The 57671-nt window shown below is 46.0% G+C and carries 50 protein-coding genes and 1 pseudogene (2 of these 51 running past the window's edge); 24 read left to right on the forward strand and 27 right to left on the reverse strand.

Going from position 1 to position 57671, the window contains the following annotated elements; all coding sequences use genetic code 11:
• The 3 genes from L3Q72_RS21110 to L3Q72_RS21120 all read left to right on the forward strand — a co-directional run.
• A protein-coding gene (locus L3Q72_RS21110; protein ID WP_275132529.1) for a hybrid sensor histidine kinase/response regulator crosses the window boundary here: on the forward strand, positions 1-2226 show its 3' portion. 180 nt of this gene lie to the left of the window's left edge; only the last 2226 of its 2406 coding nucleotides appear in the window; its start codon lies beyond the left edge, outside the window; its stop codon occupies positions 2224-2226.
• A 91-nt stretch (positions 2227-2317) separates the two neighbouring features.
• Complete coding sequence (locus L3Q72_RS21115) at positions 2318-2680, forward strand: rhodanese-like domain-containing protein (protein ID WP_275132530.1); 363 nt, start codon at positions 2318-2320, stop codon at positions 2678-2680.
• Positions 2670-3899, forward strand: a complete 1230-nt coding sequence (locus L3Q72_RS21120) for a diguanylate cyclase (RefSeq protein WP_275132531.1) — start codon at positions 2670-2672, stop codon at positions 3897-3899. Before L3Q72_RS21115 ends, L3Q72_RS21120 begins: the two co-directional genes overlap by 11 nt.
• A 5-nt stretch (positions 3900-3904) precedes the next feature.
• On the opposite strand, the gene L3Q72_RS21125 is transcribed toward L3Q72_RS21120, so the two are convergent.
• Positions 3905-4396: an Lrp/AsnC family transcriptional regulator gene (locus L3Q72_RS21125; RefSeq protein ID WP_275132532.1), complete on the reverse strand. Its 492-nt coding sequence runs from the start codon at positions 4394-4396 to the stop codon at positions 3905-3907.
• Positions 4397-4531: 135 nt separating this feature from the next.
• Here L3Q72_RS21125 and L3Q72_RS21130 point away from each other — a divergent pair, with 135 nt between their 5' ends.
• The 3 genes from L3Q72_RS21130 (at position 4532) to L3Q72_RS21140 (ending at position 6643) form a co-directional block, all read left to right on the forward strand.
• Positions 4532-5137 (forward strand): LysE family translocator, encoded by a 606-nt coding sequence (locus tag L3Q72_RS21130; protein ID WP_342752181.1) that lies wholly within the window; start codon positions 4532-4534, stop codon positions 5135-5137.
• Between the two features lie 151 nt (positions 5138-5288).
• Positions 5289-5579: a putative quinol monooxygenase gene (locus L3Q72_RS21135; RefSeq protein WP_275132534.1), complete on the forward strand. Its 291-nt coding sequence runs from the start codon at positions 5289-5291 to the stop codon at positions 5577-5579.
• Between the two features lie 143 nt (positions 5580-5722).
• Entirely contained in the window at positions 5723-6643 is a 921-nt protein-coding gene (locus L3Q72_RS21140; RefSeq protein WP_275132535.1) for a LysR family transcriptional regulator, read from the forward strand.
• Positions 6644-6701: 58 nt separating this feature from the next.
• Here the strand turns inward: L3Q72_RS21140 and L3Q72_RS21145 are convergent, their stop codons facing one another.
• The 5 genes from L3Q72_RS21145 to L3Q72_RS21165 form a co-directional block, all read right to left on the reverse strand.
• Positions 6702-7250 carry a DUF1349 domain-containing protein gene (locus L3Q72_RS21145; protein ID WP_275132536.1) on the reverse strand — a complete coding sequence of 183 codons (549 nt, stop codon included), beginning with the start codon at positions 7248-7250 and terminating at the stop codon, positions 6702-6704.
• A gap of 15 nt (positions 7251-7265) precedes the next feature.
• Positions 7266-8294: a radical SAM protein gene (locus L3Q72_RS21150; RefSeq protein WP_275132537.1), complete on the reverse strand. Its 1029-nt coding sequence runs from the start codon at positions 8292-8294 to the stop codon at positions 7266-7268.
• Between the two features lie 412 nt (positions 8295-8706).
• On the reverse strand, positions 8707-9582 hold the full coding sequence (locus L3Q72_RS21155; RefSeq protein WP_275132538.1) for a radical SAM protein: 876 nt from the start codon (positions 9580-9582) through the stop codon (positions 8707-8709).
• Between the two features lie 170 nt (positions 9583-9752).
• Positions 9753-9998: a YdcH family protein gene (locus L3Q72_RS21160; protein ID WP_275132539.1), complete on the reverse strand. Its 246-nt coding sequence runs from the start codon at positions 9996-9998 to the stop codon at positions 9753-9755.
• A gap of 136 nt (positions 9999-10134) precedes the next feature.
• Positions 10135-12042, reverse strand: a complete 1908-nt coding sequence (locus tag L3Q72_RS21165) for a methyl-accepting chemotaxis protein (RefSeq protein WP_275132540.1) — start codon at positions 12040-12042, stop codon at positions 10135-10137.
• A 365-nt stretch (positions 12043-12407) separates the two neighbouring features.
• On the opposite strand from L3Q72_RS21165, the gene L3Q72_RS21170 reads away from it, so the two are divergent.
• The 4 genes from L3Q72_RS21170 (at position 12408) to lpdA (ending at position 15670) form a co-directional block, all read left to right on the forward strand.
• A complete protein-coding gene (locus L3Q72_RS21170) occupies positions 12408-12677 on the forward strand; it encodes a DUF1778 domain-containing protein (RefSeq protein WP_275132541.1) in 270 nt (89 codons plus the stop codon).
• Positions 12674-13204: a GNAT family N-acetyltransferase gene (locus tag L3Q72_RS21175; protein WP_275132542.1), complete on the forward strand. Its 531-nt coding sequence runs from the start codon at positions 12674-12676 to the stop codon at positions 13202-13204. The genes L3Q72_RS21170 and L3Q72_RS21175 overlap by 4 nt, the downstream gene beginning before the upstream one ends.
• Before the next feature lie 14 nt (positions 13205-13218).
• Positions 13219-14124: a LysR family transcriptional regulator gene (locus L3Q72_RS21180; protein WP_275132543.1), complete on the forward strand. Its 906-nt coding sequence runs from the start codon at positions 13219-13221 to the stop codon at positions 14122-14124.
• A gap of 136 nt (positions 14125-14260) precedes the next feature.
• Entirely contained in the window at positions 14261-15670 is a 1410-nt protein-coding gene (gene lpdA, locus L3Q72_RS21185; RefSeq protein ID WP_275132544.1) for a dihydrolipoyl dehydrogenase, read from the forward strand.
• Positions 15671-15723: 53 nt separating this feature from the next.
• On the opposite strand, the gene L3Q72_RS21190 is transcribed toward lpdA, so the two are convergent.
• On the reverse strand, positions 15724-17373 hold the full coding sequence (locus L3Q72_RS21190) for a methyl-accepting chemotaxis protein (protein ID WP_275132546.1): 1650 nt from the start codon (positions 17371-17373) through the stop codon (positions 15724-15726).
• 380 nt (positions 17374-17753) lie between these two features.
• Here L3Q72_RS21190 and L3Q72_RS21195 point away from each other — a divergent pair, with 380 nt between their 5' ends.
• Positions 17754-18005 carry an HPr family phosphocarrier protein gene (locus L3Q72_RS21195; protein WP_275132547.1) on the forward strand — a complete coding sequence of 84 codons (252 nt, stop codon included), beginning with the start codon at positions 17754-17756 and terminating at the stop codon, positions 18003-18005.
• Between the two features lie 87 nt (positions 18006-18092).
• On the opposite strand, the gene L3Q72_RS21200 is transcribed toward L3Q72_RS21195, so the two are convergent.
• The 11 genes from L3Q72_RS21200 to L3Q72_RS21250 all read right to left on the reverse strand — a co-directional run bounded on the left by L3Q72_RS21200 (position 18093) and on the right by L3Q72_RS21250 (position 31555).
• Positions 18093-18932 (reverse strand): Sir2 family NAD-dependent protein deacetylase, encoded by an 840-nt coding sequence (locus tag L3Q72_RS21200; RefSeq protein WP_275132548.1) that lies wholly within the window; start codon positions 18930-18932, stop codon positions 18093-18095.
• Positions 18933-18952: 20 nt separating this feature from the next.
• Positions 18953-19357, reverse strand: a complete 405-nt coding sequence (locus tag L3Q72_RS21205; protein ID WP_275132549.1) for a pyridoxamine 5'-phosphate oxidase family protein — start codon at positions 19355-19357, stop codon at positions 18953-18955.
• Positions 19358-19372: 15 nt separating this feature from the next.
• Positions 19373-20272, reverse strand: a complete 900-nt coding sequence (locus L3Q72_RS21210) for a protein-ADP-ribose hydrolase (RefSeq protein WP_275132550.1) — start codon at positions 20270-20272, stop codon at positions 19373-19375.
• 93 nt (positions 20273-20365) lie between these two features.
• Entirely contained in the window at positions 20366-21187 is an 822-nt protein-coding gene (locus L3Q72_RS21215) for a nuclear transport factor 2 family protein (protein WP_275133766.1), read from the reverse strand.
• 158 nt (positions 21188-21345) lie between these two features.
• Entirely contained in the window at positions 21346-22224 is an 879-nt protein-coding gene (locus L3Q72_RS21220; protein WP_275132551.1) for a helix-turn-helix domain-containing protein, read from the reverse strand.
• Positions 22224-23426: an HDOD domain-containing protein gene (locus tag L3Q72_RS21225; protein WP_275132552.1), complete on the reverse strand. Its 1203-nt coding sequence runs from the start codon at positions 23424-23426 to the stop codon at positions 22224-22226. Before L3Q72_RS21225 ends, L3Q72_RS21220 begins: the two co-directional genes overlap by 1 nt.
• A gap of 155 nt (positions 23427-23581) precedes the next feature.
• Positions 23582-24883, reverse strand: a complete 1302-nt coding sequence (locus L3Q72_RS21230) for a HAMP domain-containing sensor histidine kinase (RefSeq protein ID WP_275132553.1) — start codon at positions 24881-24883, stop codon at positions 23582-23584.
• 2 nt (positions 24884-24885) lie between these two features.
• Positions 24886-25563, reverse strand: a complete 678-nt coding sequence (locus tag L3Q72_RS21235; RefSeq protein ID WP_275132554.1) for a response regulator transcription factor — start codon at positions 25561-25563, stop codon at positions 24886-24888.
• Positions 25564-25801: 238 nt separating this feature from the next.
• Positions 25802-28978, reverse strand: coding sequence for an efflux RND transporter permease subunit (locus L3Q72_RS21240; protein ID WP_275132555.1), 3177 nt, complete (start codon positions 28976-28978; stop codon positions 25802-25804).
• On the reverse strand, positions 28971-30173 hold the full coding sequence (locus L3Q72_RS21245; RefSeq protein ID WP_275132556.1) for an efflux RND transporter periplasmic adaptor subunit: 1203 nt from the start codon (positions 30171-30173) through the stop codon (positions 28971-28973). Before L3Q72_RS21245 ends, L3Q72_RS21240 begins: the two co-directional genes overlap by 8 nt.
• The gene (locus L3Q72_RS21250; protein ID WP_275132557.1) at positions 30170-31555 is read right to left on the reverse strand and encodes a TolC family protein; all 1386 of its coding nucleotides are present in this window, start codon (positions 31553-31555) and stop codon (positions 30170-30172) included. The genes L3Q72_RS21245 and L3Q72_RS21250 overlap by 4 nt, the downstream gene beginning before the upstream one ends.
• Positions 31556-31716: 161 nt before the next feature.
• Here L3Q72_RS21250 and L3Q72_RS21255 point away from each other — a divergent pair, with 161 nt between their 5' ends.
• A complete protein-coding gene (locus L3Q72_RS21255) occupies positions 31717-33165 on the forward strand; it encodes an ATP-binding protein (protein WP_275132558.1) in 1449 nt (482 codons plus the stop codon).
• Between the two features lie 28 nt (positions 33166-33193).
• Here the strand turns inward: L3Q72_RS21255 and L3Q72_RS21260 are convergent, their stop codons facing one another.
• The 3 genes from L3Q72_RS21260 to L3Q72_RS21270 form a co-directional block, all read right to left on the reverse strand.
• Positions 33194-34546, reverse strand: a complete 1353-nt coding sequence (locus tag L3Q72_RS21260) for a Fic family protein (RefSeq protein ID WP_275132559.1) — start codon at positions 34544-34546, stop codon at positions 33194-33196.
• A 179-nt stretch (positions 34547-34725) separates the two neighbouring features.
• Positions 34726-35154 carry a universal stress protein gene (locus tag L3Q72_RS21265; RefSeq protein WP_275132560.1) on the reverse strand — a complete coding sequence of 143 codons (429 nt, stop codon included), beginning with the start codon at positions 35152-35154 and terminating at the stop codon, positions 34726-34728.
• 55 nt (positions 35155-35209) lie between these two features.
• Entirely contained in the window at positions 35210-37513 is a 2304-nt protein-coding gene (locus tag L3Q72_RS21270) for a bifunctional diguanylate cyclase/phosphodiesterase (protein ID WP_275132561.1), read from the reverse strand.
• A gap of 514 nt (positions 37514-38027) precedes the next feature.
• Here L3Q72_RS21270 and L3Q72_RS21275 point away from each other — a divergent pair.
• Positions 38028-38795: a hypothetical protein gene (locus tag L3Q72_RS21275; RefSeq protein ID WP_275132562.1), complete on the forward strand. Its 768-nt coding sequence runs from the start codon at positions 38028-38030 to the stop codon at positions 38793-38795.
• A gap of 120 nt (positions 38796-38915) precedes the next feature.
• Here the strand turns inward: L3Q72_RS21275 and L3Q72_RS21280 are convergent, their stop codons facing one another.
• Complete coding sequence (locus L3Q72_RS21280; RefSeq protein WP_275132563.1) at positions 38916-39635, reverse strand: GntR family transcriptional regulator; 720 nt, start codon at positions 39633-39635, stop codon at positions 38916-38918.
• A 242-nt stretch (positions 39636-39877) separates the two neighbouring features.
• Between L3Q72_RS21280 and L3Q72_RS21285 the strand changes: the two are divergent.
• The 3 genes and pseudogenes from L3Q72_RS21285 to L3Q72_RS21295 all read left to right on the forward strand — a co-directional run.
• Positions 39878-40354 (forward strand): annotated as a pseudogene (locus L3Q72_RS21285) (fructose PTS transporter subunit IIA); the annotation flags it as partial.
• A gap of 242 nt (positions 40355-40596) precedes the next feature.
• A complete protein-coding gene (mngB, locus tag L3Q72_RS21290; protein WP_275132564.1) occupies positions 40597-43242 on the forward strand; it encodes a mannosylglycerate hydrolase in 2646 nt (881 codons plus the stop codon).
• A gap of 213 nt (positions 43243-43455) precedes the next feature.
• Positions 43456-44604, forward strand: coding sequence for a glycerate kinase (locus L3Q72_RS21295; protein ID WP_275132565.1), 1149 nt, complete (start codon positions 43456-43458; stop codon positions 44602-44604).
• Positions 44605-45039: 435 nt separating this feature from the next.
• Here L3Q72_RS21295 and L3Q72_RS21300 read toward each other — a convergent pair whose 3' ends face one another.
• Positions 45040-46734: an L-lactate permease gene (locus tag L3Q72_RS21300; protein ID WP_275132566.1), complete on the reverse strand. Its 1695-nt coding sequence runs from the start codon at positions 46732-46734 to the stop codon at positions 45040-45042.
• Between the two features lie 132 nt (positions 46735-46866).
• On the opposite strand from L3Q72_RS21300, the gene L3Q72_RS21305 reads away from it, so the two are divergent.
• Both L3Q72_RS21305 and L3Q72_RS21310 read left to right on the forward strand, forming a co-directional pair.
• Positions 46867-47766, forward strand: a complete 900-nt coding sequence (locus L3Q72_RS21305; RefSeq protein WP_275132567.1) for a LysR family transcriptional regulator — start codon at positions 46867-46869, stop codon at positions 47764-47766.
• 614 nt (positions 47767-48380) lie between these two features.
• The gene (locus L3Q72_RS21310) at positions 48381-49967 is read left to right on the forward strand and encodes an L-lactate permease (protein ID WP_275132568.1); all 1587 of its coding nucleotides are present in this window, start codon (positions 48381-48383) and stop codon (positions 49965-49967) included.
• A 447-nt stretch (positions 49968-50414) separates the two neighbouring features.
• Here the strand turns inward: L3Q72_RS21310 and L3Q72_RS21315 are convergent, their stop codons facing one another.
• On the reverse strand, positions 50415-51317 hold the full coding sequence (locus L3Q72_RS21315; RefSeq protein ID WP_275133767.1) for a LysR family transcriptional regulator: 903 nt from the start codon (positions 51315-51317) through the stop codon (positions 50415-50417).
• 143 nt (positions 51318-51460) lie between these two features.
• Between L3Q72_RS21315 and L3Q72_RS21320 the strand changes: the two genes are divergently transcribed.
• The 4 genes from L3Q72_RS21320 (at position 51461) to L3Q72_RS21335 (ending at position 54382) form a co-directional block, all read left to right on the forward strand.
• Positions 51461-52612: an aminotransferase class V-fold PLP-dependent enzyme gene (locus tag L3Q72_RS21320; RefSeq protein ID WP_275132569.1), complete on the forward strand. Its 1152-nt coding sequence runs from the start codon at positions 51461-51463 to the stop codon at positions 52610-52612.
• Positions 52613-52689: 77 nt separating this feature from the next.
• Positions 52690-52953, forward strand: a complete 264-nt coding sequence (locus L3Q72_RS21325; RefSeq protein ID WP_275132570.1) for a DUF3343 domain-containing protein — start codon at positions 52690-52692, stop codon at positions 52951-52953.
• Complete coding sequence (gene yedF, locus L3Q72_RS21330) at positions 52937-53500, forward strand: sulfurtransferase-like selenium metabolism protein YedF (RefSeq protein ID WP_275132571.1); 564 nt, start codon at positions 52937-52939, stop codon at positions 53498-53500. The genes L3Q72_RS21325 and yedF overlap by 17 nt, the downstream gene beginning before the upstream one ends.
• 90 nt (positions 53501-53590) lie before the next feature.
• Positions 53591-54382: a transporter substrate-binding domain-containing protein gene (locus L3Q72_RS21335; protein WP_275132572.1), complete on the forward strand. Its 792-nt coding sequence runs from the start codon at positions 53591-53593 to the stop codon at positions 54380-54382.
• 45 nt (positions 54383-54427) lie between these two features.
• Here L3Q72_RS21335 and L3Q72_RS21340 read toward each other — a convergent pair whose 3' ends face one another.
• Both L3Q72_RS21340 and L3Q72_RS21345 read right to left on the reverse strand, forming a co-directional pair.
• A complete protein-coding gene (locus tag L3Q72_RS21340; RefSeq protein ID WP_275132573.1) occupies positions 54428-54790 on the reverse strand; it encodes a cupin domain-containing protein in 363 nt (120 codons plus the stop codon).
• 89 nt (positions 54791-54879) lie between these two features.
• Positions 54880-55494, reverse strand: coding sequence for a LysE family translocator (locus L3Q72_RS21345; RefSeq protein WP_275132574.1), 615 nt, complete (start codon positions 55492-55494; stop codon positions 54880-54882).
• 99 nt (positions 55495-55593) lie between these two features.
• Between L3Q72_RS21345 and L3Q72_RS21350 the strand changes: the two genes are divergently transcribed.
• Positions 55594-56469 carry a LysR family transcriptional regulator gene (locus tag L3Q72_RS21350; protein ID WP_275132575.1) on the forward strand — a complete coding sequence of 292 codons (876 nt, stop codon included), beginning with the start codon at positions 55594-55596 and terminating at the stop codon, positions 56467-56469.
• A gap of 30 nt (positions 56470-56499) precedes the next feature.
• Here the strand turns inward: L3Q72_RS21350 and L3Q72_RS21355 are convergent, their stop codons facing one another.
• A complete protein-coding gene (locus tag L3Q72_RS21355) occupies positions 56500-57366 on the reverse strand; it encodes a LysR family transcriptional regulator (RefSeq protein ID WP_275132576.1) in 867 nt (288 codons plus the stop codon).
• A gap of 101 nt (positions 57367-57467) precedes the next feature.
• Here L3Q72_RS21355 and L3Q72_RS21360 point away from each other — a divergent pair, with 101 nt between their 5' ends.
• Positions 57468-57671, forward strand: the 5' portion of a protein-coding gene (locus L3Q72_RS21360; protein WP_275132577.1) for an MATE family efflux transporter. 1200 nt of this gene lie beyond the right edge of the window; 204 of the gene's 1404 nt are visible here — the first part of the coding sequence; its start codon is at positions 57468-57470; its stop codon lies off the right edge, out of view.

Consider the following 57671-nt stretch of genomic DNA (forward strand, 5'->3'; position numbering starts at 1 on the left):
TCCATGCAAAGAGCAGAGGTGGCCAACAAAACCAAATCAGAATTTCTGGCCAATATGAGCCATGAAATCCGTACACCTATGAATGCCATTGTGGGCATGAGCTACCTTGCCCTGCAGACAGATCTTACTAACAAGCAGCGCAACTATATTGAAAAAACGCACCTTGCCGCAGAAAGTCTGCTGGGCATTGTGAACGATATTCTCGATTTCTCCAAAATCGAAGCCGGTAAGATGGAGCTTGAGTCCCGCGGCTTCTATATCAACGACCTACTGGAAAGCCTGGCTGCGGTGATTACCCATAAAGCCAGCGAAAAGAACCTGGAACTGGAGTTTGATGTGGATGAAAGGGCGCAGGACCAGCTTATCGGGGATCCCATGCGTCTGAATCAGGTTCTGCTGAATCTGGTTAACAATGCCATTAAGTTTACCGATGGAGGTTCGGTAGTCGTTTCGGTTATTGTGGTTGATGACAACGAGAAGAACCAGCTGTTGCACTTTAGCGTAAAGGACACAGGAATCGGTATTGAACCGGATGCACTGGAAAAGCTGTTTGAGTCCTTCCGGCAGGCTGATGCATCCATTACCCGTCAGTATGGTGGTACCGGCCTTGGCCTGACTATCTGTAAAAATCTGGTCGATTTGATGGATGGCTCTATCAATGTAGACAGCGAGCCCGGTGTCGGCAGTGATTTTCATTTTACGATTTATATGGACAAGGTTGAGGGGGCGGTCAACGAAAGCAGGCAGATCCAGTTGCCGGAAAGCTCCGTTCTGGTCATCGATGCCAGCAACAGATGCAATGCCATTACCTGCCGTTACCTGAAAAAATTTGGACTGAATGTGACATGTTCTTGTTCGGCAGAGATGGCATATAGCTATCTGGATAAGAACCCGCAACCAGATTTTCTGGTGATAGATGGTAGTGCGGATGATAAAAATGGTCTACAGCTGGCCTCTACTCTGATTAATAAATATCAGGTCAGTGAATCAAAGATCCTTATTATGACTGCACTTGAACTCGGCGTATTTAAGAAGCAGCTCGTATTGGCCGGTCTGGATATCGAACATGTCCTGACAAAGCCGTTTACACCCATTGAGCTAAAACGGGTGATGAGTCAGCTTGCAGGCGTGGCCACTCAGGGAAGCGGGATACAGACCCGTGGTGGTGATCTGGAAGTCTTTGCCAGTAAGCTGAGGGAGAAGAAGCTCCTGCTTGCTGAAGATAATGAGATTAACCAGGAGCTGACAATCGATATGCTGCTCCATTACGGCATTCAGCTTGATATTGCGAACAACGGTCAGGAAGCGCTGGAGATGCTGGAGGGCGGGCAGTATGACGGAGTACTGATGGATTGTCAGATGCCGGTGATGGATGGTTACACCGCCACCAGAGAAATCCGTGCCAACCCGGCTCTTAGCCATCTGCCGGTTATCGCAATGACGGCTAATGCGACAATGGAAGACGTTAACCATTCCATTGAAGCCGGTATGAATGCCCATATTTCCAAGCCAACCATGATCAATGAACTGATGGAGACGCTTGCGCGCTGGGTAGGAAGCAGTGACCCGGAACAAGTTGCAGAACCAGACTCATCATTTGCGGTAAATCAGCACGCGGTCCATGTGGCCGCATCTGCCAAACAGGGCATTCCACTGGATATTACCCTCGGTCTGCGGGCGGTCAACGGTAAAGTGAGTACTTACCGCAAGATCACAGGGCAGTTCAGACAAAACTACCGGGACTTCAGTCAACAGGTCACCCTGCTTATAGAAAGCGGCGAGCAGGAAGCTGCGGCACTTCTGGTTCATACTGTGAAGGGACTGGCTGCCACTATTGGTGCTGCACCCTTAAGCGGCGCTTTGAGAGAGCTGGAAAAACCACTTAAAGCCGGAGAGTTAAAACTGGCAGGCTCAATGATGAGAGATATTCAGATTAAAGCTGAGATCCTGTTTGAATATATGAGAACAAACCTGCCCGGAACGGATGAACCTGAGACGGGAAATGCACAGGCTGACGTTGCCCGTCCAGACAGGGTGAACGTGGATCAGCTGATTTACTATCTGGACGATTACGCCGCAGAAGCTGAGGCATGTGTTGATGAGTTACTCAAGCAGTGCGGACATCCTGAACAGTTAAAAGTGCTAAAGGATATTCGCAGTCTGATCGAGGTTTATCAGTACGATAAAGCGAAAGCGCTGCTTGAGAAGATGGAAGCCGCGAAATAAGTCATAGAAAGCGATTTCGGGATTGATTAAGCCATTATATTCAGTTAGAAATACGGTATCAGTTTATTCTAAAAAAATTATGGGGGCTTGTATGGAGCATCTTATCAGAGAAATGGACATGCAAATGGTCGCCAGGCTAAGAGTGAGTGGTGAGCAATTTGTGGAGCTGTATAACTCAGGAGAGGCCATTTTACTCGATATCCGTTATGCCAGCGAAACCAGTGTCTGGGGTTTCCCTGTTGCTTTAGAGATTCCGATTAACGAGCTGCCTGACCGCCTGTCGGAAATACCTAAGGACAAAATCATTATCTGTGCCTGCCCGCAAGATTTCCGCTCTAATATCGCGTGTCAGTACTTAAACAGTATTGGTTTTAATGCAAAAGTACTTGTGGGTGGTTTACTGGAGCTGACCGACCTGCTCAGGGGCGGTGCCGCCAGTAAGCTTGAGCTCTAGCCTGATGCCTATGGAAGCGGAAGATAAATCTGGCCTCGCCCACGACTCCATATTGACCGGGGAATTGCTGTTTCAGAAGAGCATCACTCCTATGATGATCGTGGACAGCGGCCGGGTAATTATCAAAGCTAACCAGCAGTTCTGTGAACTGTTCGGCTATACCCTTGAGGAAGTAACCGGCAGGAAGACCAGCGTTCTCACCCCGTCTGATGCCCATTTTCAGCAGTACTCGGAAGCGTTTGAAAAGACGCTGGAGGGTTCTGTGGAAAGCAGTGAGTTACTGTATAAGAAAAGTGATGGAACGCTGTTCTGGGTGAAACTTACCGGTATTCCGCTTGAAACAGAGCTGGGCAGTTTTGTGCTCTGGTCCTTTGACGATATCACGGCAGAAGTTGATGCAAGAGAGAAGCTAAAACGAAGCCATAAAGAGCTGGAAGCTATCTTCGAGCGGACAAATGTTGGCTTAATGTATGTTGTTGATGGTGTTATCCAGAAGGTCAACAGCACCATGCTTTCCATCCTTGGTGAAGAGAAAAACATTCAGAACCTTGATATCGAATCGGTTCTGGGGTGTTTTGGTACCTGTAAGCAGGAAAGCAGCAAAAAGATTAAAAGATTTCAGAAAAAAAATGGTGACAGCATTCTGACTGAGCGGGAAATCGTAAAAATCGATGAAGGCTGCTATCTTATTGTTTTTTCAGATATTACAGTGCATATCCAGGAAAAGGAAAATCTCACTAAGCTGGCTGAGACTGATGGCCTGACAAAGATATATAACCGGCGTGCTTTTACCGATATTGCCCGGCAGGTTATCAAAGAAAATAAGACTGAATCCGTCTCTTTTGTGATGCTGGATATCGACTATTTTAAACAGGTCAATGATACCTGGGGTCACGATATTGGCGATGATGTGCTTGTTGAACTGACCATGCTGACTCAAAAGCTGCTGCGCAGGGGTGAAATTATCGGCAGGGTCGGCGGAGAGGAGTTTGCCATTCTGCTGTTTTTAGATAAGAAAGAGGCTGCGATTGTTTGTGAACGCATCAGGCAGGCAGTTGAGGAGAATGAATTTACCAAAGAAAAGCTGAAGATCACCGTCAGTATGGGAATGGTCAACAGCACCGATCTCAGTACCTCTGATTTTGATGCTGTGTATAAAGCCGCTGACCTGAAACTGTATGAGGCGAAACGAATTGGCCGGAACAGGCTGGTTTACTAATCTGGCTACTCCAATGGAATCATGTGGCTACTTTTAATTTCTTTAACGGAAACATTGGAGTGTACAGCACTGACTCCTTTTACACGTCTTAGCCGGCTTATACACTCGTAGTATTCGTCCAGATCTCTGGCTATTACCTGCACAATATAGTCGGCCCCACCTGCTATGCAGTGGCACAGGGGGATCCAGTCTGTTTTGGATACAAACTCCTCGAAATAGTCCGTATTTTCTATCTCGTGACTTCCAAGTGTCACCAGGGTGAAACCAACCATGCTGAACCCTAGTTTTTTGCGATTGAGTACCGCTGTATATTCGCTGATGTAATCTGCTTCTTCTAATCTTTTCCAGCGTCGCCAGCATGGTGTTTCGCTCAAATTTACCTTTTCGGAAAGTTTGCTGTTGCTAATTCGTCCATCCTTCTGGATGTGTCTGAGCATTGACAGATCTGTGTCATCAAGTGCCTCATGGGCATTTTCTTTCTTATTTGTGCTGTTCATGGAAATATCCTTTCAATATATGGGTCAATCATAACGCATAAAGCAAGGTTCTTCCTTCCCGTTTTTATAAACTATTCGTGTTATCTAATTTAACTGCTCAGAGAGATGGACTCTGACAGGAGTGACTTAATGTTTATGGACCCTCAGGTTTTCGTGGCCTTTTTAGTATTTTCAGTATCTATGTCGATAACGCCAGGTGCAGGTAACCTTACGTTACTGGGGATCTCCAACCGGTATGGCTTTTTCGCGGCACTGCCCTTTGTTGCAGGTACTGCTCTGGGTGTGCTGGTCGTGTTTGTTGGGTCGAGTGCCGGACTATACAGCGTATTAGCCTCAAGCCCCGAATTATATTTAGCGTTAAAGTACGGAGGCGCGGCTTACCTGCTGTATATCGCATGGGGAATAGCGAGGCTGGAAATAGATGAAAAGCAAACAGCAGACCGCGCAGCGGGCGTTACATCAGGTGCCTTAATTCAGATTTTAAATCCCAAAGCATGGATTGCCGCAATGACAGTATTTTCCCAGTTCATGAATGTATCAGAGAATTACCTGCTGCAAGTTGGAATGATTGTCATCATTTTTGTACTGATTACGATATTGTGCACCTCGGTATGGGCCTATTTTGGTGCTGCACTAAAGCATGCACTGAAGTCCTCACATCAAATGCTTATCGTCAATCGCTGCCTGGGGATCACCTTAGCATCCACCGTTGTGTATATGCTAAATCAGACGAATTTATGAATACCTTGATGATGTTTGTCTGCTTTATCTGGCATTCAGTCTATTATCAAAAATTACTTGAAAATGATTCCAATGTTAGGCTATTTATGACGAAATATGCCAGCGCTATGATGGATCCCGTTGTTACAGAGAACTAACCGAGGAATAAACAATGGCGAAACTGACAATCGTTGCGAACATCGTGGCAAATGAAGACAAAATTGAACTGGTAAAAGCAGAATTGCTTAAGCTTATCGATATCACGCGTGCTGAAGAAGGCTGCATCAACTATGACCTGCATCAGGACAATGAGAACCCGGCTCACTTCCTGTTTTATGAAAACTGGGAGTCACGTGAACTGTGGCAAACTCACATGGGTAACCAGCATCTGCAAGACTACATGGCAGCGACGGAAGGCGCAGTGGAAAGCTTCACTCTTAATGAGATGACACAGATAGCGTAAATAACTTATAGTGACAGACGGTCGCTGTATCTGATTAAAAGCAAAGGGCTGACTTGCAATACCAATCCCTGAACAGCTAATTACTGGGATTGGTATTATAGTCGGCCCTTTTGAGTTTGTTATGTTGAACTGGGGGAGTTGGGATGCTGCTTGAAGATTTACAGGTTGTACTTAAAGTTGCTGAGTTTCGCAGTATTACCGCTGCTGCAACGGCTCTGGATATGCGAACGGCAACAGCCAGTGCTGCGGTAAAACGTGTCGAGGCGACGCTTGGCTCTGAGTTATTTGTCCGTACTACCCGCCAGCTCAGATTATCCGGTGCAGGGGAGCGCTATTTGCCTGAGTGTGAGAAGGCAATCCAGATGCTTGAGCGGGCAAAGCAGAATATGCGCGATGATCAGGATGCGATTGATGGTGAAATTCGGATTGCGCTTTCTTCTGATTTGGGTCGGAATCTGGTTGTGCCCTGGTTTGATGAGTTTATAGCGGCTAATCCCAGAGTGACGCTGAGAAGCCATATCAGCGACAGTAATATCGATTTCTACCGCGATTCCGTTGATATGGCGCTTCGCTACGGCTCTCCAACCGATTCAAATATGTACGGGTTTAAAATATGCGATGTGCCCCGTTTGCTGTGTGCCACTCCTGAGTATCTGGAAAAGCACGGCACTCCCGGTCAGCCAAATGATCTGTTGTCGCATAATGCGCTTCTCTACCAACTGCATGATACCCTGCAGGACACATGGAAATTCTCCGACGGAAAGCAGGATTACAAAATAAAGCTGAAGGGTAACCGGGCTTCGAATGATGGTGATTTGGTCAGACGCTGGTGCGCCTCGGGACACGGACTGGCGATCAAGTCTTGTCTGGATATGTCGTCGGATCTGCTATCAGGTACAGTGATAAATGTGATGCCGGAGTATAGGCCAAGCTCAACTGAACTTTGGTTAATTTGCCCCAGCAGACAGTCAATTACACCCAGTGTGAGGCAACTGAGGGATCTTTTCAGAGAGAAAACGGAAAGCATTTTGAATCAAATGTCTGCTAAAGGAATTCTGGATTAACTTGAGTCTGGTATGCGTTCCCCCGGAGACCGTGGGAACGAGGTTAATTATTGATAAATCAGAGATAATTCAGTGAAAAACCGGAGAAGGTTGCAATGGTCGGCTGTTGCACAGAGCCGCTGAAGGTATACAGCATCACTCCCTGTTCGCTGCCGGGAAGGGCTTGCACCGTTCCCATGGAGTGCCAGCTATCTTCACTCGGTATCTGATACAGCGCTGTAACCTGATCATCCTGCTTTTCCAGTTTCAGAGTGACATCGCTCTCAGGGTAGTCAATAAGATGATTGACCTGAGGGTAGCCATCCTGCTCTGTAACAAAGACCAGAGACAAGCGGCCGTTAAACATCTCTTTGCTGATCTTAATATAGTTGTTTTTATCCCAGAAGACCCCCAGACCGCCTTGCTCAAAGGCTTTTTGCGGTATCAGATTAATCTCTACCTGTGCGGAATAGCGATTTTTTTCCACCGGGTGAACGAAGATATTGTCTACCTCTGCGTCGCTACCCCAGATATTTCCCTCTGATACCTGAATTTTTAATGCCTTGTCATCAGACTGCCAGTGAACAGGGTTGTTATTGAGTATGTTCCAGTTTTTCATGTTATTCATCTCGTTTTTCTCCTGTTAAATCATACGCTGGCGCAGCTGATAGAAAATGTGTTCGAACTCACCCAGAGCTTCATCCTGGATTCTAGTCAGTTCACGCTGAACAGAATCAAAGGAGAGGCGGTTATTCATATCATCAAGCCTGGTGTAGTAGTGAATTCTGCGGCCAAGAACAAAGTTAAACTGATCATTTCTGTCCATGGATAAGAAGCGATCCATGGTGGAAATAAAGCGCTTTTTATCCTGCGGAAGACGGCCATTTAACTCCATCAGCAGGTTTATAGAGTGATAGTTACCGTAATTGCTGTCAATACCGTCCAGCAGGCTGATAAGTTTTTTCTGCTCCTCAACCATCTCAACTTCGGTTAACGGGGTAAAGCTGCCGTTTTGCACCATATCGTCTAAATCCGTTCCCGGTTTTACGGCAAGTGACAGAACCCGGATTTCATCAGGGTTAATCTGATTAAGCAGATTTGCCGTTTCAGTGATATGTTGCTCCGAAAGCTCTTTCCCGCCTAACCCAATAATGATGAAAGTCATCATTTTCATGCCTGCCTGCTTGGCGTATTCGGCAGATTTCAGGATGGATTTTGGCGTGATGCCCTTTTTCATCTTTTTAAGCACATCTAGTGAACCTGATTCCATACCGCAGTAGAGCATATTCAGCCCGGCATCGCAGATGGCTTTCATCTCTTCAGGGGATTTTTTAGTCATGCTCTGAGCGCGGCCGTAGGAGCTTATCTGCTTTAGATCCGGAAATGCTTCTTTAAGCGTTTTCAGTACGTCCAGCAGGTCAGCGGTTTCCATGGCAAAGGAATCGCCATCCTGAAGAAAGCAGCTGTCAAATTTCCGGTTTTTGTAGAAAGCCTTTGCTGCCCAGATATCGTTTTTTATCTCTTCAACAGGGCGAACAGAAAACGCCATTCCCCGAAACAGGGTACAAAAGCTGCACTTATTCCAGGGACACCCTTGTGTTGTTCTGATAAGCAGGCTGTCTGCTTCTGAAGGCGGGCGAATTGGCCCTTGCTGAAAGTGAATCTGTGACATAAACAGTTATCCGGGAAGTTAGGTTGTTTAATGTAATTGTACGGAATACAGGCTTTTTGAAAAACGCCACACTGTTTGAATAATTATCAAAAATTATTTGATAATTACATGCTCTTCAAAATCCCCACCTTCGTGTTGCCATCCGAGTGGGGGGACTCTTATACAGAAATATTAAAGTAGTCAGAGAATGGTTCTCCCCCTTGAGTGAAAAAGCCTAACTGGTTGATAATGCTAATAGAAGGGGGAGTTAGAGGGGGTTGATTATACAATAATTTAACTAAATCGTAGAATCTTAAACCTCTAAGAAACAACCCCTCCCAACCTCCCCTTCGATGTTACTTCTTCGAAAATCCGCCCTTTCGAGGCTAAGGGGAGGGGTTTTCTTTGACTCCTTGAACTTGTGCTGCAACTTTTACCAGGCAAATGTCTCAATCACGTTTTTCTTGGTGATAGGGTTGTATGCTATCTGCTTGTTTACGTTATTCAGGAATGGTTCCTTAGCCTGAGGCCAGACACCACGCATCGGTGATATATTGTTTCCGTGGTCACCCCAGTAGTAGCAGTGAAAGTCTTCCATGTTTTCAAGAAGGTATTTTTCTTCTTCCAGCAGTTGCAGAGGAGTAGGCAGTACAAACTCACCTCGCTGAACCTCTCTTTCCAATTCACTGCCAGGCTGGATAGCCAGAGCCATTGGTGCAATCGCATCAGGACGCAGGATATTCAGAAGGCTGGTGGTGCCTTCAATATGCTCTTTCGAGCGCTCTTTGCCACCAAGGCCAAAGATAAATGAAGCTAACACTTTTATATCGGCTTCTCTTGCCATTTCCATGCCTTCGATGGCGTGCTCGCGGGTCATACGCTTTTTAATACGCTCGAGCACGATTGGATCACCGGATTCAAGACCGGTATAGGCGATGTCCAGACCGGCTGATTTAATCTCTTTCAACTCATCAACGCTCTTGCGGCGGAAATCGTTAAAGCCTGAATAAAGCGCGATATTTTCGATTTCCGGGAAAGTCATTTTGATCTTATCCAAAACGGCAATCAGCATTTCAGTCCGGATAGCCATAACATTACCGTCGATCAAAAAGATAGACTTTACATGTGGATAGATGATTCTTGCTTCTTCGATATCCTTAAAAACATCTTCAATATCCCTTACCTTAAAGCGCTTATCATCGAACATGGTGCAGAAGGTACACTGGTTGTTGCTGCAACCCAGAGTCGTCTGAATAAGAACACTTTCTGCCTCCATCCACGGACGATAAATTTTACCTTCGTAATGCATATTAAGCTCCTCAGCCTTGTTTGATTTTTATGCGTTGAAGTGTATCAGCGGGGTTGTGGGTTGATAATTGGGGCAAAGGTGGAATCAGTTTTAAAGAAAACTAAAGAATAATCTGCGGGCAAAAATAAAGGGCTGACGCATGGCGTCAGCCCTTTCAGCAAGTTTTGTCATTATGCTTTTGCCTGAAGCAATCGCTGGTACAGCGAGTCTTTCAGTACAGATCTGTCATGCTTCATCTGGTGCATGGATTGATCAATAACCGGCGAGCCATTCAGTTCAAGGTTACGGATTTCTTCATCCAGTGAGTTGTATTTTCTTGTGTCGTTAGCAAATACGTTATCGCTTTCAACCAGTTTAGCGATCAGTTCTTTGAATTCAGGGAACTCATTAAGTAGAGAGTGGTTTTCGCCTAGCATAAAATCCTCGCTTATATGTTCGTTGATTTAAAAAATGATTTCACTAAAGTCAGTTTAACAGTCTGACTCTTCGCGATAACCAGCCGGATAACGAAAACACTTTCGGCTTTTTTTTAATAATCAACCAACAACACACTTAACTTAGTTTAAACTGATCTACGATCTTCACCAGATCAGCATTGATGTGCTCAATTTTACTTACTTCATCGACAGTGGATTGCCCTGACTGGTCAAGCTCTGTCACGATTAAGTTAATCGCATTCATATTCTGGCTCACTTCGTGCGTTACCGCGCTCTGCTCCTGAGCTGCAGTTGCAATCTGTGTTGCCAACTGATCGATCTCGTTAACATGGCCAGACATAACGCCCAAACTTTCGATGGTGACACCCGCTTCACGTGCAGTCTCTTCGCAACGGCCTTTCGTTTTGTCCATGGCATCTACGACAGCGTTGCTGCCATTTGTTAGCTGGCCCAGTGCTTTTTCTATCTCTTCGGTACAGCTTTTCGAGCGGGTTGCCAGGCTTCGGACTTCATCGGCAACCACGGCAAAACCGCGTCCTGCTTCACCTGCCCGTGCCGCTTCAATGGCTGCGTTCAGGGCGAGAAGGTTTGTCTGCTCTGCGATATCTTCAATCACGCTCAATATAGAGGTAATGTTGTTTGACTGAGCACTCATCTCCTGGACATGACCGGAAGCGGAGTTAACTTCGTCAACCAGAGAGGATACCGTGTCCTGAGTTTCACAAGCTTTGCTCTGCGACTCTTCACCGGCACTTACCGCTTTTTGGGTGATTTCTGCGGTATTTGCGGCATCACTCGCCACAGATTCAGCGGTTGCACTCATCTGAGTGACAGCGGTAACAACCTGTTCAGTCTCACTCCGGTGGTTTTGCAGGGTAACGGCATTTTTCGTCGACTGATCATTGAGTGAGGCGATATTGTCTTCAAGCTGATGGGTCGCACTCTGGATTTTGAGCATTATGCCCTGAAGGTTTTCCATAAACAGGTTAACCGCTGCAGCAATTTGTCCTAAATCGTCTTTGGATTTGACATCAATACGGCGGGTCAAATCACCATTACCTTCTGACAAACCGACAATGGTAGACTTCAGCGATAGTATCGGTTTATACAGTAGCTGTATCACGAAAAAGATAATGAAACAGCCAAGGGCAATGGATACACCACCTGTTATTGAAGACTGCCATACAATGTCCTGAAGCGGAGCAAATACAACAGACTCATCGATAATAATGAGGTAGTACCAGATTGTATCACCAAACTTGATCTGCTTTGAGAAGATCAGTTTTGTTTGCCCGTCCTGCTCAAATTGCGAGATGTAAGTGTCCTGGTTAAATACCTTGTTTTTAACTGAGTCGTACCAGGGTTTTTCACTAAGTTTTGAGTTAGGAGCGAACTCTTCACTGGACGATGCCAGTACTGTTGAGTCGTCGATAAACACCATGGCCTGTGAGCCTTCCAGAGAGGTATCTGCCACGATATCGCTCATCAGCGCCATACTTGGGTATCCGGCGATTGCACCGAAGTTGGTTTTCTCAACGATACTCACCCACAGTGTTTTACCGTCTGAACCGATATAGGGTTTGGTTATGGTGGTGCCCGAGCGCTCCTGCGACTGCTTGTACCATCCTACGGTATTGATATCACCTTTGTACTTATGTTCCGGATACCATGCCGTACTATAGGTCCAGTAAGCATCACCATTTTTGAAGGCGATTACTGTCCCGTAAACGTTCATCGCATCGGCAAAAGATTTGGTCAGTTCAATGATATCTTCAGATTTATCTGTACCAATACCTTCTTTATAACGCTCGGTCAGGCGGTGTATACCGGCGACTTTCTCTTTAAGAAAGCCTCCTATCAAATCAGCCTGATCAGCAGCATATTCCTGTGTTCTATGCGTGATTTGCTCTTCGAGCAACGCCTTTTGGTTGTAATAAGAAACAAAGCTGTTAACTAACACGGTTCCGGACAGAACAATAAGTGCTGCAGCCAGTAGAGAGCCTTTAAACCCAAACATCTTCATGTCATAGTCTTCCTTGCAACTAAAGCGACACCTGCCGGATTATGATATTAACAGCAGGCCTGAACGTTATACTCTAAGCTCAGACAATTTATAAAATTAACATTAAATAAAATGCCTTACGGTAAGAAATTATCAAAAATGTCACTTTGGCGGAAGGATGGTATTTCACACATTTAACTAAAAAATGTTATCTGGTGACTTATTCAGCAAAATTAATGCTGTCAGATGCAAGTCAGGCGGTAGTTTAGACTGAGTTGCATATGCTGGCCGGTTTAATCCGTAAAGTATCCGTACAAATTGATTGTGTTTAATAAGTGAACTATAATCCTGGTTGATACGGAATAGTTCTGTACACAGGAGGTATTATGGCAACTGCACGTTTGGACATCCGCCTTGACGAAGAAATTAAGATAAAGGCAGAAAAAGCATCCGCTTTACTTGGCCTGAAAAGCCTTACGGAATATGTGGTCAGGCTTATGGATGAAGATGCGACACAGGTTATTGAAGAGCATGAAAGTATTGTCGTAAAAGATGACGTATTTGATGAGTTTATTGCAGCATGTGATAAAGCGAAGGCTCCAAATCAAGCTCTGCTTGACGCTGCTAAGTTTGCAGATGAGAGTAATATTAAGTGAGCTGGGGAAAAGAGTTTGTAGAGCTAAGTAAATCTGAGCATGACCGCAGCTCTTTTGACTGTGGTGAGCAAGAGCTTAATACATTTATCAGAACTCAGGCAGCTAAGCATATGCAGGCGGGGATTAGTCGTACTATGATCCTGCCAGGTGTACAGCCTTTGTTAAATCAAAAGTACGCAATTTGTGCATTTTATAGCATTGCTCCGAGCTCGATAAGTCGTGAAACCCTGCCAAAACAGTTGTCGAAAAAGTTACCCGGATATCCTGTTCCCGTATTTTTGTTAGCCCAACTTGCCGTCCATAAGGAGTTTCACGGTTCAGGTCTTGGAAAAATCAGTTTGATTCGTGCGTTGAAGTATCTATGGGAAATTAATCATCATATGAGAGCTTATGCGATTGTTGTTGATTGCCTTACAGACTCGGCTCAGACGTTTTATGCCAAATTTGGTTTTGAGATCTTGTGTGAGCATAACGGGCGCATTCGTATGTTTTTGCCAATGAAAACTGTCGAACAGATTTTTAATTAATATTTTGGTGAAAGATGAATATTGAACACCTCAGACTATTTGTAAGACTCGCTTCTACGCACAATATCAGCCAGGCCGGACAGGAGCTGGGTTTGTCTCCTCCGGTGGCAAGTATGCATATCAGCAAGCTTGAAGAGAGTATCGGTGCCCGTCTGGTTCACCGGACTACCCGCAAAGTTTCACTGACCGAAGAGGGCACTGCTTTTCTGCCCTATGCCGAGGAAATCCTGTCCAGCGTCGATGCTGCAAAAGCGTCGGTAGGAACGGGTAAGGCATGCCCGAAGGGGACACTCAGAATAACGGCTCCGGCTTCTTTTGGCCGTATGCACCTTATGCCTGCATTAAAAGGTTTTCTTGAGCAGTATTCTCATCTTTCTCTGGATATACGTCTGACAGATTCTATGGTGGATCTGGTGGAAGGCGGATTTGATGTTGCTATTCGTAACGCGGAGCTAAAAGACTCAAGCCTGATAGCAAAGAGACTGGCGACAGACAACCGAATTATGTGCGCTTCTCCTGAATATCTGATGAAGTACGGCAAGCCTGTAACGCCGAAAGACCTGAACAAGCATCAGTGTATTAATCAGACTGGTCTGGAAGGCTGGACTTTTGATACCGAAGACGGACCGTTAAACGTAAAGATTAAAGGGAATATCCGGGTTGATCATGGTGAAGCAGTAAGAGATGCGGCCGTAGATGGTATGGGTATCGCTAAGTGTGCCATCTGGATCGCTTATGAACAGTTGAAGAGGGGAGAGCTGATACAGGTTCTTGAAGATTATCCTCTGGTGGATAACGCTGCTATTTGGGCGGTTTATCCAAGCTCGCGCCTTCTTGCCCCTAAAGTTCGGGCATTTATTGATTACCTGGCGGGTTATTATGGCTCACCGCCATACTGGGATGTGGAGTTGGAAAAATAATGAATGAAGGCCGGGCAAGTTTATGTCCGGCCTTTTTAATGCTAGTTCCCTGACTTGTAACCAAAAAAGTTGCTGCTTCTGCATAGTTTATGTGGTTATATTTACTCTATTAAGTGAGTAAGAAGGAATTTAAACAATGTCAGAAGTAATTAACGTTGATGTGGCAGTGCTTGGTGGCGGGCCGGGTGGTTATACTGCGGCATTCCGGGCTGCGGATCTTGGTCTTTCGGTATGCCTTATTGAGCAGAGAAGCACGCTTGGCGGGGTATGCGTTAATGTGGGCTGTATTCCTTCTAAAACTCTGCTGCATGGAGCAGCGATTCTGGAAGAAGCGAAGGAAGCGACGAAAATGGGCATTCGCTTTACGCAGGCCAGTGTGGATCTGGATGAGCTGCGCAACTACAAAAATCAAACCATCACCAACCTGACCAGCGGCCTTGATGCGCTTTGTAAAGCGCGCAAGATTACCCGTATTCAGGCTCGCGGTAGTTTTCAGGATCAGAACACGCTTAAAATCGAAGATGAAAGCGGACAGTTGGTGAAGTTTAAAAATGCGATTATCGCTACTGGTTCCCGCCCGTTCTCCTTGCCGATTGCACCTGAAGACCCTCGCGTCTGGAATTCAACAGATGCGCTTGTATTAAAAAGTATTCCTCAGAAACTACTGATTATCGGCGGCGGCATTATTGGTCTTGAGATGGCGCAGGTTTACTCGGCGCTTGGCTCTGATATTACGATTGTTGAAGCTCAGGAGCAGATTATTCCTCCGGCTGATAAAGATATTGTTCAGCCTCTGGTTAAGAAGATTAAGGGTGAATACCGCCTCTTCACCAAGACAAGCGTAACGGCAATTGAGGCTGAAGAAGAGGGGATCCGGGTTAGCATGGAAGGGCGTAAAGCACCTGAACCTGAGCTGTATGATGCCGTGCTGGTTGCAGTGGGACGCCGCCCAAATACAGAAAAGGCAGGTTTGCAGGAGCTGGGTATTCAGGTCGATGAGAAAGGGCTGATCCCGGTGAATGAACAGATGCAGACAGAGCTGCCGCATGTCTTTGCCATTGGCGATGTGGTTGCCGGGCCTATGCTGGCGCATAAAGCCACTCACGAAGCAAAAGTGGCAGCAGAAGTGATTGCCGGGCATAAAGTGAAGTTTAACGTAATGGCTATCCCATCTGTTGCCTACACCAGCCCGGAAGTCGCATGGATGGGGCTAACGGAAAAAGAGGCCAAAGCTCAGGGCATTGAGTATGAAGTGGGTAAGGTGCCGTGGATTGTCAGCGGCCGGGCTCAGAGCGTTGGTGCTTCAGGTGGTGTAACCAAGGCGCTGTTTGATAAGAAATCGGGCAGAATTCTGGGAGCCGGAATATGCGGTGTGAATGCAGGTGAACTTATCCACGAAGCTGTGATGGCGCTGGAGATGGGCGCAGAAGCAGAAGATATCGCAAAAACGGTGCATGCCCATCCGACACTTTCTGAAACTCTGGCATTTGCCGCTGAGCTGGTTGACGGTTCAGTTACCGATATGCTGCAGATGAGAAGGAAATAATAAAAAAGCCGCCAGGACTCAGGAACTGGCGGCTTTTTTTAATGAAATCAGATTTAGAAGCAGAATTGCGCTACGTCTTTCTTCATTCCATCCGCAATCTGAGCCAGCTCCAGAGTGGCGATGCTGCTTTGCTCTGCACCGGCTGCTGTCTCTGTGGAGATGTCATTGATGGAGTTTATATTCTGACTGATCTCTTCTGTAACCACGCTCTGTTGCTCTGCCGCGGCAGCAATCTGAATATTCAGGCTATTGATAACCGAAACGCTTTGCGTAATTTCGTTCAGAGCGATACCCGCCTGCTGAGCCATATCCACAGTGGCTTTGGCATCTTCAGCACCAAGCTCCATTTTGCTTAGTGAATTCTTGCTGCTGTCCTGCAGCTTGCTGATCATGCTTTTGATCTCTTCGGTAGACTGCTGAGTGCGGCTTGCCAGAGAGCGTACTTCATCAGCAACAACGGCAAAGCCACGGCCTGCTTCACCGGCCCTTGCAGCTTCGATAGCGGCGTTCAGTGCAAGCAGGTTAGTCTGCTCTGAAATACCTTCGATAACGTCGACTACGGTGCCGATTTCAGTGCTCTGTTCAGAAAGCTCCTGAATTAGCTGAGTTGCCGAGTGTATTTCGCCATCCAACTGGGTAATTTTATCTATGGTCTGCTCAACGATACTCATACCTTCAGATGTTGCCTTCTCAGCAGTCTCTGACGCGCCTGCAGCAGATGCCGCGCTATTGGACACGTCCTGCACGGTAGAGCTGAACTCATTGATAGCGGTTGCCACCATTTGAGTCTGCTGTTGCTGCTCAACGATATTCTGTTTAGTCTGTTCAGCGATGGCTGAGCTCTGTTCTGCAGAGCTGCTAAGCTGGCCTGTACGGTCGTTCATGCCGCATATAACGGAACGGAAGCTGTCTGCGATCTCATCGACAAAACCTGAAATTGCCGCCAGTTCATCATTTCCGCTCAGGTTGACTTTTTTAGTCAGGTCACCGCCAGAAATATCGGTTGCTGTATTATGGATATCATTCAGCGCCCTGGACAGACGACGAATAATCAGGATAGCTAACAGGCAAAGTACTGAGGCGAAACCTATGCTCATTGCCATCATCACGATCTCAAATTTCAGCAGGTATTTTTCAGCCTGCTGATAGACCATATTTCCTTCGTCCGTCTTAGATTTCAGAAAGGCCACCGCTTCTTCTTCCAGTTCAACATAACGCGGGTTGATTACCGTTAGCAGAAGCTGGTTTGCATTAAGATAGTTGCCTTTATTGATCTCATTAATTGCCGGGTTAAAGCCGAGTGTTCGGATCTTTTCAAAATGTTTCAGAAAAGCTTCGACCTGAATTCTCTGCTCCCCGGATAGCTCAGAAGTCAGGATTTCATGTCTGACCGTATCCTCAACCTTGTTCAGACGTCTGGTAACGTCATCTAAGTGCAGCGACACCTGATGATTATGCATGGATGCAAATTTACTGGCCGGATCGTGCTGAAACGCTAACAGCAGAGAGGATCGTGCATCACCAATATGCTGTATCACTTCAGTTGCCCGGTTGCTAACGGTCATTCCCTGACGGTGTAATACTTCAATTGATTGAGAGGCCCTTTTCAATCCTTTCACTGATGAAAAACCAAGAATGGCCAGAGCAACTACCGAGGTAGCAACCATCAGCCACAGCTTAGCCTTCACGCTGTTAAGTTTCATTATAAGTAGTACCTATTGATTAGATATTTGATGGAAACATAAGTGTATCGGTTCATCGCCTGGTCAATGAATGACCTGAATCAATAACCATGGAAAATGTAACGGTATATTAATATCATCTTGAAATAATAAAAGAAAAAAGTGGCCTGACCAGTTCATTTTATAACCAGTAAGTTAATGACTGAGCTTTATAGTTAATGCTTGGTTAAGTGATAAGGTGAGTATGTTAACTGTCAATAAAAATGGAAGAGCCCAGCTGAAAAGTATGAGCTTTTCTAGAATTACGATAAATTTTGTGTATGCAAAATGAGCGATTGATCGCAGATCTTTTGATTTATAACCGCTACAAATGAGAATGATTATATTGAGGAGTAAGTGTTATGTATCAAAAGAAAGTCGTTATTACAGCTGAAAGTGGTCTTCATACTCGTCCTGCAGCGCAGTTTGTTAAAGAAGCAAAACAGTTTGCTGAGGAAGTGGAGCTGGTAGCTGGTGGTAAGACAGCAACGGCGAAAAACCTGTTTAAGCTGCAGACTCTTGGCCTGGTTAAGGGCACAGAAGTTACGGTACAGTCAACATCTCAGCAGGCAGTGAACCAACTGGCTGAATTCTTAAAGAATGTGAAAGGTTAAATTCTCCGTTTTTATCAGATTTATGAGGGCCAGCGCAGTGCGCTGGCTCTTTTTTTAGTGCTTATACCAATCCCAGCAATTATCTGTTCATCCTTGCTTGTCAAATATTTTCAGAATATCTTCATTAAACACTATGGTTCTGCTCTTGTTGGTTTCACTTACTTCAGGATGATCCCTGTTAATTCTTATCAGAGTTGCATCCGGAGCCTGAGCGGTGATCTGCTCAAAAGGATACTTGATAATCGATGGCGTGTTGTAGCCAACGCCCAGTTCAATCAATAGTAATTTCTGATTAAACACTGAACCGATAAACTCCTGGTAAGACTCAGCAGCCTTGTGCCAGTCCTTATTTTCAACAAAAGTGCCGTCTTTTCTCAGATGCGTATCCAGAGGCCCGCCACAAACCGGGCACTGGGGAACCAGAGCTTTCGGGATCCTCAGGTCTTTTTGCTGCTGTAGCATTGCAGAAACGATTTTCTCGTTATCGTACAGCTTGTCATGACAAGGCGTTGCACACTGGAGCAGGCCATAGTCACCCTGCGTAGCGAAGACGTTCTCTTTATCAAAGCCGGCAAGCAGAAACTGATGATCAACATTGGTAGTGATAACAAAATGCGGTTTATGTTCCACCAGTGATTTCAGCTTCAGATAGACCTCCGTCGCTCCGGGCTGATAGCGGTTTACATCAATATGCTTTGACCAGTAGGCCCACTTTTCCTCAGCAGTCTCGAAGGGATAAAAGCCTGCGGAATACATATCGGTAATTCCGTATTTCTCAATATGCTCAGCAAAGTTTTTTTCAAACCGTTCACCGGAGTAGGTAAGCCCTGCCGCTGCAGATAAACCGGCACCGGCACCAATAAGAATGGCGTCTGCATTGTCGATAGCAGAAGCGAATTGTTCAAGGCGTCTTTCAAATTCTGACATTTCGTACCTCCGTGCAGGTATTAGCAAAGCTTAATGATTTCCGGTGCTTTTTTAGAGAAATCGGTAAATACAGCGGTTGCGTCTTTCAGGTAGAAAACCTTCAGGTTCGGGTTATCCGCAGATTTATAAATGGAAGCAACCAATTCACTGGTTTCAATAATCTTCTCTTTCGTTTCCATATCATCCATCCAGCATACTTCGCCTCTGATTCGTAGCCAGTGCTCAAGAGTTGAGATGCATAATTCGATGGAAGGATTTTCCTGAAGTTCCTGATACACCTCTTTGTTGGCACCTGTGCAGTAGATAAGCTTGCCGCCATCATTAAACATCATCTGAAATGGTCTGACTTTTGGCTTGCCGTCAAGGCCGATAGTGGCGAAGTACTGAAGCTCGTTTTCAAATAAAAAATCAATTACGTTTTGCATCTTTTTATCCTGTTTTTATAGCTGGCAGACAAACTCTTCCATTATTTCCTGATAGATCTGGTGATCGCGTTTGCTGAATACGTTGAAAACCACCACATCTAACGAGTCCGGATTCTGTTTCAGCCATTGGGTTACGCTTTCAAGTGCGGTTTTGGTTGCCGATTCAATCGGGTAGCCAAATACGCCAGTGGAAATGGCGCAGAACGCGATGCTGCGGACAGGATCCACTTCTTTGCATATATCCAGACAGCTCCGGTAGCTGCTGCTTAAGGCTTTCTCATGCGACTCTGTAAGCTGACCGTTCACAATAGGGCCGACGGTATGAAGCACAAATTTAGACGGCAGGTTATAGGCACGGGTCACTTTGGCTGACCCAGTTTCTTCGAGCTGGCCTTGCATCTTAATAATTTTGTCGCAGTCATCTCTTAGCTGAACACCTGCCGAGCTGTGAATGGCATTGTCGATACAGGCATGCAGTGGTTGAAAACAGCCAAGCATCTGAGAGTTAGCAGCATTGACGATCGCATCCACTTCCAGCTGGGTAATATCGCCCTGCCACAGCACGACTTTGGTGGAGCCGAGAGTGAAAAACGGAACTGCTGCCAATTCTTCTGACCTGGCTATCTCTTTCTTTAGCAGTTCGCTTTGCAGCAGTCTGTTGAGTTTTGTCGTACTCGCAGAGGAAAGCGTATCAGCCGGAATAACATTCAGAGCGGCACGCAACAGCTTTCTCTGTTCCTGCGCAGTGAAAGCTGCATGCTCATCAACACCCAGTTGTTTAGTCACAGAATTCAGTTTATCCAGCAGCTCTGAAACAATAGCCTGTTCTTGCTGGTCAGAAAGCTTGTCAGCGTTTTTTACGAATGGTTCCAGCAAAGCAATCTCGCTTTGGTATTGGGATAAGGTAAGATTCATAACGCCTCCTGACATGGATGATTAGTGGAAAAAAGTTCCTCCCCGGAAAAGGGGAGGAACAGGCAGTAGCTTCAACTGACTTGTTGCTTTAACTTACTTAAAACCAAACTTACCGTTTGTGTTCTTCCAGTCTTTTTCTGCCGGGATCTCTTCGATGGTGTCCCAGTGCTCTACAATCATGCCGTTCTCGACGCGGAACAGGTCGTAGAAAGAGACGTGCTTGTTCAGGAACTGGCCTTCGCTGATGGAAAGCACAAAGTTACCTTCACCCAGGATCTTATGGTTTACAGTGTAAACCATTGGCATGCCTTGTTCTGCCAGGGCTTTCAGTGCCACACCAAGGCCACTCAGGCCGTCTGCAACAGCTGTGTTGTGCTGGATGTAGTCAGAATCAGCCGGGCCGATAAACTCGCCGATTCTTGCCATTTCGCCTTTCATAAGAATAGAGCTTACGAAGTCTGCAACCACAGCTTTGTTTGCTTCGGTTTTGTCCAGATCTTTAATCTCTGTCGCGCCGTCAAACTGAGTGCGGCCACTTGGATTTGCCGGTGCGATTTCCTGCAGGTTATCCCAGTGCTCAACAATCTGGCCGTCTTCAAAACGGAATACGTCAAAGCCAGCTTTAGGGCCGAAGAAATCGTATTGGGTGTGAGTGACAACATAGTCGCCATCCTGAAACGCGCGCTTAACGTCTGCTTTTGCGCTGCCTTCAGGAAGCATCTGCATTACCGCGCCAAAGCCGGCAAGACCGTCAGCTACAGCAAGGTTGTGCTGGATGTATTTGTTCGGGTTAATGTATGCGATTGGCTCATGTGCACCGGTTTCGATGCTTGAGATTAGTGCAACACCTTTGTCCTTGTTGCTGACCGTTTCTGTTTGCTCAGTCATTGTTGAAGAACAAGCTGCCAGAGCCATAACGCCAGCAGCAACAAGAGTGCGTTTAAAAGTAGTAGAAAAAGTCATTGTTTTTGTCCTCATGTTTGGTTGAGGACAATATTAGAGAAAAGGGTTTTGCCTGAGCAGAGTCAGTTCAGGCCTAAAAATGGTAGATATCGAACCTAGAGCGTGTTTATCTATAGTTCCGGGTTGGTGTACTTCTTCTGGAACTGGCTCGGGGTAATTTGGGTGTTCTTTTTAAAGTACTTAACAAAGTTACTGGCGTCTTCAAAACCGAGGTCATAGGCAAGCTGCTGAGTGCTGGTGCTGCTGATCACCAGGCGGCGCTTGGCTTCCAGAATGGTGTAAGAGTCAATAAGCTGCTTGGCGGTCAGATTGGTGGCAAGCTTACAGATCAGGTTTAACGTCTTGTAGGTAATATGAACCTGATCGGCATACCAGTTGGCATCTCTTGTCCGGGTGAAATTGCTTTGCAGCAGTTCAAAAAAGCGGGCAAATTTGATGTTCTGCTCTTTGCTTAGTTTTTCCTGATGAGACTCAGGCCGGATGCGTTGCAGCATAAGTGAAAGAGACGAAAACAGATGCATAACAATAAGCGGATCGGTATCGGTTCTGGCTATCTCCTTCACCATTTCACCGATAAGCATGTCAAAGCTGAGCTTAGTTTCCTGATCTAAATTGAGAACGGGCTGGTAATGATGGTCAAGGTGCGTTGGTGTATAGCTTGGCAGACGCATATTGGCGTGCACTTTATCCAGAAAGTCCTGAGTAAAGAGGATCATTTTTCCCTTCGGGCGGGAAGAAAAGTCAAATGCCTGCACCTGTTCACGCTGTAGCATAATGACTGAGCCGGGGCGGAAAGGGTACTCAGCAAAGTCAATCATATGAGAGCCGGTTCCCTGTTCAACAAGGATCAGATTAAAAAAGCTGACCCTGTGCGGTTCCTGCGGACTATGGCTGATATTCTCTCTTTGATAAACAGATTGCAGATCGATGATTTCGAAACCGGCATTATTGGCTTTTTTATGGTTGAAACCGACCTTTGGGATTGTCATTAAAATATCTCATCTGTCCAGCGAATAGAGCGTTGGTAGGCATCGGAAATCGTCTCATCTGAAAGCTCAAGTTTTTCTTCCAGTAACATTACCTGTTTCCAGTGTGCTTTTTCCAGTGATTCTGCCAAAACTAAGATATCGCCCAGAGTGCCTTCTCGCGAGAGTATGGCTGTTTTTATTTCTTCGTCCACCGGAAGGGAAGCAATGATACTTTCCATATTCATATCCAGCAGCGAGTCCAGCAAAGAGAACATGCCGCACAAGAAACCCTGACCATTTGCTTCTTTGCCTTTCAGCGAGACCGCTATCAGTTCACAGAATTTGGCGCGCTGAACAGAAAGGTTATACAGGGAATCTGGTTTGCTCTCTTTCACCGCAGCAAGTGCAGCCAGCGAGATAAACTTTCTAAGGTTGTCTTCGCCAAGATAGGCAAGGGCCTGTTTAAAGGAATCTATCGGCTTTTTGATATAAGCGTTTGAGTTTACATAGCGCAGCAGTTTAAAGGAGAGGGTGACATCCACAGAGATGAGCTGTTCTACTCTGGTAAAGTCTATTTCATCCTGAGCGATACATTTACAAAGCTCAATAATGGTGAAGAAGGATGAGTCCAGCGCCTTCTTTTCAATAATTTCCGGCTGACTGAAAAAGTAGCCCTGAAAATAATCGAACCCTGCTTTATGAGCACTCTGGAACTCTTCATAGGTTTCAACCTTTTCGGCCAGAAATTCAATTTCTGTTTCTTTAAGTTTACTGATAAAAGAAGCGGCCTTATTGACAGGAACCTGCCTGAGATCGATTTTAATGATATCGACGTAAGGGAAGAAAGGGCGCCATTCAGGTGAAGGTATAAAATCGTCCAGAGCAATCTTATAGCCAAGAGATTTAAGGTTCTTAAATTCCTTCAGCAACTCGGTGGTAGGTTTGCATCCTTCCAGTATCTCGACGACCATTTTGCTTTCAGGAAACAGCGTCGGGAACTGGCTTAAAATACTTTCATAAGTGAAGTTAACAAAGCCCACCTTATCATCAATGGAGTGATACTGGTGCGTCAGAAACTGATCGGAAAGCAGCTTGCTGGTTGCATACTCAGGATCAACTAGAGGAAAAGCATTTTTCGGACCGTCGCGGAACAAGAGCTCATAGGCTGTTGTTTTCTTATCTTTATCGAGAATCGGCTGCCTTGCTACATAAGAGTACTTCATGATTTCTGGAATCGGTGTCACGTTCTAAGTTAACAAGACGCCATATTAATAACAAAATCAAAAATAAGTAACCCTCCCATGAGCTTTTTATTAACCTTTTGAGAGCCCGGCTGAAACTTACTAAGAAACAAGATTGTAAATTGCTGGAATTGGTATTACTCAGGGCTCTCAGGTTCAGGAGATGAAAATTTGATGGATACTTCCCGGCCTGCATCCAGCTCAGTGGTGGTATAGGACCATTCGTATTTACCAATCAGCTTTTTCACCAGTTCCAGACCAAGGCCAAATCCAAGGTCATCAGAAATCATACTGTCAGATTGATTCTGATTCAGAATGGTCAGATCAAGTCCGGATTGTCTGATGACTACCTTGCCTTCATGGGTATGCTGGAAAGCGTTGCGGATCAGGTTATTTAAGATGATCCGGCACAGTGTTTCCGGTAACTCACAGGCTGAGTTATCGGTTGTGATTTCCACCGTAACGGGCTTACTCTGGATCAGATAGTCAAGTTCATGTGTTACCTGCTGTACCAGTTGCCCCAGATGAATTTCGTGGGCAGGCAGTGTTTTCTCTTCGTCACGGTTGAGCCAGAGCAGGGTTTCTGTCAGGTCCGTCATGGTCAGTCCGGCACGTTCTATACGTTCCAGAACCTCAAGCTGCTTCTCTTTACTTTTTTCTTTTTCGATAAGCTTTCTCAGCAGTTCGCTGTTTGTGCGTGTTACGGCAATCGGCGTTCGCAGCTCATGGCTGGCAAAGCCTAAGAAGCGCTTTTCTCTTTGTAGCGTTTCGTGGACTGAGCCCAGGCTGGCTTTAATAATCGTAGCCAGTGTATTGAGTTCGTTGTACTGGAAATCCGGGGCAGGCTTTTCCAGATCTTTTTCAGAAAAGTGCTTTGCCCAGAATTTCAGTCTCTCTACGGGGGAGGCGACTGAACGCATAATCAGAATAAGCACCAGAGAAAACAGCGCGATGGCACCGACAGCTGTTAATGCGATGACCAGTACGTGTGAAAACTTTCCGACTTTCACGTCTTTATCCGCCTGTATAGTGGCAGCGGTGTAACGTAACCCCTTATCTGTCTGCACTTTCATTACGAAGTACCCCTCTTCCGGAGGGTTCAGAATAGAGGCACCAAATACTTTTTTGGTAAAGTGATGAAATTCAAGTTCTTCCGGTTTAAACAGGGTCTGCACTCTTTCCGGGAGATCTTCCCAGCGGGAAGTGATATAGAAGGTGTCTTTTCCCCGGCGGTTGAGCTGAGGGATATTCCTGACAAATGGTTTTCCATCCGATGCATCAACAGTGAATGCTTCAGAGGCCAGGGTACGTTCCATCACCATATCCATTCCGGAAAAGAAGTACTGCATACTTAGTGCTGAAAAGGCGAAGATGGTTATTGTACCGGTTAGCATTACTGCTGCCAGAACATACAGCTTCAGACTTAAACGGATCTTCATTTTCAGTCTCCGTTCTTGATTGCAAAGCCGTGGTTGGGAATGGTATGCATTAGTTTATGTTCTGACTGACCATCAACCTGTTTGCGCAGATTAAAGATATGCACCTTCAGGCTGTTGCTGTCTGGTTGTTCGTCTCCCCATACGCTCTGCATCAGTTGTTCACGGCTGACCGGGTTCGGGCTTGCGCGCATTAGCTCTTCCAGAATTTTTAAAGCGGTAGGGGAGAGCTTTAACGGCTTTGAGTCTCTGCTGGCGGATTTTTGGTTTGTGTCCAGCACCAGGTCTGCAACACTCAGGCGGGAAATCTGCCCGCTGCGACGGCGTGCCAGAACCTGAGCTCGGACAATCAGCTCTTCCATAGCAAAGGGCTTGATCAGATAGTCGTCAGCCCCTTTGGAAAAGCCTGTCAGTTTATCATCCAGAGTATCGCGGGCTGTCAGCATAAGCACAGGCACATCAATGCCCTGTGCACGAAGTTTTTCGCATACTTCAAGTCCGCTCATTTTTGGCAGGTTAAGATCAAGAATAACAACGTCGTAGCGGTTTTCCTGAATAAGCGTCAGGCCGGAATAACCGTTTGCCGCGTGGTCGCACTGGATATCTTCCAGATCAAGGTAGTCAACGACTGCCGTTGCCAGATCGATATCGTCTTCAACCAGTAGCATGTTTAGATTATTCATTGTTATTTCAACCTTTTATGTCTTGTTTCCTCGTTCCCATGCTCCAGCGTGGGAATGCATACCTCGGCTTATTGGTACGATAAATCGTATAACGCTTTCGGTTTTTACCTCATCCACTTCCACACTTTTGTGTGGAAGACGCCTTTGCCAGAAAAGGTCGTGGTTAGATTATGTGTTCGTCTTTACCTCCCGTATGCATTCCCACGCCGGAGCGTGGGAACGAGAGGTCGCCGGGGGATTACCCTTCAGCATTCACCTGAGTAGCGATTTCATTGTTACCAAACAACTTCCGGCGAATCTTACCCGGCAGCTCTTTGATTTCACACTGAATCAGCAGCAGTGAAGGCGTCAGTATCAGTGTAATAAATGTAGCAAACAGAATACCATATCCAAGTGCCGCTGCGGCAGGGATCAGGAACTGTGCCTGTAGTGAAGTCTCACTCAGCAGCGGTGCCAGACCTGCAAATGTTGTTACTGATGTAAGCATTACAGCACGCAACCGCCCTGTGCAGGCTTCCACAATCGCGTCATGGACAGAGATTTCCTTATCTTCCATCAACTGGTTGAACTTGGATACCAGCAGCAGACTGTCGTTCACCACAACACCACTCAGAGCCAGAATACCGTTCAGAGACAGAATACTGATCGTCAGGTCATTCCACCAGTGACCTAATATTGCGCCTACGATACCAAAAGGTATTGCTGTCATAATCAGCAAAGGCTGAATATAGGACTTTAGCGGAATAGCCAGCAATGCATAGATAGCAAACAAAGCCAGTACAAACATGAGTTCCATAGAGTCTGTGGCTTCTTTCTGCTGCTCTGCTTCACCGGCATAGTCGATGTTCAGACTAGGGTACTGAGCCAGCAATTCCGGGTCCAGAGTACTTTGCAGTTTAGCAACCAACTCGTTAGAAGCGATAATATCCTGATCGACAGCAGCAGTAATATAAACCGCACGCTGGTTATCAATCCGGGTTACTTCTGACGCCTGATACTCAGAATAGACATTGGCAACTGTTGTCAGCGGAACCAGAGTGCCATCCGGAGTGCGGACATTGGCCTTCTTGATATCGGCCAGCGTCTGACGCTCCTGCTGTGGGTAGCTTACACGAACCTTAACTTCATCGGTTCCTCTCTGGAACTTCTGAACGGTATTACCACCAAACGCCTGCAGAATTTGATCTGAAAGTGTTGATGTATCCATCCCCAGAGCGCGGCCTTGTTGAGTCAGTTCAAACTTGTATTGTGGTTGCCCGTTATCCAGATTGTCATCAATACCACTGACACCGTCAATCTGCTTCAGAACTTCTTTAAACTGATTACCCGCGGCGACAACGGTTTCGTCATCCCAGGATTTCAACTCTACTTTGAAGTTGTCCATCATTTCGCGTTTGGTCAGGATTTTCAGCTTTTTGGTACCCTCCAGGTTTCCTGTCAGTGCCTTCCAGCGTTTAGCAAAGTCGGAAGATGAATAAACCGCATCACTATCCAGTTCAATGGATATGCTGCCAGTGTCATCGGCTGTTGCCATAACCTGCAGACTCAGAATCTCGCTTTGGTTGTCGTAGCTTGCAGGTGCTTGCTCCTCACGTAGCTGCTTATCTGCTTCAAGTGCTGTGGATTCAAGAGTCAGCAGGTTAGTACGGGTCTGACCAAAGGCGGCATCGTTTTGCATAGTTACTGACGCTGAAACCGTATCTCCCTGAATGTCCGGGAAGAAAGCGACACGAACACTACCGGTAAACGGCATGCCGATCACCAGAATAAACAGAGAGACAAACAGCATAACCACGGCATAGCGGAACTTAAGCGCCATTTCAATAACATTGCGGTAGATGTTTTTGTTAAACCACTGAAGCCCTGCATCCGCACCATGCTGAATACGGTTCCAGATCCCTTTTGTCTGTTTTCTGTGAGTATTCAGGTGTGCCAGGTGTGCAGGTAGAATAAACTTGGATTCCAGCAGCGACAACAGAAGACAGATGGCTACTACGGTTGCAAACTGAGCATAGACCTGCCCCATTTTGCCTTCAACATTGGCGATAGCAAAGAAGGCAACCACAGTAGTCAGTACCCCAAATACAGTCGGCGCAGCAACCTTTAGCGTTCCTTTGATGGTACTGTCCAGAGAATCGCCTTCCTGGCGGCGGGTGGAGTAGATACTTTCACCTACAACAACGGCATCATCCACCACTATCCCCAATGCCATAATAAAGCCGAAGGTGGTCATTTCATTCAGGCTCAGCCCGATAAAGGTGTCTGTCATAAAATACAGAGTGGCGAAGAATACAAACGGCAGACAGGACGCCACCCAGAAAGCAACACGAATGTTCAGGAACAGAGCCAGAACGATAAATACCAGTGCGATACCTGTCAGTGCGTTTTTAATCAGCAGTGACAAACGTTCGGTAATGACTTTGCTCTGGTCAAGCCAGGTTTCCAGCTCTACATTTTCAGGCAGAATATTTCCGGTTTTCCAGTTTTCAACAACGCTCTGAGCTTGTTCAACGATCTTCACAACATCGCTGTATTCATCCATCAGGATCTGAATCCCCATGGTGCTTTTGCCGTTGTACCGGGACATTACAAAGGTGTCATCTTCAAAGGTGTCGGTAACAGTTGCGATGTCGCCCAGAGTAATACGTGTGCCGTCTGAGCCGGTCAGTACCGGGATCGCTTTAAACTCTTCAATTTCGTAAGCCTGCTCGGAAACCTTCAGATAAACACTTTTATCACCATTACGCAGACTGGTGGAAACCGAGGTTGAAGATTCATTGTTGATAGCATCTGAAATATCGCTCAGGGTCAGGCCATAGCTTTGCAGCATGGCTTCATTAACCTCTACAGATAGCATAGGATCAGCGGTGGCCTTGATTTCCAGATCGTGAATCGCATCCTGACTCAGCAGATCAGACTTAAGCCTTTCAGCCAATGCCTGAAGCGTTGCTCTGCCTGCATCACCGGATAGCTGAAGCCAGAGTGCATGGTCCTGTTTGCGAGCTTTGTCGATAATAGGTTCTTCGGCTTCAGTCGGGAAATTGTTGATAGCGTCTATCTGGGTTTTCACATCTGCCAGCAGGGTATCCAGCTCGTAGTCACTCTCTTTTTCAATGGAGACGTAACTGCCGGTTGAGCTTGATGTAGAGGTAATGGCTTTGATACCAGGAACGGTTTCCACCGCTTCTTCGATTTTTATCGCAATCCCTTCTTCTGCAAGAACCGGGTCACCACTGTCGTAGGTTACCGCAACAGAAACAGTGTCCGGTTCCAGGCTTGGGAAGGCCTCTTTACGCAGGGTATTTAAGGAGAACATACCCACCACAATAAAGCCGATCATCAGCAGGTTAGCGGCTACTGGGTTTTTGGCAAACCAGGCGATAGGCCCGGTGTATTTGGTCGTTGACTTACTCATGGTCACCCTCAACAACTGGAGTTACTTTCATGTTTGCCTGGAAGCTGCTCAATGGCCTTTTAACCACTTGTGCTACGGGTTGCTCTGTTACAGGTGAAACATATACCTTGTCCTGCTTTGCAAATTGTACGTCGGCAACAGACTTGGTCAGCAGCCCGTCACTGTTTACCGTCCAGATATTGCCCTGCTGCGAAACTGCGGAAGAAGGCAGTTCCCAAAGGTTGTTCATGCTGTTTCCGGGGATGCTTGCCTGTACAAAGGTGCCAGGCAGTAGCTGATATTCCTGCTCAAGAGGCTTATCTACCACCACGACAATTGAACGCTGGCGAGTGTCTTCGTTAAGGTGTAGCTCGCTGCGGTCAACATAACCCTGCCATTCATAATGACTGTCCGGACTGGTCAGTGTTACCGTCCAGTCACCTTTTTCCAGAGTGCTGTTGCTTGGTTGAGGTAGATTTGCCCACTGCAGACCAGAAAGAGGAATTTCTATTTCCAGGTTGTCGATGCTATACAGAGTAGCAACCTGAGTTCCGGTCTGGATATAGCTGCCTGGCAGGATATCCGTGGTGACAATCAGGGCATCAAAAGGTGCTTTGACAATGGTATTATCCAGGTCCTGCTGCGCTGTTTTCAATGCCATTTCTGCGTTTTGCAGCGTAGCTTTTGCATTTTCCAGCTGAGGTTCATGAAGTACCAGTGGAGAGTCCGGCTCTCCTTTTAGTCCTGAACGTTCCCACTCAGATTTAGCCTGAACAGCTTCACGCTGCTCTTCAAGCAGATCCAGTTTGGCCTGGGCTACATCGGCTTTTGCATTAGCCAGAGCCTGCTGATAACTGGTGTCGTCGATTTTGGCCAGAATGGTGCCTTTTTTAACCACCATACCGGTTTCAAAATCTTTGCTTATGCTCTTAACGCGGCCACTTACTTCGCTGGTGTAGCTAAGCTCATACTTTGAGTGTGCTTCACCGTATCCGGTTACTTCTGCCTGATAGCTGGAAGCAGAGGTGTTCTGTACAGCGATTTTCTGCAATTGAACAACTGCTGCCGGTTTTGCTACTGGTTGTTCCATCTTCTGTTCTTCAGCTGCTTTTGACTGCTTTGGTTCTGGCATCTTAGAGCCATTGTATGCCGCTGCGCCAAAAATGGCCGAGGCAGAAATCAGAGTAATAGTGATGGTAATTGGATTCAGTTTCATGCTTTTGTCCCCAGGCCAAGAGCCAGGCCTAAATCAATTCGGTTAACTAGACGGTTGTAGGTTGCGTTGACAAGTTGTGCTTCCTTGTCATAGGTCTGCTGCTGGATAGTCAGCAAATCAAGAATATCCACCAGACCCTGACGGTACTTTTCTTCATAGGTGTTAAAGCTGCGCAGCGCACTTTCATAGGCGTCGCCCAGGTGGTCCTGCTGCTTTGTTAATGCGTATTCCTGACCGATGGCGTCTTCTACTTCATTGACCGCAGTCAGAAGAGTGTCCTGATATTCCCAGAATGCTTTTTCCGTGGTGAGTTCCTGCATTTTCGCAGATGCTCTTAGTTTGCCACCCTGGAAGATAGGTGCAGAAACCTGACCAAGCAGACTCCACAGCGGATTGGTAAACAGAGCTTCGCTCGGTGATGTTGCTGCATCAGTAAGGCTGGCTGACAGACTGATAGAAGGCAGCAGTGCTTTATAGGCAGACTCGGTGCGAAGTGATTCAGCTTCGATGGAATAGAATGCCGCTTTAAGATCCGGGCGACGGGCCAGCGTCTGATCTGACATTTCGCTTAGCGGGTTTAACACATCCGGGAACTGTGACGGTATGTTCAGCTGCTGTTCTTCACCGCTCCACTGACCGGTTAACAGAATCAAATCGCGTTTGCTCTGCTCCAGATTTTCTTCATATTCCGCAAGAGTGGAAAGCGTCGATGAGCTGTTGGTTTTTGCGTTATCCAAATCTTCCAGGCTGCCTAGTCCGGCTCTGTAGCGCTCCAGTACCAGGGTTTCGTTATTTTTGTAGGCAGACAGACGACGCTTTTCGATTTCTACCAGCTGCTGATTCAGGCTTATTTTCAGCCATGCCTGCATAATATTGGCAACCAGCACATCCTGAGTTTCCTGCAAACTTGCCTGAGAGTTAGCGATATCTTTATCGGCGGCAGCGACGTCAGCACTGATTTTGCTCCACAGATCCAGCTCCCAGCTTACGGTTAGATCTCCGGTATAGGTTTCATCGGAATCTTCTTCGTCCTGTGCTTTAAAGGTTGCATCAACAGAAGGTATACGATCTGAGTCGGTATAGCCTTTCTGCGCATAGAGAATTTTCAGTGCAGATATGCTCTGTTGCAGGCTCGGACTGCTCTCGAGTGCCGTTTCAATATATTGACTCAGCTCCGGAATGTTCACCAGATCTGTGATCAGCAATGGCTCTTCTGTTGCATCAGACGCTTGCTGATGTTCAGAGATATACTTTTCAACCAGAGTAATACTTGTCTGGTTTGTTGTATCTGTTGCCTGTTCTGAGTATTGCAAATCACTGGTGCTGGAGCACCCGATCAGTCCAACAAGCATCAGTGAAAGAATGGAATATTTAAAGGTCATCTGTCTTGTCTCCCTCAACGGTGATGACAAGATAATCACTTGGTGGTTAAGGCGGGGTTAATGTCGGTATTAACTCCAGACGGATTTACATAGCTTTACATTCGACCTGAAAGCGGTTCTCTAGTATGGTGATTATCAGGTAGTGATAAAGAGGTTTACCAGTGCGCCAGTCGATATTTACCAAGCTGTTTGTGTCTATTTTATCAGTAAGCTTACTTATGCTGGTGGCGATGATATTTACTATTAACAGCAGTTTTAAGGAAGGGCTGCAGCAGTATCTGAACGATAAGGAAATAGAGCAGCTTGAGCTTTTGGCAGAGTATGCCAAAGACTACTATTCAAATGAAAGTGGCTGGGCCGAATTTGCGTTGCAACCTGGTGCCTGGCCTCTGTTATTAAGTAAGATTGGGGAGATGCCGCCTCCGCCAAGACTGGCTGATCCAAAAGTCCAGCGGACATTTACAGAAGCAGCACTTCCGGAGGGTAATCCGGCAACCCAGAGTTTTGTTCCTCTGGTTTTTCGTATTAACTTGCTGGGTATTGATCACAAGCGAATTCATGGCGATCCTAAAAATCTCAGAGCTCCGGGGCCTGAAGAGCAGGTTCGGCAGATCGCGATAAAAGTAAATGATCAGGCAGTAGGCTGGCTGAGGGTTGTGCAAAAGAAAGAACTGCCACCCGGTATCGCAGATGGCTTCCTGAAATCTCAAACCAGTAACTTTACCATTATCGCTTCGGTGTCGTTTTTTGTATCTTTCGTCATAGCCTTTGTTCTGGTTCGTCACTTTTTATCTCCGCTAAAAGCCTTACATGGCGGTGCGAAAGCGATAGAAAGTGGTGACTTTGATTACCGGATCCCAAAGACAACAACGGATGAGTTTGGCGATTTGATAGAGAGTTATAACCAGCTCAATGTGAACCTTAAAAGGCAAAAAGAGCAGCGAGAGCAGTGGATCTCCGATATCTCCCATGAGCTCAGAACCCCCCTTGCTGTTCTGAGGGGAGAAGTGGAAGCGATACAAGATGGAATTCGCCAGCCGGATGAGAAAAATCTGAGCGCGCTTCATAATCATATTATTTCCCTTGGCAGCCTGGTGGATGATCTGCATCAGCTCTCTGTCTCTGATTCCGGAGCAAGATACGATACAAGTCATCAGGTGGATGTTATCGGTATCCTGAATCAGGTGACCTCAAGTTTTGATCTGAGAATGAAGCAGAAGAACATAGATTTGCAGGTTGTTTATCAGCAGGATCAGCAACTGGCTATCAATGGTGACAAGCTGGCTTTAACCCAGCTGTTTACCAACCTGCTGGAAAACAGCCTCAGATATACCGATTCAAAAGGCGTTGTTGCTGTGGGCCTGATACAGAATGAGCAGTACCTGAAGGTGTTTGTTGAAGACAGCGATCCTGCTGTTCCCGATGAAGCTCTGATCAGATTGTTCGACCGTCTTTTCCGTGTGGACAAATCCAGAAGCAGAGCCAGCGGTGGTTCCGGGTTGGGATTATCCATCTGCAAGAACATTGTTGAGGCACATAACGGAGGCATCACAGCCTCGCATTCACTCCTCGGCGGCCTGAAAATCGAGTGCTGGTTGCCTAAAAGCTAAAGCACAAATTTATCGCCCTTGCTGCGTCCTATATTTTTAGTTGCTCTCTGAGTCCGGCCGGAGCCAGGTATATGACACCCCGGACGCCTTTTTTAGAGGAGGCCAGAAGAAGCTCCTCGTCTACCAGAGCGTTCAGGTAAGAGCGGGCGGTATTTTCGTTTACATCCAAATCCTGAGCTACCTGTTTTGCTGTAAATGTGCGGCCTGGCTGTTTAACTGCGTTTTTCAGTATTTCAAGCGGGCCTCGTTTCAGACGTTTTGAAACCGGGCTCTTATCGATCCACTCCATAAAGTGGTAAAACTCATTCTTCTTCGCTTCAATATGTTCGTGCAATGCATTTACGGCTTTGGTGACGATATCGACCTGATGATATAAAAAGTAGGTCAGGTCGAACTCATCCGTTTCTGTATAGAGGTAAGCCGTATCGTATTCACTTCTTTTCTCTTGTATCAGTTTACTGATGGAGACGTATTCAAACAGCCAGTAGCCTGATTTCAGCATAAACCAGTAGAACAGAGCTCTGGCGGTTCTGCCGTTTCCGTCTCCGAAAGGGTGAATATATCCCATCATAAAGTGCAGAATGATGGCTTTGATTATCGGGTGAATAAAGTGAGCAGAGGCTTTTTCATTGGGGCCGTCGTTGGCAAAGTCGCACAGGGCATTCAGACGGTCAACTAATGTTGTGTAGCATGGCGGCTCATGCGCGGTTTCATTGTAAATATTGGCTACCGTCACATCGTTGTTATCTCTGAGCTCCCCTGATACAGCATCGTTATCGATGGCTTCGAATGTCGCGATAGCGTGAAGTTCAAGAATAAGATCTATGGTCAGAGGTTCGTCTTTTAGTTCAACAGCTTTCTTCATTAGCAGAAAGTTATTGAAGATCATCTGCTCTGACTTGTCTTTCGGTTTGCGTTTGGTTTCGAGCATATCCTTGGCAACCTTACGGGTTGTAGAGGCTCCCTCTAACTGAGACGAGGTGATAGCTTCTTCCATCATAAGGTTACTTACAAGGTAGCGGTCCTTCTCCCGGCTTGTAATAAACGAGCTGTCGCCGATTTTATGACCACCTCCGGTTAAGGTATCAATGCTATGGAGCATTGCCCATAAAGAATCAGGCACGCAGTACTTAAAACAAAAATCACCTTCAGACTTAAGGCCCGTTATCGGTTTGGTTATTGACTGGCGCGCAAATTTGGTTGAAACCCATGCAAGCTCGGGATTGATACCTTTAGCTACTCTCCATTGAAATTTATCCCAGTGCAGATACTTACCATTGTTGTCGGTTGCACCGTAGGAGCCCATCAGCGGGAAGATATCTTCCAGGCTAAACTGCTCCATCAAGGCAGCTAGGGATTTGGGTTTTCTCAGTCTGGCCATATCAATACCAATTTATAACTTAATTTTCGATTTTTAAGTTTATAAATGAAGCCAAATGCTTTCAACTTAATTTTTAAAATTTGAGTTTTTAATTGTAACTTAAATCTGGAAGAGTGAAGTTAGATCTAGGCAGGGGAATTGTTATGACAGGGCAGGCGTGAATGCCTGCCCGGAATAAGTTATTTCAGAGGAACCACCAGCATATCAACCGGGATGGATCTCATAACCTGTTTGGTAGAGGATTTCACGGTATGCCAGAAGTCCTGATGGTGACCGCAGACAATTAAATCAAATTCGTATTCAGCGATTGCTTTTTCCAGCTCGTCGTCCAGACCACCGCATGCGACGAGTGTATTTTCGATGGGATAAGATGCGTTATCCTTCAGTTCCTTCAGCTTATCCTGTGACTCCTTCAGAACTTTATTTTCTGCACTCTCTTCAACCAATGAGTTGACGATTTGACGGGTGAAGTCGTCGTCCTGAACAACTTCAATGTGTATCAGAGACAATTTTGCCTGATTGGCTTTTGCCTGGCTGGCCGCCTTCTCTACCAGAAGGTGGCTTTCACTAGATAGGTCGACAGCGACAAGTATATGCTTATAAGTCATTTTCTCTCTCCTTGTTTTTATAATATTAGTTTAGAGGTAAATCGTGAGTTAGTGTTTAGTGGTTTTCACAATTCCCGAAATCGCGACAAATCACCTCATCAAACTCTGATACCGGAACAGGTTTGGAGAAGTAATAGCCCTGATATACATCGATGTGATGTTTTTTCAACAGTTCAAACTGCTCTCTATCTTCAACACCTTCAGAAACGACACTCAGGTTAAAAGCGCTGGCCAGGTCAACAATAGACTTAACCATAATGTTGGCCTGATCGTTACTGGTTACGTCTTTGATAAAGGAGCGATCGATCTTTATTTCATCGATAGGCAGCGATCTCAGGTAGTTAAGGGACGAGTATCCGGTACCAAAATCATCCAGAGAAATGGATATACCGTGCTCTTTCAGACGGCTCAGCTTCTCTGTTGCGTCATTTATGTCCTGAATAAGAACTGACTCTGTTACTTCAAAAATAAGCTTGGTATGGTCGATATCAAAGGAGGCGATGGTTTTGATGATTTCCTCGACAAACTGATCTTGCCAAAGCTGTTTTGCACTTAAGTTCACAGCAATTTTGAGGTGCTCTGTTTCTGGATGCGACTGCCATTTCTGAAGCTGCTGGCAAGACTGCTCAAGCACCTGAGCTCCGATTTGAATAATCATATTGCTCTCTTCAGCCATCTCCATAAACGAATTTGGATAAAGCAGATCTAGTACCGGGTGTTGCCAGCGAACCAGCGCCTCTGCTCCGACAACCCTTTCGTCTGAGTCGAGTTTTGGTTGTAGATGGATGCAGAAATCGCGGTGTTCAATTGAATTTCTCATCGCTCTTTGCAGCTCACTGGTGTGATTGAGTTCGTTCTGCATCTCCATATCAAAGATTAAAGCGGAGTGACCACCATTTGCTTTGGCACGATACAGGGCGATATCGGAAAGCTGTAATAGCTTTCCGGGCGCCACATCAGCGGACTTAAATACAACCCCGCCGATACTGGCGGTTATCGCATAATTGATCTCCAGCTCCTGCAAGTCGCTGCTTAATATTAGTGAGCGGGATATGTCCTGAATCAGGCTGTCGGCATACTCCTGAGCTTTTAGCGTGGCTGCTTTCTGGCTCTTGTCTAATAAAGGAAGAATGATAACGAATTCATCACCGCCGAAGCGGGAAACTAAACCGCGATCCTGATTAAACCCGGTAAGCCTTTTTGCGATGGCTTCCAGCAGCTTATCGCCCATATGGTGGCCATAGCTGTCATTGAGTAGTTTGAAGCGGTCCAGATCTAAGAACAGAAGTGTACTGTAGCTATCTTCCCTGGCGCTTTCATCAATGGTTTTATCCAGATCGATTTCAAGCTGGGTGCGGTTAGCCAGACCTGTGAGCTGGTCATAATAGGCAAGGTGAATCACCTTCTGCTGATTGAGCTTCTTCTGAGTAATATCTAAAGCGATACCCACAAGCCAGGTTGGTTTTCCTTCATTATCGTATTCTGCAACCCGGCCTCTGTCCCATACCCAGATAACTTCTCCGTCGGGGCGTTTCATCCGGAACTCAATGCTGTAGGGTTTGTTCTCGGTCAGCAGAGCCTGTAATGCTGACCTCACCATACCTATATCTTCCGGGGCTATGGCGTTTTCAAATTCCGCGAAGGTGTTTTCGCTAGTTTCAATCCCGGTGATCAGCTCCCACTGGCGGTTATGCAGTACCTGGTTTGTCACCGTATTCCATTCCCACAGCCCTTCCTCAGAAACATCCAGTACGTTCTGCAGGCGCTGCTTGTTTCTTTCAGACTCCTCTTTAAGACGCGTAATATCAGTAATATCTTTCGCTATTACCGCAATTTTCAGCTTGTCCTGCGCATCCCTGAAGGGGATCTTTACCGAATGGAAATGGCGAACCTCATTGGTTTTTGCGTCGGTGGATGATTCGTAAACCTCTTCTTTTTCAAAGCGGTCCATTATTAACTGAACATTTTTGCGGAAAAAATCAGCCTGCTCTTTGTTTTTGGTGAAATAGTAATCGTCTTTACCAATCATCTCCTCAGGCGTTGATTTGTAAAGATTTGCAACTGTCTCATTACAAAATAAAAAGTTACCCTGATAGTCTTTAAATACAATGACATCACTGATGGCGTGGAGCAGACCTTTAATAATATCGGAATGCTTCTTAATTTTCTTTTGTATAAAAAACGTTAAAAATATATGGCTAAAAAGTACAAGGATAAAGGTGAGTATATAGTGTCCGATGTATCCGCTTTCATCTGGTAAATGTGAGTAAAAATAGAGAATTAACAATGAGGTTAAAAGCGATGAACAGAGTGCCGCCAGATAGACTTTCAGTTTGTTAAACCCAGTTATATCGTACATTTAGGCTCTCCTCTGTCACCTGAATAAAACGAATAGATTTTAATTATTGAATTTAGATTTTTTTAATTTTATGGGTTGATACTGTTTTCGTAGCATATTTTATGAGCGCTTAATCAAAGCCTTGTAGATTTATTTAATGTGCACGAATAAATACTATTCTAGTGTGCATATTTTTCATTCGACTTTCTAGCGATACTCTATGTTGTATATGGATTTTTGAGAGATGGACTCGATATGAATGAAAGCGCCCGTCGATTCATGACCAGATACGCTGTAAAACCTTTAAATGTCTCAGTTTTAACCTATGCTTATACCAATACTAGTAATTAGCTGTTCAGTGATTGCGCAGGAAAAATCGCTAAGAGCAAGGCAAAATTTGCAGTCACTAGTGGACCTAATTACAAAAATTTTAACGCAGCTATTGGCGATTTTGACAAGCAAGGATGAACAGATAATTGCTGGGATTGGTATTGTAGGTGCGTAGAAGAATAACAATGAGACAGGAAAAAAAACAATGACTGCCAGAACGCTGCTGATTACAGGCTTTTTTGTTGCAGTTGGACTTCAGCTTGCAACACTGTTTGTACTAAATTGCGTACGAGATAAAGACGAAGAGCTGTATCAGAGCCAACTGGACAGATACGCATCATATCTTTTAGCCGACGAGCTCAGACAGAGTTCTGATGACCTTACCCGTATGGCCCGGACCTATGTCATTACTCAGGACGAAAAATACGAAAAAATGTACTGGGATATACTGGCAATCCGCAATGGAGAACTGAACCGCCCTGCACATATGAACCGCATTTACTGGGATCTGATGTTGAACTATGGCGAAAAACCGCGCCCGGATACGGAATTGGTTTCCCTCCATGACCTGATGGTACATGCGGGTTTCACGCTCAGAGAATTTGCCATGCTTAAGGAAGCTCAGGACAACTCTGATGCTCTGGTGGAAACCGAGACAGTGGCAATGAATGCGGTAAAAGGGCTCTATAACGACGGATTTGGTAACTATGTTATTGAAGGAAAAGCTGATATTGAGATGGCTACCAGCATTATGCATGATGAAAAGTACCATCAGGATAAGGCCAGCATAATGTCTCCTTTAAATGACTTTCTTACCGATCTGGATATGCGGACCATAGAAACAGTGGAAGAGAAGAAGAGGGAAGTGGCTTATTATCTTGATTTGCTTACGCTTTGCTTTTCACTGACGCTTGCATTGATGTTTGTGGCCGCTTTTGTGATTTATAAAAGATACCCGAACAGGCGTAAGTAACCGGAAATTCATAAAATTTTTAATTGATACAAATTTTCCGGACAATACCAATGAGATCTATGTAGAACAAAAAAGACTGGTATTTCACCAGTCTTTCTATTTTTTGTGACGGAAGTTGTATTATCCTTTGTGTCGTTTTGCGACCAGGGTAAACTTGTAATCGGTGGATTTAAAGTAGTTCCGGCTGTATTCAAACACGGTTCCGTCAGCCAGATAACTGCGGGTTCGTTTCTCGATAATCGGCTGGTTAGGGTCAATACCCAGCAGCTCTGATACCTTATCTGGCGGGAGAATTGGAACAATTTCCTGTTCACTTCTGTCGATAACCATACCTTTCTGATTTTCGATATAGTCATATTTAGAACTGCGCATCACCTCGTAAGTCAAATCAGGGAACAGAGCCAGCGGCATCCAGGTCTCTTCGACAGTGATAGGATTGTCATCCATATAGCGAACGCGCTTAATGTAGAAAATGCGGTCGTTCTCACTTACGTTCAGGTTGTCGGCCATGGTAAGGCTTGGCAGTGTGATTTCAAATGCCAGTACTTCACTTCTGGTTACTACATTTAAGTGCGCCCACTTCTCGTTAAAGCTGGTCTGCTGATAAATATCGTAATTGACTTTGCTGGCTTTTACATAGGTACCGCTACCCTGAACACTTTCCAGTTCGCCGTTCTCAATCAGAAGCTTAAGTGCCTGCCTTACTGTTACGCGGCTAACGGAAAACTCTTCACGAAGCTGAGCTTCGGTAGGAAGTGCCTCCCCGACTTTATAGTCTCCGGAACCTATCTTCTCTCGAATAGCATCGGCTATCTGGCGGTACATCGGTAGTCTGGCCATATCTACCCCTCGTCATCTTTCTTATAAATTTAAACTGTCACCTATGATACAAATTACTTTCTGTAAGACAATAGCAATCTAGTCACTATTTTGAAGTGAGTAATACAACAGGAATACAAATATGTATCAAATGAGATCTCAATCACAGAAGATTTGTATTGTTGGTGTATTATGTAGTCATCGAAGACAAGAAATGTCTACATCAATTCCTAACCGCATTTTATGACAACGGGGCGAAGGTTATGAAATTAACAACTCTTACTAACGAAGCACTTATCAATCTGCAGACTACTTTTGAAAGCCGTGACGATGCAATCAAGGCACTGGCTGAGCAACTTGAAGCGCAGGGCAAGCTACACGATAAAGAAGAATACCTGAAAGCAGTATTTGCTCGTGAAGAGCATGGCGCAACTGCACTGGGCGAAGGCCTGGCTGTACCACACGGTAAATCAGACGCAGTTAAAGAAGCGGCATTTGCTCTGGCAACACTAAAAGAAGACGTTAAGTGGCCTGGCATTGATGAAGACGAGATGGAAGATGTAAACCTTGTTTTCCTTATCGCAATTCCAAACGCAGAAGCGGGTTCTACTCACATGCACCTTCTTACTGCGCTGACTTCAACTCTGGTTGATGACGATGTTCGTGAAGCGGTACTTAAGGCGACGACCAAAGAAGAAATCTTTGCCATCTTCGATGCTCAGAGCGAAGACGAAGAAGAAGCGGCTCCAGAGCCAGTAGCAGAAGTTAAGCCTGAGCCAGTTCCTGCAGCAGCTCCACAGGTGAAAGAAGAACCTCAGGGCTTCTTTGCTAAAGTTGCTAGCTGGTTCAAAGGCTAATCAACTATCGGGTGTTAAGAGCCATTTCGATGGCTCTTGTTTTACAAACACCGGCTACAACATTGCTCTACACATAATTTATTTTTTACCGGCTTTAAATAGCTGAACTATCAGGTACGAAAAAAATGACTACATCTCGCGTTCATATTACCCCGCACATGCACTGGGACCGTGAGTGGTACTTCACTACTGAAGAATCACGTATCCTTCTAGTGAACAACATGGAAGAAATCATGACCCGTCTGGAAAACGATCCGGACTACAAATACTACGTTCTTGATGGTCAGACAGCTGTTCTGGAAGACTACTTCGCAATCAAACCAGAAAACTGGGATCGCGTTAAGTCTCTGGTAGAAGCGGGTAAACTGATTGTTGGCCCTTGGTACTCTCAGACAGATACCATGCAGGTTTCTGGTGAGTCTATCGTACGTAACATGATGTACGGTCTGCGTGATGCACTAGCGCTTGGCGAACCAATGAAGATTGGTTACCTGCCGGACTCATTCTCAATGAGTTCTCAGCTTCCAATGATTTACAACGGCTTCGGCTTCGACCGCACTATGTTCTGGCGTGGTTGTTCTGAGCGTCACGGCACAAACAAAACGGAATTCCTGTGGCAGTCAAACGACGGCAGTGAAGTAACCACTCAGGTTCTTCCTCTTGGTTACGCTATCGGTAAATACCTTCCACAGGACGAAGAAGGTCTTCGTGCTCGTCTGGACAAGTATTTCCCGGCTCTTGAAGGTGCTTCTGTAACTAAAGATATCCTGCTTCCAAACGGTCACGACCAGATGCCTATCCAGAAAGACATCTTCGAAGTAATGGATAAGCTACGTGAATACTACCCTGACCGTGAGTTCGTAATGAGCCGCTTTGAAGAAGTGTTCGAGAAAATTGAAGCAATGCGTGACTCTCTTGACACTATTAAAGGCGAGTTCAACGACGGTAAGTACATGCGTGTACACCGCACTATCTCTTCTACCCGTATGGATATCAAGATTATCCACGCTGAAGTTGAGAACAAGATTGTTAACATTCTTGAGCCTCTTGCCTCTATCGCTTACGACCTTGGTTTCGAATACCACCACGGTCTGATTGAGAAAATGTGGAAAGAGAGCATGAAGAACCACGCTCACGACTCAATCGGCTGCTGCTGCTCAGACAAAGTACATGCTGAAATCCTGGCTCGCTACATCCTTGCTGACGACATGGCAGAAAACCTGATCAACTTCTACAAGCGTAAGATTGTTGACCACATGCCAGCAAACGGCGACTGTGACAAGCTGGCATTCTTCAACCTGATGCCATACGAGCGTGAAGAAGTAGTGAACACAATGATCACTATCCGTGCTAACGAGTTCAAGATCTTTGACGAAGCGGGTAACGACGTTGAGTACTTCATTGAAGACTCTCGCGTAATTGACCCGGGCAAGATTGACCGTCAGATCGTTCACTACGGTAACTACGACCCGTTCGTTGAATACGACATTCAGCTTAAGATCAAAGTACCTGCGATGGGCTACACAACGCTGCACATCCAGGCTAACGAAGCGGGTGCTCAGAAAGCGGTTGAAGCGGCTGGCAACGAGCTTGAGAACGAATTCTACTCAATCACAGTTAACAGCAACGGTACTCTGACTGTTAAGGACAAAGAGACTGGCAACAGTTACGACCAGGTTCTGCGTATCGAAGACGGTTCTGATGACGGTGATGAATACGACTACTCTCCATCACGTAAAGAGTGGCTAATCTACTCTGACGAGTTTGAAGTTGAAACAAGCGTTGAGCAGCAGGCGTTCCAGTCAGTTGCAAACATTTCACTTCGCATGAATGTTCCGACTGACCTTGAAGCTCGTGAAGAGCGTACAAATCAGGATGGCTTTGTTGATGTTAAGGCTCAGGTAATCCTGCGTCAGGGCTCTCGCCGCATCGATGTTCGCATGGAACTGGATAACCAGGCTGACGACCACCGTCTGCGTGTTCTTATCCCGACGCCTTGGGTATCTGAAAACGTAGTTGCTGACAACCAGTTCGGTGTTATCACTCGTCCTACTCAAGACCCTGCAATGGCAGTCTGGGAAGAAGAGAAGTGGAAAGAAGCTCCGGTTCCTGTTTACCAGCTAATGAACTTTGCAGCGCTTGAAAATGACAAGGGCGGTGTGGCTCTGTTCACTAACGGTCTGCGTGAGTTTGAAGTTATCTCTTCTAAGGGTAACGAAGAGCGCGATACTTTCGCCCTGACTCTGCTACGCGGTGTTGGCGTACTGGGTAAAGAGAACCTGCTGCTACGTCCTGGACGTCCGTCAGGTATCAAGATCCCGGCTCCGGATTCTCAGACCCGCGGTAAGCTGGTATGTGAGTTCTCTATCTGCGGCTTCGCTGGTGACCACATCTCTGCGAACCTTATGTCTCAGGCTCGTGAGTATGTCACTCCAATGGCTGTGTACAACAAGATTCCATACAACGCAATGAAGCTGAACATCGGTGAGCAGAACCTGCCACTGACTTACAGCCTGCTTGAGAAAGATATGGAAGGTGCGGTACTGAGCGTACTGAAGAAAGCAGAAGACGAAGATGCACTGATTCTGCGCGTGTACAACCCGTCTGAAACAGCAACTTCTGAAGGTTCAGTAACCTTTAAGAAGCCTGTTACAGAGTGGACTGAAGTTCAGATGGATGAGCAGCCACGTCCGGGTGTAGACGCTGTAGAAGCGGGAACCTTCGGAACACTGGCACAGTGTCAGGCTAAGACCTTCAAAGTGAAGTTCTAAGGCTAGAGCCAGATAAAGATTGTTGATTAGGAAGCCACATTCCCCTGGCGCCTGTTGCTAAAAAGTAACAGGCACCTAATCAACAATATCTTCGGCTTCTGTAATATTCTGGCGGATGTATTCCGGGTTATTACAAAAGCTAAAGATTCTTGCCTTCACAGGCAAAACGAAATTGACAGATAACGTTGAAACACCTAGTCATGAGGTAAAAAAATGAAAGTTGTTATTGCACCAGACTCATTTAAAGAATCGCTTGATGCGATGGCAGTAGCGACCTGTATTGAGAAAGGTTTTTCTGAAGTCTTTCCAAATGCAGAATATGTAAAACTTCCTCTGGCAGACGGCGGTGAAGGTACCGTTGAAGTACTGCTTCAGGGACTGAACGGTGAAAAGCAGACCTCTCGTGTCACAGGCCCTCTGGGAGAGCCGGTTGATGCAATGTGGGCGCTGCTGAATGAAAAAGACGGTAGTAAAACAGCACTTATTGAGATCGCGATGGCTTCTGGTTTGGATCTTATCACTCCGGAGCAGCGTGACCCGTTAAAAGCAACGTCATTTGGTACAGGTGAAACAATAAAAGCTGCACTTGATGCAGGAGCAACAAAGATACTGCTTGGCTTAGGCGGTAGCGCAACCAACGATGGTGGCGCAGGTATTCTTCAGGCTCTGGGAGGCAAGCTTCTGGATGCTGAAGGTAATGACATAGCGAGAGGCGGTGCGGCTTTATCAGAAGTGGCTCAAATCGACCTTTCTGACATCGACTCTCGCTGTGACCAGACTGAGTTTGTCGTAGCTTGCGACGTATCCAACCCGCTGTGCGGTGAGAACGGTGCAAGTGCCATCTTCGGCCCTCAGAAAGGTGCGACTGAGCAAAATGTACAGGATCTGGATAAGGCCCTGGCAAATTTTGCTGAGGTAGCTGAGAAGTTAACCGGCATTAATCACAAAGATACTAAAGGCTTTGGCGCAGCAGGTGGTGCTCCGATGGCACTTAGCCTGGCGTTCAACATCCAGATCAAGCAAGGCATTGATATGGTGCTGGATACGCTGAATGCGGATGAAGTGCTTGAAGGTGCGGATCTGGTGATTACCGGTGAAGGCCAGATGGATAATCAGACGCTTCAGGGCAAAACACCATTTGGTATCGCTAAGCGTGCTCAGGCAAGAGATATCCCGGTTATTGGTATTGCGGGCTCTCTGGGTAAAGAAGTTGAAGAGCTTTACTCAAAAATGTCGGGCATCTTCGGAACGGTTCGCTCTCCACAACCTCTGGCACAAGTGCTGGAAGAAGCGGATAAGAACCTGACCAGAACGGCAAGAAATATTGCATCTATCCTGAAACTTGGCAGCGACAAGTTCTAGGAGATTAAAAACCACTCTTATCTGTAAGAGGCTGAACGTCCTACTGACTGATTGAAGGTTATTGAGGGGGCTTTTTACCAGACAGATGGCAGCAGGGCTACGGCCTCTTACAGATAAGAGTGGATACGGAAAACTTTGCTTAAGACACAGAGTTTTTACCAAAAAAGTTTTTACGAAATTGAACTGGCGTCTTTGTCAGACGGAAGTCGGTTCATAAAACGACATCATGGCTCGTGCGCAGTAAGTCTCACCCCCGTGGATTTCAACATGTCGCATTGATGTCGTTTGACAATTGAGGCACGAATTAATAATCGATCGTCAAACAGCTATTGTGCCTGCGACCCATCCCCCTAGGATGGGTTTTTTTTCGCTTATAAAAAATCCCGCTCCCATATAAATGAGAGCGGGATTATCTTTTCAGGAAAGGGTTGCGGCTCAGCCGCCCATCAGAGCATCGGTTATCTGCATGCCATAAATCAGGGTCAGACCTATAATGCCGGTCAGAACCAGATAGTAGAATGTAGGGATTATGGTTTTACGCAGGGTTGCACCCTCGCGACCCAGCAGACCAACTGTTGCCGATGCCGCAACCACGTTGTGAATCGCAATCATATTACCCGCAGCGGCACCTACCGCCTGCAGAGCGACCAGTGCAGCACTGGAGATAGACAGGGTCTGCGCCACTTCAAACTGGAACTGGCTGAACATCATATTGGAAACTGTGTTCGAGCCTGCGATAAAGGCACCAAGCGCACCAACGGTGGCACTAAGTGCTGGGAAGGCTGAGCCAACCAGGTCTGCTGCGAAGTTGGCTGTGGTGACCGGCATACTCGCTAAGTCGGCACCGTTAACACCTGAGTTAATAAATATACGTACCATAGGGATGGTAAACACCAGTACAAAGCCCGCACCAATCAGGGTTTTACTGGACTCACCAAAGGCTTTGGCAAGTGGCTTTGCACCGCCTTGCTGAAGCAGCACAGCCAGCAGAGCAACGAAGACCAGAATACCGCCAGGCAGATACAGAGGCTGAATTGCGGTACTGACACCGGCCTCACCAAGAATATTGCTAAAGGACAGGCTTACGCTTTTCAGCATGCCTTTCAGTTCAGGGCTCACTCGGCTGGCAACAAGAATGACTGCCAGAAGTACATAAGGTGCCCAGGCTTTTGCCAGGCTCATTGGCTTACCCTGAACCTCATCAAGGTCTATTTTAAGGGTGCCAAGCCACTCTGTCGGCCATTTATCCTCACTTTCAAAGTCCCATTTTGACTTAGGTACAAGGAAGCCGTTTTTCGCCGCTGTGACCACAATGGCCAGACCAACAAGACCGCCAATCAGCGACGGGAATTCTGCCCCAAGGAACACACCTGTTAGTGCATACGGTACCGTGAAGGCCACACCGGCAAACAGGGCAAACGGCAGGATATCCAGACCTTCACTCCAACTGCGGTTTTTACCAAAGAAGCGGGTCAGCATCATTGCCATCAGAACCGGCATCAGGGTACCGACGGTGGCGTGGATCATGGCTACGTTTGAGGTGATTTCCTGCAGGTAGATATCCCAGCTGGAACCCTGAGCCAGCAGAGTTTCACCAATATTATGGGTATCCAGACCTTTGTTTACCCCCACGATAATAGGCGTACCCACAGCACCGAAGGATACCGGTGTTGACTGGATCATCATCCCCATCAGCACAGCAGCAAGTGCCGGGAAGCCGATGGCCACCAGAAGCGGCGCTGCGATAGCCGCAGGGGTACCGAATCCGGATGCGCCTTCAATAAAGGAGCCGAAGCACCAGGCAATAATGATGGCCTGTACGCGACGGTCTGCCGATATATCGGTAAATCCGTTACGAATGGTGGTGATCGCGCCGGTATGTTTTAAAGTGTTGAGCAGGAAAATGGCACCGAAAACGATCCATAGAACAGAGACTGTGATACCGAGTCCCTGGAATACAGAGGCGATAACACGTGTGGCTGACATGTCCCAGAAAAGAAGGGCAATGGCAACAGTGGTAAGGAAAGCCACCGGCATGGCTTTTTTAGCGGGCCAGTTTAATCCGACCAGAAGGATAGCGGCAATCACGATTGGTGAAAAAGCTATCAGGGCTAGTAGTGTTTCACTCATTAGTTCATCCTCGTAGGCTGACTTTGTTTTTTGTTGTAATAGGTTTGTTAAGCAAGCGAAAATTTAACCCTTTATTTTTTGTTGATATAGGGAAATAATGAAAATAATTAATTCCAAAAGTGACATAATCCAATGCGAGCAGATGATCTGATTTTGTTTTCTCAGGTGATAGAACTGGGCAGTTTTAGCAAAGTAGCTGAGGAAAATAACCTTACAAACTCGGTAGTTAGTAAAAGAATCGCCCGGCTTGAAGAAGAAATAGGCACACAGCTTATTTATCGTACAACGCGAAAACTGACGCTTACTGAAGCCGGAAGAGTGCTTTTACAAAGTGCTCAAAATGTGAAGCAAGCCACCCAGCAGGCGATGGATGCCGTTTCCGGGTTTGGTGAAGATGTGACTGGACACATAAAAATGTCTGTACCGACCATTTCTGGGGATCTGCTTCTTGCCGATGCTGTGGCGGAATTCAGTGCAATGCATCCGGGCCTGACGATTGATATGTCGCTCAGCAACCGCTTTGTGGACCTGATTGCCGGAGGCTTTGATCTGGTTATCCGCACCGGGTATCTGGATGACTCAAGCCTGATTGCCCGCCATATTCTGGATTCGCAGTGGATTGTCTGCACATCACCTACCTATATTGCCAGGCATGGCAAGCCGATGTCACCGGCGGATTTGGTTAACCACAATTGTCTTCTGTATGCCTATCAGAGCACAGGTGCTTCTGACTGGGAGTTTAAAGGTGAGCATGAAAACTACTTTATTAAGGTGTCGGGCTCCTTTTCTACTAATAACGCAACGGCCCTGCGCAAAGCGGTTCTTGGCGGCTACGGGATTGCTTATGTTCCCCGTTGCCTGGTTTATCATGACATTCAGGAAGGCAATGTGGTTAACCTTTTTCCGGATCAGGTGGGTAAGAACCTTGGGATATACGCGGTATACCCGTTTACCCGCCAGCCTTCAATGAAAGTGAAGATGCTGATAGAACATATACGGGCCAGGTATTTAGCGATAGCACATTATTTCTGAACCGGAGAAATGTCCGGAAGGTTATTTATTTAAATATGAAAAGGCGATTCTTTAGACTCGCCTTTTTTAAATATTACCCAATGGAGTTATATACAAATATTAAGTTCAAAGTTTTTCTGTTAGCATATAATTCTAATTGGGTAAGTTTAAGTTATTTTATGAATGGTAATAAATTTACACTTGATTTACCCATAAATAGGTAAAATCAGCTGTTTTAGGTTGGTTTTATCTGTAATAAAACAACACCGCCATTCTTGAGATGACTCTCCCTGCTCCACATTTGCTGCTTTTGTGCTCAATCTGCGCCGATTTTTATGCCATCATTGCCACTTATTGGGAAACATATTGTTTCCTTTGGTCGTTTTTTCTCGCCATATTTAACACAAGGACAACAAGATAAGCGATACAGAAGGTGTTCTGTGATTTGAGTCATTACTAAAGTTAAATATCTGTAAATCCCATCTGGATATTATTATTTTTCGGGGAAATACCTATCTTCAAAAATATTATTAATTATTTAAACTGTTAGTGTCAGCAATAAAAAGCTGAACGAAAATTACAAAAATAATATTTGTTGCCCAATAAAATAAACTGAAACAATGGAGTCGTTTTACATGACAACCCTAATTATTTCTGTCACACCTATCATTCTTCTCATATGGATGATGACAAAAAAGAATGGTATTCCTTCCCATATAGCGCTGCCACTTACCGCACTTATGGTGGGTCTGCTGCAGTACTTTTACTTTAAGACGGACTTTACGCTGATAAGCGCTAACATTATCGCCGGTACCCTATCTGCTATTACCCCAATTTCTATTGTTGCCGGTGCGATACTGATTAACCGACTGACTTATCTTTCCGGTGCGGAAGCGACCATCCGCCGCTGGCTGGAAGGTATCAGTGATAACAAGGTTGCACAGCTGATGATTATCGGCTGGGCATTCGCCTTTATGATTGAAGGTGCCTCAGGCTTTGGTACGCCTGCTGCTATCGCTGCTCCTATCCTGGTTGGTCTTGGATTCCCTGCTTTAAAAGTCGCAATGCTTGCCCTGGTGATGAACTCAGTTCCGGTTTCCTTCGGTGCTGTGGGCACCCCAACCTGGTTTGGTTTTTCAAACCTTGGGCTGGATGCAACAACTCTGCTTGAAGCCGGTAAAGTAAGTGCCATGATCCATCTGGTTGCTGCTTTTGTGGTGCCACCAATGGCACTGAGATTTGTGGTGGGCTGGAAGGAGATTAAATCCAATTATACCTTTGTTCTGCTTAGTACTCTTTCCTGTACCGTTCCGTACTTCCTGATTGCTCAGTGGAACTACGAGTTTCCGGCGCTTGTTGGCGGTGCGATTGGTCTGTTAATTTCTGTTCTGGTTGCTAAGTCTGGCTTTGGTCTTGAGAAGCAGGTGAAATCAGAAGAAGCTGCGGATCTTAAACCTGTTTCAGGGGCTGAGATTTTTAAGGCTATGACGCCGACACTGCTTCTTATTGCTATCCTGATTGTAACCCGTATCAAGCAGTTTGGTATCAAGGCGATGCTGACTGACAGTACTGAAATGTTCACTGTTTCGTTTGGTGCGCTAGGAGATTTCAGCATCAGTAAGGCGCTAATCTTTAAACTGAGCCATATTCTGGGCACAGATGTTAGCTGGGCGTATAAGACTCTGTATGTGCCTGCGCTTATTCCGTTCCTGCTGGTGGCGTTGATCTCCATTCCTGTATTTAAGCTTCAGGCCAGCCTGGTTAAGCAGATGTTTACTGAAACCGGAAGCCGTATCAAGATGCCGTTTATTGCTCTGGTTGGTGCTCTGATCATGGTTAAACTGATGATGACGGGAGATGAGAACTCGCCAATTATGGTAACAGGCCAGGCGTTTGCTGATCTGATGGGTACCAGTTGGCAGTATGTGGCATCTTACCTTGGTGCGCTGGGTGCCTTCTTCTCTGGCTCTGCAACTGTATCTAACCTGACATTTGGTGCAATTCAGCAGACTATCGCGCTGAACGTTGGCCTGTCTCAGACCACCATCCTTGGTCTACAGTCAGTTGGTGGCGCTATGGGTAATATGGTCTGCATCAACAACATTATTGCCGTATCCACCATTCTGGGTATCGCTAACCAGGAAGGTTACATTATCAAGAGGACAGTTATTCCGATGCTGACCTTTGGTCTTGTGGCCGCGGGGATGAGTGTGGTTGTTTAATTATCTTTAACAAGCCGTCATTCCTGCGAAGGCAGGAATCTTCTAAAAACGCGCTGTAGAGACAATAAGTTACTCAGACTCTACAGCGCGCAGAAATCAGATCCCCGCCTTCGCGGGGATGACAACCTTAAGCCCTGGCTCTTATACACAAATATCAAAGTGACCAGAGAACGGTTCTCCCCCTTGAGTGAAAAAGCCTAACTGGTTGATAAAGCTAATAGAAGGGGGAGTTAGAGGGGGTTGGTTATGCCATGCATGGTTAAACCACCAAAACTTAAACCCATGAGAAACAACCCCTCCCTGCCTCCCCTTCGATGTTACTTCTTCGAAAATCCGTCCTTTCGAGGCTAAGGGGAGGAGCATTCTTTGGCTCCTTAAATTTGTGTATAAGAGTCAGGCCTTCGCGGGGATGATACTTTTTACCTTATCAGTAATTTAAAAGTTTCCTCAGAACTTACCACTAGCCCGGTTATAACACTCATAAATATGTTCAATAAAGAGCCGGGTCTTTTCTGATAAATGCTTGGTGTAAGGATAGACGGCGTAGATTCCAAGGCTTTTTGCCACCTGCTCCTGCAGTATCTCGGTAAGCGTGCCGTCGGCTAAATTCTCTGCCACCAGAACGCGGGGAACATAGATAATCCCCTGTCCGAACAGAGCCGCCTTTCTTAATGCTGATGCATTATTGGTGCAGAAGTTTCCGGAAACGTTCAGGGTGAAGTTTTCTGGATCTCCTTTAAATAACCACTCATACGCGCCGGTCTCCTGGTAGGAGTACCCCAGGCAGTTGTGCTCAGTTAAATCTTCCGGTTTTTCCGGGATGCCGTGGCTTTCCAGGTACTCAGGCGCTGCGCAGATCACCCATTGAGCATCAACCATGCGACGGGCAATATAACTTGAGTCGGGCAGCACCCCGGTGCGGATTGCCAGATCGTAACCTTCTTCAATCAGATCCACAAAGCGGTTATCCAGATCCATATGCACCTTTATATCCGGATATTTTGCGCAGAACTCAGCCACCGCCTGAGGCAGAATCAGCTCACCCGATATGGTTGGGACGGTAACACGGATGGTACCGGAAAGACTTTCTCCCAGCCCCTGCAGCTCTTCTTCGGCGTATTGAACCGAGCGGTGAATTTCGCGGGCGTGGTTGAAAAAAATCTTACCGGCTTCGGTCAGAGTCAGTTTGCGGGTTGTGCGGTAAATTAACTGAACCCCCAGATCCTGCTCGAGCCGGGTGATGCGTTTGCTGATCACCGACTTAGTCAGGCTCACATGCTCAGCCGCTTTACTAAAAGAGCCAAGTTCAATCAGATGGTAAAAAATCAGGAAGTCGTCAGTATTTCTAATCATTAGTTAACTTTTGGCAACAAAATTAATAATCGTTGCAAATAGTTTAGTGGATGCATAAAGATAAGCCAATTGAGTAATCAGTAAAATGCCGTCATCATAGGCAGATCTGTGACACAGTCAGTAACAAGGCAAGGACTAAAATGATTTATCTTGATCATGCGGCGACCAGCAATCCCAAGCCCGCTTCTGTTGCGGAGGCGATGGTGCACTTTATCAGCGAGGGATGCGCAAATCCGGGAAGGGGCAGTCATCCTCTGGCTAATGATGCGGCACGACTGATATTTGAAACCAGAGAAAACCTGCTTGATTTTTTCCATGCCGGAGAAAATGCGCAGGCGGTATTTACCGGAAATATTACTCAGTCTCTGAATTTAGTTCTGAAAGGGGTAGTAAAGCCCGGAGATCAGGTGATCACCAGTAGCATGGAACATAACGCCATGATGCGGCCACTAAGAGAGTTAGAGCAGATTGGTGTCGTCGTGACGGTCATTCCCTGCGATGTAAAAAGTGGTCTGATAAACCCTGGTGATATAGCTGAAGCAATTACCGCCAAAACCCGGATGATAGCGATGAATCACGGTTCTAATACCTTTGGAACCGTGCAGCCCATTGAGGAAATCGGCCGGCTCTGCCAGAAGCAGGGCATCTTATTTCTGCTGGATACAGCTCAGAGCGCAGGTGTGATTCCTATTGATATGGATGCATCGCACATCGACTATCTTGCTTTTACCGGTCATAAAGGCCTGCTTGGTCCAATGGGAACCGGTGGTTTGATTCTGAGTGAAAAGGCTCAGAGGGAGAAGATAAAACCTCTGTTTACCGGCGGTACGGGAAGCAACTCTGAGCTTGAAGTCCAGCCGGATTTTCTGCCCGATGCTTTGGAAAGCGGCACGCCTAATCTGCCTGGTATCGCGGGACTTAACGCCGGTATTCACTGGCTGAAAGAGAAGGGGATCGAAAACATCAGCCGGCATGAGCAGGAGCTGACCGCTTTTCTGGTTTCTTCGCTGAGAGCCATTCCAAAGGTTTCTGTCTATGGTCATGCGGAGGAAGCTCAGCATGTGGGCGTAATTTCATTTTCCATTGATGGGAAAGATATCGGAGAGATTGACGCTCAGTTAGCCTATGAGCACCAGATATGCTGCCGTACCGGATTACATTGCTCGCCCGCGTCACATAAGACCATGGGGACTTTTCCGCAGGGCACCATTCGCCTGAGTATCGGAGCTTTCACTTCCAGGGAAGAGATAACCCGCGTCATTGAAGTGATAACCTCGCTTGCTGAAAACTAAGTTAACGAACCTGCAACACGATTTCTACCGATTTAAGAGTATGATAGCGGGCATAAAAAATGCTCGCAGGGTGAACAATGGCCACACTTGATTACATCGTTACTTTTTCTTCCAGCAACCTGGCTCTGAAAGCGGAAAGCCTGCTGAATAAGGCTGGTGTCCGGGTCAGATTGGTTGCCGCGCCAAGAAGTATTAGTTCTGAATGTGGATTTTGCCTGCTTCTGGAAAGACTGGAATGCAGCAATCTGGCAGAAAAATTAGAGACTCTGGGGGCGGTTTATGCCGGTATCTTCACAAAGAAACAAATAGATGGAGTAACAGAATATGAACAACAAGCTTGATGTTCGGGGTATGGACACAGAAACTGCACTTCGCCAGCTTGAAGGCGTGCTTGAAGTTAAGGAAGTCGTTTCACTGGAAGTTCTCAGCTCAGATCAAGATTGTACTAAAGCCTTAGTTAAGGTACTGATGGAGCAGGGAGCAAGTTGTGAAATGCTGACCACCGATACCGAACAGAAGATCATTGCTAATCTGGCCAATAAGCAGGTCATCAGGCAGAAGTCTTATGTTGTCGGCTCCGATACGCTCGGCAGTGGCGATGATCTGTTAGGCGGCAAGCTGATGACAGCTTTCTTCAGTGTTCATTCTCAATATGAGCAGGTTCCTGCCTCAATGTTTTTCTTAAATACAGGTGCCAGACTTTGTGTAGAAGGCGCAGAAGCACTGGCTGCATTAAAAGTACTGGAATCAAAGGGAACGGAAATTATTGTCTGTGGCACCTGCCTGAGTTTCTTTGAGCTGACAGACAAGCTTGCGGTAGGCCGGATTGGCAGCATGCATGACTTTGTCGCTATCTGCCAGAATCAGAGTGAAGTCGTTAATTTATAGTTGCCTATTATTCCGCTCCATTTAGTATTGAGAGTGCTATTCTTACAGAAGCAATATCGCATGATCTGATCAGTGGAGGTAATTGGGCTAATGCGGCTTTTTTCGGTATTACTGTCACTCCTTTTTGCAGCCTTGCCTGTGTGCGGGCACGGAGAAGATTTACGCTTTATTACTGAACCTACCGTTTTTACTGATGAGCAAGGTCAGGCTATGGGCGGGGATGCTAAGCTGACGCGAGATCTTATGAGAAGATTGAGCATTCCGGGCGATATAGAGGTTTATCCCTGGAAACGGGCTTATGCGCTAATGCAAAGCGAGCCTGACGTCGTACTGTTTCCCACCACCCGGACAGAGGCCAGAGAAAACCAAGCGAAGTGGGTCGGGCCTATTGTGATAGTCACCTGGGTTTTTTACGCAAATAAAGATTCAGACATAGTGTTAAATAGCTTAGAAGAGGCTAAGGAACTCGGGGATATTTGCGGCTATATTGGCGATGCAAAGCTGACTTTTCTGGAAAAGAGCGGATTTAAAAACCTATTACCACGTTACCGGAATCTGGAGTGTCTTGAGTTATTAGTAAAAGGCCGGGTGGATTTGTGGGTCAGTACCTTAAACGCCCCGACGCTGGTTTCGGATACAGGTCCATATGAGTTTTCGGATCTAAAAGTTGTTTATACGCTCAATAAAAAATACCTCTACTACGCACTGTCTAAAGAGATCCCCGATGAAACGGTAGAGCTGCTGCAAAAAACGCTTGATGATATGAAAAGAGAAGGGGCTCTTTTGAAACACTATAGAAACACATTGCCTGATGAACTGATTAAGGAAATGAGCCAGGTTGAACCTCCTGTTTTTCCATGGAAAACAGGCGGGAATAACTAGAAAATGCTCATGCTTTATTCATAAAGCATGAGCGGGGATCAGCGCTTAAATCCAGACATTATTTTCCGCTTTCAGGTCACTTTCACTGTCACCTGTGTTCACTACGCCTCTCGGCTCAATAAGCATTACGTGACACTCTTTTTCAGCAACAGGCTTATGTTCCACTCCTTTAGGCACAACGTACATTTCGCCTTCATTAAGCTCAACGGCACCATCTCTTAGTTCAATTCGCATTGATCCTGAAACCACCAAAAACAGCTCATCTGTGTCTTTGTGATCGTGCCAGGTAAATTCGCCCTCAAATTTCGCCAGTTTTATCTGGTAGTCATTCATTTCAGAAATAACACGAGGCGACCAGAAGTCATTAAATTTGGTAAATTTTTCTTTCAGATTGATAGCATTACTCATTACTGCTTCCTGATAATTGTTTGTTGAGTTTGATATTTGGAATCAGGTTGTTCTGGATTAAAACCTGATTACTTCGTTAAGTTAATAGGCTAGCTATTAGCCGATAGCATCACTCCAAAGGTGACCAGTCCTGCTCCGCAGACCTGATTTATTCTCCTGCCAAATCTTTCGAAAATGCCTGAAATCTGGCTGGAGGTAATAATCAGTGCCAAAAGGCAAAACCAGACAATATGTAATAGCGCAATATATAAACCATAGCTCAGTACAAAGTAGAAGTTTGTCTCATTGCCCGGCGCCACAAGCTGACTAAATACGCTGAGAAAGAACAGCATGGTTTTAGGATTTAACATGTTACAGAAGAATCCCTGCGCGAAGTATTTCCTGGCACTGCGGTTAGTCTTCTCTACGTTTTCACCATCAAATTTCAGTCTTGAGCTGAATATTCCGGTTATTCCTAAATAGATCAGGTAGGCGGAACCGGCATACTTAACCAGATTGAAAAGAAATGCGCTCTGTGAGAATAGGTGACTGATCCCCAGTATTGAATAGCTAATATGGATACAGACACCGATACCTATGCCAAGTCCGGTAAGCAAGCCTGCTTTTCTTCCTCCTCCCAGACTGTTTTTAAACACCAGAACAAAGTCTGCCCCCGGGCTAAGTACGATTAGCAGGCCCAGTATTAAATAGCTTGTGATTTCCATATTTATTCTCGTTATACCGTTCACTTGCCGATATTGTAACTATTACTGAGTTATATATAATCGAAAAGAATGCAAATCTAGTGTGAGAAAAAGGCACAAGTGAGATATCTTAAATCCTTTTATGTTTTTCATATTGCAGCTGAGTCTTCCAGCTACAGTGAAGCGGCAGAAAAGCTTCATATCACCCATGGAGCTGTGAGCAAACAGATCAAACAGCTGGAAACGCATCTTGCTCAGTCTCTGTTTTATAAGAAAGGGCGGGGTATGAGTCTTACCCAGGAAGGAGAGTTGCTTAAACAATATACCAATGTGGCTTTTAAGGCGTTAGATACTGGTGTCAGTAAGTTGAAGAAAACCAGTGGCAATTACCTTGAGGTTTCGTGCGAGCCCACATTAACCATGCGCTGGCTTATGCCGAGGCTTTCCGGTTTTTATCAGGCATCCGGTGTTGATGTCCGGCTCTCAACGGCTGGCGGACCTGTTACTTTAGGAGAGGCCGGGCTGTCGATGGCAATCCGGCGTGATGACTTTGATATTCCCTCTGATTATGTAACCCATAAGCTGGTTGAGGAGTGGGTTGGCCCGGTGTTTTCCCCGGAGTACTGGCACAAAATTCAGAATAACCCTGCGGCTATCACGCTGCTTCATAGCAAGACTCGGCCCCATGCATGGGAAAACTGGTCATCCGGCTCAGGCCATGGCATTCATCTGAATAAATCCAGCCAGTCTTTTGACCATTTTTACTTCTGCATCCAGGCAGCAGCAGACGGCCTGGGAGCCGCTATTGGTTCATACCCTCTGGTTGCCGATGACCTGAAAAACGGCAGGTTAGTCGCACCCCTTGGTTTTACCCGCTCAGGGCATAATTACGTACTGCTGCGACAGTCAAAAGAGATTGAAGCCAAGGAGGAGCAGTTTCTTCAATGGCTTGAAAGGAAGCTATCTGTTACTGTGCCTGATGTGAGGGAGGTATAGATAGCTATGCCAGATAAATGTTAAGTTAAGTTATTCCAAGCGTTCAGCTAAAAAGTCGATCAGTAAACGTATCTTTGGTGCAAGGTACCTATTCTGGGGGTAGACGGCCCAGATTCCATCTTCAGATTTCCGGTATGGCTCCAGTACCTCTACTAACCGTCCTGACTGGATATAAGGCAGCAGGAAGTAGTCGGATAATTGAACCAGACCGATATTTTTTAAGGCTGCATCAAGCAGGGCCATACCGCTGTTGAAACGTAAGTTCCCCTTAACCTTGATATTTCGATCTTTGCCCTGTTCTGTAAAACACCAAAAATCCTGAGTTCCCAGAAGACAATTATGTTCTGCAAGGTCAGTTAGCGCCTGAGGTGTGCCATATTTTTCTAAGTAGCTTGCTGACGCACAAACGTAGTTAACGCGCCTACTTATCTGCTTTGCGATCAGACTTGAGTCTTGCAAGTTGCCTATTCTTATTGCCAGGTCAAAGCCTCCCTCAATTAAGTCAACCTGGTTGTTCGTTAACTCTGTGGTGACTTCCACTCCCTCGTAAATCGCAACAAAATCGTTAACAAGCGGCAAAATCTTATTTTCCCCATATGTTACAGGGGCGGTTATTTTTATCTTTCCTTGTGGCCGCCTATGCATTTGGGTGAGCTCTTGTTCAGCGGATTCTAATCCGTCCACTAATTGCCGGCACTGCTGGTAGAACAGCTGAGCTTCTTGCGTGAGAGTGACATTGCGTGTTGTGCGATAAAACAGTTTTACCTGCAGACGTTTTTCCAGCGCACTAATGTGACGACTTATCTGAGACGTTGAAACTTCAAGTTTTTTAGCAGCTGCAGAGAAGCTTTGTGTTTCTGCTACCACCACAAACTCGGTAATACCCTGCCAATTCATTGTTGCAATTCCGCAAAAGTCATTTTCAATTTATAGATATTATCATCATACAATAAATGAATATAATACTTTATCTAAGACATAAACACAGTGAATAAAAGATGTCCCCTGCGCCTGACTTGCATAAAGATCCTATCAAGAAGCTAATTTTCAAAATGACAACTCCGGGCATGTTAGCCGGCTTGGTCGTAACATCTTACAGCCTGCTGGATATGGTGTTTGCTGCCCAACTTGGTAGTGTAGAAGTCGCCTCAGTCGCTTTTATTGCTCCACTAGTGGTTATGTTTCAAGCGTTGGCTTCTGGT

This window comes from Vibrio sp. JC009 (assembly GCF_029016485.1).
Taxonomy (GTDB): domain Bacteria; phylum Pseudomonadota; class Gammaproteobacteria; order Enterobacterales; family Vibrionaceae; genus Vibrio.

Coding starts and splice junctions, on each gene's coding strand:
- L3Q72_RS21115 (WP_275132530.1), top strand. CDS start 2,318: ATGGAGCATCTTATCAGAGAAATGGACATGCAAATGGTCGCCAGGCTA.
- L3Q72_RS21125 (WP_275132532.1), bottom strand. CDS start 4,396: ATGAACAGCACAAATAAGAAAGAAAATGCCCATGAGGCACTTGATGAC.
- L3Q72_RS21130 (WP_342752181.1), top strand. CDS start 4,532: ATGGACCCTCAGGTTTTCGTGGCCTTTTTAGTATTTTCAGTATCTATG.
- L3Q72_RS21135 (WP_275132534.1), top strand. CDS start 5,289: ATGGCGAAACTGACAATCGTTGCGAACATCGTGGCAAATGAAGACAAA.
- L3Q72_RS21140 (WP_275132535.1), top strand. CDS start 5,723: ATGCTGCTTGAAGATTTACAGGTTGTACTTAAAGTTGCTGAGTTTCGC.
- L3Q72_RS21145 (WP_275132536.1), bottom strand. CDS start 7,250: ATGAATAACATGAAAAACTGGAACATACTCAATAACAACCCTGTTCAC.
- L3Q72_RS21150 (WP_275132537.1), bottom strand. CDS start 8,294: ATGTCACAGATTCACTTTCAGCAAGGGCCAATTCGCCCGCCTTCAGAA.
- L3Q72_RS21155 (WP_275132538.1), bottom strand. CDS start 9,582: ATGCATTACGAAGGTAAAATTTATCGTCCGTGGATGGAGGCAGAAAGT.
- L3Q72_RS21160 (WP_275132539.1), bottom strand. CDS start 9,998: ATGCTAGGCGAAAACCACTCTCTACTTAATGAGTTCCCTGAATTCAAA.
- L3Q72_RS21165 (WP_275132540.1), bottom strand. CDS start 12,042: ATGAAGATGTTTGGGTTTAAAGGCTCTCTACTGGCTGCAGCACTTATT.
- L3Q72_RS21170 (WP_275132541.1), top strand. CDS start 12,408: ATGGCAACTGCACGTTTGGACATCCGCCTTGACGAAGAAATTAAGATA.
- L3Q72_RS21180 (WP_275132543.1), top strand. CDS start 13,219: ATGAATATTGAACACCTCAGACTATTTGTAAGACTCGCTTCTACGCAC.
- lpdA (WP_275132544.1), top strand. CDS start 14,261: ATGTCAGAAGTAATTAACGTTGATGTGGCAGTGCTTGGTGGCGGGCCG.
- L3Q72_RS21190 (WP_275132546.1), bottom strand. CDS start 17,373: ATGAAACTTAACAGCGTGAAGGCTAAGCTGTGGCTGATGGTTGCTACC.
- L3Q72_RS21195 (WP_275132547.1), top strand. CDS start 17,754: ATGTATCAAAAGAAAGTCGTTATTACAGCTGAAAGTGGTCTTCATACT.
- L3Q72_RS21200 (WP_275132548.1), bottom strand. CDS start 18,932: ATGTCAGAATTTGAAAGACGCCTTGAACAATTCGCTTCTGCTATCGAC.
- L3Q72_RS21205 (WP_275132549.1), bottom strand. CDS start 19,357: ATGCAAAACGTAATTGATTTTTTATTTGAAAACGAGCTTCAGTACTTC.
- L3Q72_RS21210 (WP_275132550.1), bottom strand. CDS start 20,272: ATGAATCTTACCTTATCCCAATACCAAAGCGAGATTGCTTTGCTGGAA.
- L3Q72_RS21215 (WP_275133766.1), bottom strand. CDS start 21,187: ATGGCTCTGGCAGCTTGTTCTTCAACAATGACTGAGCAAACAGAAACG.
- L3Q72_RS21220 (WP_275132551.1), bottom strand. CDS start 22,224: ATGACAATCCCAAAGGTCGGTTTCAACCATAAAAAAGCCAATAATGCC.
- L3Q72_RS21225 (WP_275132552.1), bottom strand. CDS start 23,426: ATGAAGTACTCTTATGTAGCAAGGCAGCCGATTCTCGATAAAGATAAG.
- L3Q72_RS21230 (WP_275132553.1), bottom strand. CDS start 24,883: ATGAAGATCCGTTTAAGTCTGAAGCTGTATGTTCTGGCAGCAGTAATG.
- L3Q72_RS21235 (WP_275132554.1), bottom strand. CDS start 25,563: ATGAATAATCTAAACATGCTACTGGTTGAAGACGATATCGATCTGGCA.
- L3Q72_RS21240 (WP_275132555.1), bottom strand. CDS start 28,978: ATGAGTAAGTCAACGACCAAATACACCGGGCCTATCGCCTGGTTTGCC.
- L3Q72_RS21245 (WP_275132556.1), bottom strand. CDS start 30,173: ATGAAACTGAATCCAATTACCATCACTATTACTCTGATTTCTGCCTCG.
- L3Q72_RS21250 (WP_275132557.1), bottom strand. CDS start 31,555: ATGACCTTTAAATATTCCATTCTTTCACTGATGCTTGTTGGACTGATC.
- L3Q72_RS21260 (WP_275132559.1), bottom strand. CDS start 34,546: ATGGCCAGACTGAGAAAACCCAAATCCCTAGCTGCCTTGATGGAGCAG.
- L3Q72_RS21265 (WP_275132560.1), bottom strand. CDS start 35,154: ATGACTTATAAGCATATACTTGTCGCTGTCGACCTATCTAGTGAAAGC.
- L3Q72_RS21270 (WP_275132561.1), bottom strand. CDS start 37,513: ATGTACGATATAACTGGGTTTAACAAACTGAAAGTCTATCTGGCGGCA.
- L3Q72_RS21275 (WP_275132562.1), top strand. CDS start 38,028: ATGACTGCCAGAACGCTGCTGATTACAGGCTTTTTTGTTGCAGTTGGA.
- L3Q72_RS21280 (WP_275132563.1), bottom strand. CDS start 39,635: ATGGCCAGACTACCGATGTACCGCCAGATAGCCGATGCTATTCGAGAG.
- mngB (WP_275132564.1), top strand. CDS start 40,597: ATGACTACATCTCGCGTTCATATTACCCCGCACATGCACTGGGACCGT.
- L3Q72_RS21295 (WP_275132565.1), top strand. CDS start 43,456: ATGAAAGTTGTTATTGCACCAGACTCATTTAAAGAATCGCTTGATGCG.
- L3Q72_RS21300 (WP_275132566.1), bottom strand. CDS start 46,734: ATGAGTGAAACACTACTAGCCCTGATAGCTTTTTCACCAATCGTGATT.
- L3Q72_RS21305 (WP_275132567.1), top strand. CDS start 46,867: ATGCGAGCAGATGATCTGATTTTGTTTTCTCAGGTGATAGAACTGGGC.
- L3Q72_RS21310 (WP_275132568.1), top strand. CDS start 48,381: ATGACAACCCTAATTATTTCTGTCACACCTATCATTCTTCTCATATGG.
- L3Q72_RS21320 (WP_275132569.1), top strand. CDS start 51,461: ATGATTTATCTTGATCATGCGGCGACCAGCAATCCCAAGCCCGCTTCT.
- L3Q72_RS21325 (WP_275132570.1), top strand. CDS start 52,690: ATGGCCACACTTGATTACATCGTTACTTTTTCTTCCAGCAACCTGGCT.
- yedF (WP_275132571.1), top strand. CDS start 52,937: ATGAACAACAAGCTTGATGTTCGGGGTATGGACACAGAAACTGCACTT.
- L3Q72_RS21335 (WP_275132572.1), top strand. CDS start 53,591: ATGCGGCTTTTTTCGGTATTACTGTCACTCCTTTTTGCAGCCTTGCCT.
- L3Q72_RS21340 (WP_275132573.1), bottom strand. CDS start 54,790: ATGAGTAATGCTATCAATCTGAAAGAAAAATTTACCAAATTTAATGAC.
- L3Q72_RS21345 (WP_275132574.1), bottom strand. CDS start 55,494: ATGGAAATCACAAGCTATTTAATACTGGGCCTGCTAATCGTACTTAGC.
- L3Q72_RS21355 (WP_275132576.1), bottom strand. CDS start 57,366: ATGAATTGGCAGGGTATTACCGAGTTTGTGGTGGTAGCAGAAACACAA.